The following is a 57,671-nucleotide window of genomic DNA, read 5'->3' as shown; positions in this document are numbered from 1 at the left end:
TCTACTTCACACCGGAGTTTGACTGGTATGGGAAGGTAATTGCCTGCAATCCAAATGTCGCTTTTCAAATAAAGATGACCCAAGCGGATGCGGATTGGAAAGGAACTTCCTTCAGTTTTGATCTCGAGGATACTGCCAAAGGCGTTCTCCTGAAGTTTTCACATAAATCATGGCCGAAATGCAACCATCATTTTAGAAGGTCTTCGTTCTGCTGGGCCATATTGCTGAACAGCCTCAAAAAATATATCGAAAAAGGAACGGTCGTACCTTTTGAAGAACGTCAATGACCGCTTGTGCCAAATCAAGCCGGACACCCCAAAGCACCGCTCGCCAAAAATTGAGAATTAAAGGTGGATACGTCATAGTGGTTCAAAAGCCCCCAAAACACTATGATATCCCCTCATATCCAAAATAAATATTTGAAAAATAGTATGCTCTTTTTTTCGAAGGGTCGTTTATATAGGTTTTGAACGTATCGGGCAACATTCCTGTTTGGCCCTTCAGATCATGAATAAAATGTGATTGGTCAAAATAGCCGTCGGGAACTATTTGCTCTATGGTGTCATTTTGCAATAGTTTGAAGGTGTGATGCTGTAATTTGATAATCCTGGCGTAGGACTTCCCAGGAACTCCAATATTTTCTTTGAAAAGCTGCTGCATCCTTCTTTGGGAAAGGTTTAGCTCAAAAGCGAGTTCTTTCATTTTCAGGCCTCCCGCGGTCTCTATTAATAGCTGCAACGCACGATGCATCCTAGGCTCATCCTCGTTATTCTTGATGCACCGGGAAAGATAGCTGTCCGTCTTGGATAGCACTTCGCGGCTTGAAAGATTGCTTTCGATCAGGTCTTCAAGTCGATGGGCAAGATCGGTTGACAAATCGGCCAGTGAAATGCGCTTTTCGAAAAACTCATGGGCGTTTAGCCCGAAGAGGGAGGGAATAGCACTGGGAACCAATTGTATCGTAATCGCCCTTTTTATCAATTTCATATATAGTGAAAAAGGGGAAAGGGTCTGACCGACGAGATAACTATTGGTTTTCAAAACCTCGTCGTGGCTACCTCGAAGAATGAATTTATCCGAACTGATCACATTGATGAACGGGTATCCGACGGGAAATGAGTTTACTTCTATCTCGATACCGCTTTCCTCTTCAACGATCCACATCTGTCGGACGGCGGATTTTAAAATTGGACTGGGAGTATGTGGAATGATATTCAATGCTAAGTAGTTGACTACTAAATATACGGAAAATTTTAAGTGCCAACGATTATTTTGCACGAGGCCTTGGTTGACGTTCAAGGCCAAAATAAGAAGATTGAGATGAACAATCGGTTTTTTAGGAGGCCGAGACCTTCCATCGATACCCGAGAAGTATGGTTTAAAATTCAACAGTGAAGCCCTTGTTCATTTGGTAATAGGTCTATCAATTGGTATTGTCTCGGTTATTTTAATGCTATTGATCGGAAAGAAAACGGATATCCTATCCATTTCCGAATCTATTTCAATGCCGAAACCTCAGTTGGCAATTCCTTTTGCTTTTAAAATGTTTCTCGTAGCCATCTTGGAAGAAACTTTTTTTAGAGGCTATTTGTTTACCAACCTTTACGAAGGTTTCCGGTCGAAAAAAATATCCGATAAACAGGCACGTTTAATTTCGTTGGCAGTATCGTCGCTGTTGTTCGGGCTGGCCCATTTTAGCAATAACCATGCATCTATTCTGTCAATTGTATTACTTACCATAAATGGAATGGTCTGGTGTATTCAATATAAGCAAAGTGGTATAATGCAATTATGGTCCCAAAATTAGGAGAAATAATATTAAACCTATCTTAGGAAAATGTCATTAGAATTAGTTTTGGCAATTGTTATGAGAATAAAACTTTTCTTATCTTACTAAATTGCCGAAGTATGACTGAAAACTAAATTCGTTGATATTTTATGAAACCTATTTCTTTAATCCTATCTTTCTTTGCCTTGTTCAACGCGCTGACCGGATGCGCGCAAAAATCAAATAAAACAGGGGATAAAATGGAAATGGAAGTCATCAAGGCCGCTAAAGGGAACGACACCGAAAAGCTTCAAGTCCTTTTGAACAAACGGGTTACCATCGATGCGAGGGATTCCGACCAAAGAACGGCCTTGATGGTCGCTACCTATGAAAACAATGTAGAGGCAGCGAAAATGCTCATAGAGGCCGGGGCCGATGTAAATGCCCAAGACAACCGGTTGGAAAGTCCCCTTCTGCACGCCGGGGCCTTAGGTTATCCGGAAATTCTCAAGACTTGTCTTGCTACCGGTGAGGCGGACCATATGGTATTGAACCGATACGGGGGTACGGCCCTGATTCCAGCCTGTGAGCGCGGGCATACCGATGTGGTCAAGGAACTGTTGAAAATCGACGACTATCCTATCGACCATGTAAACAATCTGGGGTGGACCGCCCTAATGGAGGCCATTGTTCTGGGCAACGGGGCCCAAACCCATACCCATATCGTGCAACTACTGGTCGATGCGGGGTGTAATGTCAACATTCCGGACGGGAATGGAATTAGCCCCTTACAGCATGCGAAGGAAAGAGGTTTTAACGACATTGTGGCTATTTTAGAAAAAGCCGGAGCTGAATAAAATTATTAAACTGTAAAGATCGCCTATGAAAGCCATTTATCCCTTCTTGATCGGAAGCATCCTTTTACTATCCTGCGAGCAGGAAAAATCCCTGAATTTTGATATCCTGATCCAAGATGCGAATATTGTCAATACGGAAACCGGCGCTATTATTGAAAAGCAAAACATCGGCATCAATGGCGACACCATCGCGAAAATAGCATCCCTGGACGAAACACAAAACTGGACGGGAAGCCAAATAATCAATGCCAAGGACAAATATGTGATTCCCGGACTATGGGATATGCACATGCATTTTGGGGCGGACACCCTGATCAAAGAAAATAGAAACATGCTGCCGCTCTATTTGGCAAACGGAATAACCACGATAAGGGACTGTGCCGCGGACATAAGTCCAAGTGTCCTGAAATGGCGGAAACAAATTGAGAATGGAGGCTTAGAGGGACCGACTATCTTTACGGCAGGGCCAAAACTAGAAGGCAAAAATTCAATCTGGCCGGGCGACCTGGAAATAGAAACCGAGGAAGAACTGAGTCAGGCATTGGACTCCCTAGACAAACTTCAGGTCGATTTTGTAAAAATTACCGACAACGCCCTGTCGCCCGACCTGTTTTTAAAAAGTGTAAGGGAGGCGACCTCTAGGGGTTATGCGACATCGGGCCATATTCCGCTGGCCTTACCAGTGAACAAAGTGTCGGAAGCAGGTCTGACCACCATAGAGCATATGGGGTATATGCTCAAAGCAGGCTCGTCAAAAGAGCTCGAAAGCATTGAGGAACTGAAGGAAGGAAAAATAGACCGCGGCATGGCACAGGCCCAAATCGAAAAGAATTTTGATGAGGAAACGGCCTTGAAAAAATACGAACAACTGGCCGAGAACGGAACGGCCATCGTACCCACGCTGATCGGAAACAGGATTATTTCCTATTTGGACGAGAACGACCACTTATCGGACCCCGAGCTACAGTACATAGCTCCGGGAATCATAAAGACATACGCCTGGCGGGTAGATAGGGCGAACAAGGCCTCGCCCGAAGAGGTACGGTCCCGAAAGGAGAAATATCAAAAATTGCTGGGGCTATTACCCTTGATCAAAAAATCCGGAATGATGATTATTGCCGGTACCGATGCCGGATTTCTGAACTCCTATATCTATCCCGGCTTTGCTTTGCACGATGAACTCGAAATTTTTGTGGAAGGCGGCCTCACCCCGCTGGAGGCCCTGCGGACATCGGTGGTCAACGGTCCAAAGTATTTCGGGCTGTCGGATAAGTACGGGAGCGTAAGCGAAGGCAAGGTGGCGGACCTTCTAATTCTCAACAGGAATCCCCTAGAAGATATTAGCGCTACCGAAGATATTGACCGGTTGGTCAAAAAAACAAAGGTGTACGATAGGGCGCAGCTCGATAAGATGCTAGACGACATCAAGAACCTTTATAACTAAAATAATTGCTCTTGCCGATCGGTTCTCCCATTTTTTCCGAAGAAGGCAAATTCGGTATCGCAATACACGGCTACGGATTATCTTCCTGAACTGGTAGGACGTACTTAAAATCCAACGGAAACCCGGGACGCAACCTTTGAGCTAGCATTTGGATTTTATGTAGAATTCTCGGTAAATTATCGATTTCGTTTTCCAAAAACGTCCCTAGCAGAGAATTAAAGTGTTGAAAAATTCGTATCTTTTAGCTATTCTTCCCCCGATGAAATATTCATTGGTTGATCGTGCATACTTCCTCAAAATTTAAATTCAACGCAATACTGCCTTACCTCAGTATTGAAAAGGCACAGAACCGCAAAGCTGATCCGAACCGATGACGGCTTTCCTCTTTGGTCCGGGGACCTTGACGGTCACTTATCCGATATTTTCGGTTTGCATGATGAAATCGGTCATTTGATAGCCGATAAAACAAGGGAGAGTTTCGACCACTTTGAAGTACAGCGAAATTTATTGGCGGCACAGATAAGAATAGCGAGGCGTACGGGCAGCTGCAATACCCTCTATATTATATATTCATTTTGCGTAAGGATTATTATTATACTTTGGTATGGCCAAACTACTGATCATCTTGTTTTTGTTGGTATCGGTCGCAACATGGTCTCAGTCGAAAATAGACAGTCTGGAGCGAAAGGTAGATTCTGAAACAATAGATTCTTCAAAGGTGACCATATTATTGGCTTTGGCCGATGAATACCGTTACGACAACCCTGTCCGGGCGGAAAAATATGCAATCGAAGCATTAAAATCTGCCTCTGCCATCCATGAGAAGAAATATGAAGTGTCGTCTCTAAATACCCTGGCCAATATTTTGAGCGATAGGGCCAGTAACGACTCCGCCATATTGTACTATCAAAAGGCCCTTTCGATTACGGAACGTATAGAATTCCGCGAGGGCAAAAGTGAGGCACTCATAGGATTGGGGAACACCCACAGCCGAAAGGGGAATCTCAACAAAAGTGAGCAATATCTAAAGCAGAACATTGACTTCGCCAAGGAAATCGAAGATTTTGAAGGTATTGCGAGTTCTTACAATAATCTAGGAAACATCTTTAACGAACGGGGCGAATACAAAAGGGCGATGAAAGCTTATACCGAGGCCGCAAAATTGAACACACAGATCGGCAATGAAAAGAACGCGGGAATCAATATGGCGAATATTGGGTTGATACATCAGAAATTGGGCAATTCCGATGATGCCATTGCCTACTATACAAAGAGCGATAGCCTATTTAAAAAGTTTGATTTTTTGCCGGGTAGGGCCTTCGTACTTAAAGGTATGGGCAATGTGTTTAGAAACCAGGGCAAACCTGAAGCGGCACTAGAGCAGTACCAAAAGGCGCTGGGGAGTTACGGTAAATTGGGCGGCATAAGAGAGATGTCCCAAGTCTATCAAAACATAGGGAACATTTACTCCGACAAAAAGCAATCGGCACTGGCAGTAAAAAATTACCATCGTTCACTTGTGCTTGCAAATAAAATCAGCGACTCTATTACGATCGCCATGGCCAGTCAATCGTTGGGCCAGGAATTTCTATATCTCGAAAAACTGGACAGCTCAGAATTCTATTCTGGAAAAGCGGTCGAAATTGCTCAGGGCATCGGTGCCGATTTAACCGAAATGGACGGTTATAAGACCTTGTCAGAGGTGAGTTACGCCAAAGCAGACCATAAAACTGCGTATGACCTGCGTTTAAGCTTTGAAGCTCTTCGGGATAGCTTGTATAACTTGGAAAAGCGCGATCTTGCAGAGGAAATAGAGGCCAAATACCAGAACGAACAAAAAAACAAGGAAATAGCGCTTTTGGCCTCTGAAAAGGAATTACAGGCCCTTCAATTAGAGAAAAGAAAAAATGAGCGGAACGCCATCGTCGTCTTTGCCCTTTTGGTTCTTGTGCTGGCGGTATTGTTATACAATCAATCCCGTATCAAACAAAGATCCAACAGGGAACTTCAAAAATTAAACGAGTTGAAATCCAACTTCTTCGCCAATATTTCCCATGAGTTTCGAACGCCCTTGACCTTGATTCAGGGTCCCATTGCCCATTTAGAGCAAAATCCCGATGAAAAACTCGATATGGACGATATCAAGATGATACGTCGCAACAGCAACAAGGTCTTAGGTCTGGTCAACCAAATGTTGGATCTGTCACAAATCGATGAAGGCAAGTTACGCTTGAAATGCACCGAGGGCGATGTGTTCAAATGTTTACGGACCGCTGCAGCTTCCTTCAACTCTCATGCAGCACAACGGAACATGGATTATCGGATCGACGTCCCCGACCAAATTTTATGGGCTTCATTTGACCGTGATAAATTGGAAAAGGTGGTCTACAACACCTTGAGCAATGCCTTTAAATTTAGCGATGATGATGAAATGGTAGGTTTTAGAGCAACCTATGCGGATGGGGAATTGCTCATTCAAGTTTCAGATTCCGGCTTTGGCATCAACAAGAATGAACTGCCATTTGTCTTTGACCGTTTTTATCAAGTTGACGGGAGCAGTACAAGAGATAGGGAAGGCTCGGGCATCGGTCTATCTCTGTCAAAAGATTTGGTCGAACTCATGGACGGAACGATCACTGTTTCAAGTGAAACTGGCAAGGGCACCTATTTTACGGTTCAGATTCCCTTGGAAAAAATCAAGATGCCGAAGACCCGAATGGATATTGATACGTCCGAGACATCAGATAATCGGGTTAGGCCCAGGCCCTACGAGTTGCCCAAAACCGATCTGCGCAACCTGCCCAAACTTATGATCATCGAAGATAACGAAGACATGCTTCAGCATATCAAAAAGCAACTTTTGCATAACTATCGAATCATTGAGGCCGAGGATGGTGCAAAAGGTCTGAAAATGGCGTCCACGGACATGCCCGACCTGATTATAACCGATTTAATGATGCCGAAGATGGATGGCATGGAGCTTTGCAAAAGGCTGAAGACCAATTTGGAGACCAGCCACATTCCAGTAATCATGATTACGGCACGTGCAGGCGAGCATAATAAAATCGAAGGGCTGCAGACTGGAGCCGATGCGTATCTGACCAAACCTTTCAGTGCCAAAGAATTATCGGCAAGGGTTGCCAACCTAATCGATCAGCGGCAAAGATTATGGCAGCACTATACGGATAGCCAGCGTACGGTAAGCCCCGAAAAGATGGTAACTTCTTCTTTAGACAAAAAATTCTTGGATCAGGTATTGGAGCTTTTGGAAAAAAACCACTCCGACCCCAGTTTTGGGGTGTCCCAAATGCAGCGGGAACTGGCCATGAGCAAGACCCAACTCAATCGAAAATTAAAAGCGCTGACCCAAGAATCCCCTCGTGACATACTTCGCAATTTTCGGCTTAAAAGAGCGGCTCAATTGTTAGGACAAAAAGCGGATACCGTTACTCAAATCGCCTATCAAGTGGGTTTTAATAATCTTTCGTATTTCGCCAAGTGTTTTAAGGAGCGATACGGCGTTTCGCCTTCCACCTATTAACTCTAAAGTATTTTGGTATCATTTGGTTCGCCAGTGTTACAATTTGGTTCTGGACTGTCAGTCCAAGAGTTGGTTGTACTATAATTTTGGTGCATAGCAAAGTTTCTCCTCCAATTTTAAAACACTTTTAATATGAAAACGGTATTTAAAATAGAGCGTAGATCCATTTGCAGACTGCTTATGATCATTACGGTTGCGGGTTTTATGGCAAGCAGCTGTAGCAATGATGGCGGAGATGGACCCATGGTGGATGATGACCCGGTGGACTTGGTGCCAACGATTACCGCCATTTCCCCTAGCAGCGGGCCGGTCGGAACGGAAGTAAAGATTACAGGTACCAATTTTAGTAGCACCGGCAGCGATAATGAGGTGACTTTCAATGGCGCTGCAGCTACGGTTAACTCCGGTTCGACAACACAATTGGTAGTCGATGTCCCCGAAAATGCCACTTCCGGTACGGTTTCGGTGACCGTACTTGGTGAAACCGTCAGAGGTCCATCCTTTACGGTGATTACCTCCGATACCTCATTGTGCGATCAAAACGAAATCTTGGAGAATACTGTTTGGGAAGATAAGCTGCCCGGCGATGAAATCGATTATGTGGTACAGTGCGCCATTTCAGTAAAAGGCAATGCCCTACTGACCATAGCGTCTGGGGTTATTATTGCCTTTGAGGGAGATGATAGCGGCATATTTACCAGTGAAGGCGGTGCATTGAAGGCCGTTGGTACGCAGAATGAGCCAATTAAATTTTTAGGGACTTCGGGAAAGAATGGAGTCTGGAAAGGCATTTATTTCGGTTCCAACCATCCCGAAAACCGTCTGGAACATGTAACGGTGATGCATGCAGGCCGGTCTGCCTCGAGCCAAACAGGGGAAAAAGGAGCCGTTCAATTGTCGCGGGATGAAAATTCTAGGGCGACAATCGTCAATTGTACGATTACCGATAACGATGGGTACGGCCTTTTTCTTACGGACGAAAGTGTTTTGGAAGGGTTTTCCGGAAATACGATATCGGATAATGAAAATGCCCCAGTCGCTATATTCTTCAATCAGCTGGGAGCTTTGGATGCCTCAACGGTTTATCAGGGAACCGCAAAAAACTACATCGAGGTACGTGAGAATGAAATTGAGGACGATATCGTGAATATGCCTTTGTTGAACATTCCCTATCGATTTGTGGAAAGCAAAAAATACAGTATCAAGAATACCCTGAATATTGCTGCGGGCAACACTTTGGAGTTTACCGGTGGCGCAGGGCTTCGATTGGGGGAACAGGCCTCTGATTGTGCTGACACCTCCGGGGCTTTAAATGCTACGGGAACGATGGACAGCCCTATAACCTTTAAAGGGGTAACGGCCGGAAAAGGTAGCTGGCTGGGCATTGGGTTCAATTCATCAAGTCCGAACAATAAGTTGGTTTACTGCAATATTTCGGATGGCGGCAGCAGCGGGATATACAACGCTTCCGATTTCGCGGCCAACATCACATTACAATGCGAAAGTAGGGTTACTATCCAAAATTCGACAATTTCGAATAGTGCCGGATTCGGAATCTACATGCTGGACAATGATGCGGAACTGGAGGGCTTTGAACTAAATGAAATCGTGAACAACGAGTTGGCGCCACTTTGGATGCATCTGCCACAGGTCGATCAATTGGATTCCGAAACATCATATGCAGAAGGCAATGGAAGGCCGTACATTCAAATCGAAGGAAATGCGGTAACGGAAGCCGATCTTACCATTAAAAAATTGGAGGTGCCCTACCGTATCGAAACAGAAAAGTCCGGTCGTGAGACCTATGTGGAAAGGGCCATCACCATCGAAGCCGGTACCATTCTGGAGTTTGAGACCGGTGCAGGCATGGTTCTGGGCAGTCCGGGGGTCGACTGCATCCCGACGACAGGGTCAATGAATGCCCAGGGCACGGCCGAAGAACCCATAGTTTTCAGGGGAGCTGCCGAAGGTCAGGGCACGTGGTTGGGTATCGGTATTAATTCCAGTTCCAGCGCGAACCAATTATCCTACTGTGAGATTTCAGGCGGTGGTTCCAAGCAAATGTACAACGCGGGAGGGCAGGGCAACATCGTAATCCATTGCAGCGGTAACCTGAACATCGAAAACTGCACGATCGAGGATAGTGGTGGATGGGGCATCGATTTCGTACAGGGCGGAAATTCCTTATCCGAAACCGAAACTACTTTTTCCAATAATGCACTGGGCAATATAGCATCCGATTGAGCCAAATAGTAGATTTCAAAAATGAATTATATATGAAGTCCATGTAAATGCAATTGATAAAATACCTCGGATGCGGAATGTAAGGTCAACGTTTCTATAAATTATTTCAAAGCTAAACTTTCAAAGGCAAGATATAAGCCTGATTCTTGTCGATACGACAGCATGGGTATGACCAAGAGTATCATTTTTGGTTATATTTGAGAATGGAAACTACGGAAATTAGATTGTTCAAGGAGTCCGACCAATCCTTTATCTATCATGTAGAGGATAAAAATTTTGGGGTGTACCACTACCATCCGGAGTATGAGCTAATACTAGTTGACAAAGGCAGCGGAGTGCGTATCGTAGGCGACGACATCAGCGAATTTCAAGAGGCCGACCTTGTTTTTTTAGGCTCTTCCCTCTCGCACGTATGGCGGTGCGACCCCGAATATTATGCCGATGACGGTACGTTTACCGGAAAGGGCTACGTTATACAGTTTTTGGAGGAATTCATGGGACAACGGTTTATCGATCTTCTGGAAAACCGCGGCCTTCGTACCTTCTTGTCCCATTCTGCAAGGGGTTGTGAATTTTTCGGAAAAACGAAGGAACGCATTACCGAAATTATGTTGGCGATGAACAGCATGCATCCTACCCAAAGGCTGTATTCCCTGCTCTCCATCTTCGAAATTTTTGCTACAACCGAAGAATATCGCTTAATCTGCAGCCCCGTATTCCAGGAAAACACGGAAATGTCGGAAAGCGGTCCCCTGCGCGACGTAGTGGAGTATTTATTGAAAAATTTTAAAAAAGAAATCATGTTGAGGGATGTGCTGGAAATTGCCAACATGTCCAATACCCAGTTCTTTTTGACCTTTAAAAAAAGGTACAGAATGCCCTTTAAAAGTTATTTATTGAAATTGAGGATCGGTTACGCCTGTCGGTTACTGGACAATCCGAATCTCAATATTTCCCAAATTGCCTACGAATCCGGTTTTCAGAACCTTTCTAATTTCAACAGGCATTTTAAATCCATCAAAGGATGTACTCCATCTGCCTATAGAAAGAGTCTGGAATTTAAGCTCATCGCCTAATCCTGGATTTGTATCAAGGATAAATGGCATCCGATAGAAGTATTAGTTATGGGCGTTTAATCGGGGCTAGGAGGGAAGGTATCGTTCCGCGATGCGCCGAGTTAATAAATCCGATTAAACTTTTGTTAAGGATAAAAAATTTGCGTAGGGTTTCAGTAATTTTGCATTTATGTTGTAATTTTATAGTTATTTTTACGCAATAAAAGGATAGCATTCCAGTGTTGAAAAAGATTTTCCATAAAATATCGGCGGTTTCGATGGCATTCGTAGTGCTGTTCACCACGATGTCCTTTACAGTTGACATGCACTACTGCGGGGATACCTTGATGGATTTTTCAATCAGCCACAAGGATGCAACCTGTGGAATGGAAAAACGGGAGGATCCGATGTCCTGCGAAAGCGGTATGACTGAAGAATCCTGTTGTACCGACGCGCAGATGGTCCTCGAAGGCCAAGATGATCTAAAGCATTCCTTTCATTCCCTATCCTTTGACCAACAGGTATTCGTTGCCTCGTTTATCTACGCCTATATCAGCCTTTTGGATGGAACCGAATCCAAAGCGGTCCCTTTTGACGATTACGCGCCCCCGTTCCTGAAACGGGACGTGCTAGTACTGCATCAGACCTTTTTAATTTGATTTTTAAACGGTAGCCTACCCTTCCCGTAGGCCCTAAGCCCGATGACGTCCGTTCGTCCGGGCAAAACTTTTTGTATCCGTACTTCTTGTTTACCGTTTAACTATCGTTCTTTATGCTTAACAAAGCGATAAAATTTCTTATCGAAAATAAGTTGGTGGCCCTATTGCTGCTTGCCCTGTTCGTGGGCTGGGGCATGGTTCACGCACCTTTTAAATGGGATGTGGGGCTATTGCCGAGCAATCCGGTGGCCGTGGATGCCATTCCCGATATCGGAGAAAACCAGCAAATTGTCTTTACCCCATGGGAAGGCCGTAGTCCCCAGGATATCGAGGACCAGATCACCTATCCGCTAACGACCTCCCTGTTGGGGATTCCCGGGGTCAAGACTATCCGGAGCTCGTCCATGTTCGGGTTTTCTAGCATTTACGTCATTTTCGAGGAGGATGTTGAATTCTATTGGTCCCGCAGCCGTATCCTTGAAAAATTGAATTCCCTCCCATCGGGATTGCTTCCCGATGGGGTCAATCCCTCTTTGGGTCCCGATGCCACGGGCTTGGGCCAGATATTTTGGTACACGTTGGAAGGGCGGGATAAAGATGGAAACGTAACCGGTGGGTGGGACCTGCACGAGCTCCGCAGTGTTCAGGACTACTATGTGAAGTACGCCCTTTCCTCCGCCAGTGGCGTGGCCGAAGTCGCCTCTATTGGCGGATACGTGCAGGAATACCAGATCGACGTGGATCCCGAACTGATGCGGCAATACGGTATCCGGTTAAACGATGTGGTCAAGGCCGTCAAACAGTCCAATCAAGACATAGGGGCACAGACGCTCGAAATTAACCAGGCGGAATACCTGGTTCGGGGGCTGGGCTACGTCAAATCTATTGCGGACATCGAAAATGCCGTAGTCGATTCCGAAAACTATACCTCCATTCGAATTAAGGATGTGGCCCGGGTGCATCTAGGCCCGTCGCCGCGTCGGGGGATATTGGATAAGGAAGGCGCCGAGGTCGTAGGCGGGGTCGTAGTGGCCCGGTACGGGGCGAACCCTTTGGAAGTTATCAACAACGTCAAGGATCAACTTGCCGAACTCTCATCCGGACTGCCCTCAAAAGAACTGGCCGATGGCCGTACCTCGCAGTTGACCGTAGTTCCCTTTTACGACCGCACCGAGCTGATCCAGGAAACTCTGGGCACGCTCAACGAAGCCCTGACATTGGAGATTCTGATCACTATTTTGGTCATCATCATAATGGTATTCAATCTGCGGGCTTCCGTATTGATTTCCGGATTGCTTCCCGTGGCCGTTTTGATGGTGTTTATCGCGATGAAACTCTTTGATGTCGATGCCAATATCGTTGCCCTTTCGGGTATTGCCATCGCCATCGGAACGATGGTGGATATGGGGGTCATCTTGTCCGAAAATATTATCCGGCATCTGGAGGAGAACGACAAGCTAAAAACACAAAATGAAAAATTGGAGGCCTCGGATGTAGGCTCCAATGCAGAACCTGGAGCAGCGGAGATTCGGCTATCCCGTTCAATTAATACCATCGTGTACAATGCCACCAAGGAGGTTTCCGGGGCCATCCTCACCGCGGTACTAACGACCATCATCAGCTTTATACCCGTCTTTACGATGGTAGGCGCCGAAGGCAAATTGTTCCGCCCCCTGGCCTTTACCAAGACCATGGCGCTCGCCGCGGCCGTGGTGGTGGCGCTGTTCCTGATTCCGCCATTTGCGGCACTTTTCTTTGACAGAAAACGGAGTAAGAGTATCATCGGCTACGTGTTTAGTATCCTACTGATTCTTACCGGCCTTTGGGCGGTGGTCTCAGGGTATTGGTTGGGACTGGTTCTAATAGCCTTCGGGACCATCCGACCTTTGCGCGAGCCGAATTTGACATCGAAATTGTTCAACGGATTTACCCTCTCCGATAAAAAGGCCGGCCTGCTCAATATTGTTATTTCCGCAGCGGCCGTGGTCTTTTTGCTAGCTACCTACTGGCGGCCCCTTGGTTTTGACCGCAACGTTTTTATGAACCTTATTTTCGTGGGAATCATCTGTTTCGGATTATTGGGGGCTTTTTATGTGTTCCGGATGTATTACACCCGTATCCTGAGATGGGCGTTACGAAACAAGTTCCTTTTTCTTTCCGTCCCTGCCGTCATTGTGGTCTTGGGCGTACTGATCATGCAGAACACCGGTAAGGAGTTCATGCCCTCGTTAAATGAAGGATCTTTTTTACTGATGCCCACTTCGCTGCCACACGCGGGAGTGGCCGAAAACAAGCGCGTACTACAACAATTGGATATGGCCGTCGCCAGTATTCCCGAAGTGGAGACCGTAGTCGGGAAAGCGGGCCGGACGGAATCGGCCTTGGACCCTGCACCGCTGTCCATGTACGAAAACATCATCCAATACCGCGACGAATACCAGACCAATACAGCTGGGGAACGCCAACGGTATCGGGTAAACGAGGATGGTTTCTTTGAATTGAAAAACGGGAACGTTGTCGCCAATCCCAATCTCCCTGTCAGTTCGAGCCTTTCGACTCCGCTCAAGACAGGCGCAGTTGAGAAGAGTCAGGCCGAGGGAGATCACGGCCGAGAAAACTCCCCTGTCAGTTCGAGCGCAGTCGAGAACGAGACCTTTGAGAATCGAGTTGTCGACCCCTTCGATTTTGATCGCAGCCAATTGATAGCGGACGACGGTGGGGAGTACTTCCGCAATTGGCGGCCGGAAATACAATCGCCCGATGACATTTGGAACGAAATTGTCAGCGTTACTAAGTTACCGGGAATAACCTCTGCTCCTAAATTACAGCCCATCGAGACCCGATTGGTCATGCTCCAGACCGGGATGCGCGCGCCGATGGGGATTAAGGTCAAGGGACAAGATCTGCGCCAGATAGAGGAGTTCGGCGTGCAACTGGAAGCTATCCTGAAACCTGTCGAAGGCGTAAAGGCCGAGGCGGTGTTTGCCGATCGGATCGTAGGGAAACCTTATTTGCTTATCGACATTAAAAGGGAGCAACTGGCACGGTACGGAATCACGATCGCAGATGTGCAACAGGTGCTATCCGTCGCCGTAGGCGGAATGCCCCTTACCCAGACTGTGGAAGGCCGGGAGCGGTACGCAGTCCGGGTGCGATATCCCCGGGAACTCCGTGATAATCCTTCTGATTTAAAGAACATTTACGTTCCCGTTGAAAAAGGCAGTCCCGTTCCCTTGGGCGAACTGGTGGACATCCGATACGAGAAAGGACCGCAGGTAATTAAAAGTGAGGACACGTTTTTGGTGGGCTACGTGCTATTCGATAAACGGGACGGCTTTGCCGAGGTAGATGTAGTGGAAAACGCCCAGGCCGCCATCAGGGAGAAAATCGATAGTGGGGCGCTTGTCGTTCCCAAAGGCATCAGCTACGCGTTTACCGGCACCTACGAGAACCAACTACGGGCGGAAAAGACGTTGTCCGTTGTCGTGCCGCTTTCGTTGATCATCATTTTCCTTATCCTGTACTTTCAGTTTAGGAGCGTATCGACTTCCCTGATGGTCTTTACGGGTATTGCCGTGGCCTTCGCCGGAGGATTTTTGATGATCTGGTTTTATGGGCAGGACTGGTTCTTGAATTTTAGCATCTTCGGCGAAAATCTGCGTGATCTCTTTCAGGTGCATCCCATTAACCTGAGCGTGGCCGTTTGGGTCGGCTTTATCGCGCTTTTCGGGATTGCGACCGATGACGGGGTGGTGATGGCGACCTATCTGACCCAGACCTTTGCCCGAAATAGTCCCGATAGCCCACAGGGTATTCGCGATTCTGTTGTAGAGGCGGGACAAAAGCGAATCCGACCTTGTTTAATGACTACGGCGACTACTATTTTGGCCCTGCTGCCAATTCTGACTTCCACCGGTCGCGGCAGCGATATCATGATTCCGATGGCCATCCCCAGTTTCGGGGGAATGCTCATCGCGCTTATTACCCTTTTTGTGGTACCCGTGCTTTATGGATGGAGGAAGGAAGTCGAACTTAAAAAAGGAAACCCATGAAAGGAATAGCAACAATGGTATCGCTGCTTCTTGTTGGAGTATTTGTCCAAGGACAACAGTTGCAATCCTACATCCAGCAAGCTCAGGATAACAACCCCGATATCCGGGCGTATGAGCTACGCCATGAGATTGCCGAGGAAAAAGTGAACGAAGCCAATTGGCTGCCCAACACCGAATTCGGTGCGGCCATTTTTGCCAGCGAGCCGGAGACCCGGACGGGACCGCAGGAAGCGAAGTTTTCCGCCACACAGATGCTGCCCTGGTTCGGGACGGTCTCGGCGCGGGAGAATTATGCACGGGCAACGGCCGATACGGAATATTTGGAATATCGTATCGCCAAACGCAAACTGGCCTTGAACGTGGCACAATCCTACTACGCCCTTTACACGCTCAAGGCGAAGCAAAATGTATTGGCCGACAACATTGATCTGTTGGATACCTATGAACGGCTTGCGCTGACCGCGGTAGAAGTAAACAATGCCAGCGCCGTTGACGTACTGCGATTGCAGATTCGTCAAAATGAAATGAAGCAGCAGAAAGCGGTGCTTCAAGAGCAGTATTTGGCAGAACAGGCAAATTTTAACGGGCTGCTGAACCAAGACTGGCGGTCTTTCATCGAAGTACTGCCTCAAATCGATATCCCAATATCAGACCCCGTGATTACCGACAGCCTTCAGCTCAATCCCGAGTTGACCCGTTTTGACAAACTGTACGAGTCGGTCGCCCGGGCAGAATTGCTCAACCGAAAAGAGAGCGCCCCGATGCTCGGCTTCGGATTGGATTATGTGCCCGTTCAGGAACGATCGGACATGATGCCGGATGATAACGGCAAGGACATCTTGATGCCCATGGTCTCTATCAGCATCCCCATTTTCAACAACCAATACAAGTCCCGCACCAAACAGAACGAACTGCGGCAGAGCGAGATCGAATCCCAAAAACAGGAGCGGTTGAACGTGCTACGATCCGCTTTGGCAAAAGCAAAATCCGAACGCAATGCGGCACGCATCGAGTTCAATACGCGGGAACAGAACATCCAACAGGCCAAAAATGCTGAAGAAATCCTACTTAAAAATTATGAGACCGGCACCATCGATTTTGACGACGTGCTCGATCTACAGGAATTGCAGTTGAAATTCCAACTGGAACAAGTTGAATCCATAAAAAAATACTATGTGGAATCCGCAGTCATTAATTATTTGACCAATTAACCTAGCAAAAAACTAAGCGATGAGCCAAATAGTATTGCCAAATACAGAATTGAAAGCGGTCTGTCCGCCTGATTTATATTTTAAACTTAAAAACCATAAAAAATGAAAACTAGAACGATGACATTCGCAGCGGCACTGACCCTTGCCCTAGCGGTAGGCTGCAAAGAGAACAAGACCAAAAAGAACGTAGGGATAGATACCCCGAAAGAGGTTGAACAGCAGAAGACGGAGACCTCCGATATTGCGGACCAGGGTTTTGTTGACGGTATGACGGGCAAAGTATGGCACAATTACCTGCAATTAAAAATGGCCTTGGTCAACAGTGATAGCGATGCGGCACAAAAAGCTGCGGGCGACATGGCCGAAAGCTTTGATCAAGAACGCGCGGATATGAAATCGCTGGCGCAGCAAATCGCGGATTCAGATGGACTTGAAGAGCAGCGGCAACTGTTTTCCGAGTTTGGGGAGAAGGTCGAGGACCTATTTACCGAAGCCTTGAGCGAAGGCACCATTTACAAGCAGTATTGCCCGATGGCCTTTGATAACGAGGGGGCCTACTGGTTTTCCGATGTGTCCGAAATTCGCAATCCCTATTTCGGGGATCGGATGCTGAAATGCGGTTCGGTAAAGGAAGAGATCAAGGGGTAGCGGATAGTGCGCAGGCGCCATGGTCTTGGTTCCCCAGGGCTCATGGGAACCCGGCGGGAACAGGGACGGAAAGAGCAGGGAATGAAGATGGATGCGCTCTCGGGAATATCCGAAAATCGATTCAATTTTTTAAAAGCACCGTGAACATTGGGCTGTTCTTGTCCCCTGCTCCTTTCGCCATTTAGTCGGATTCAACGGATTCTAAGGATGAAATACCGATAGTCCGGTTTCAGAAAATAACTGTAGATCCTCAAAAAAACAGTACAATGAACGACTTTTTAAAACAATGGGGCGAAGCGGCCTATACGACCAGCGGCTTCTTCTGGATGGCCCTTTGGGCCTTTGCCCTGGGCTATATTATCAGCAGTATGATCCAGGTGTTCGTTACCGAAAAACGAATGCAGCGGACAATGGGGGGCAAGGAAAGCCGTGGGGTACTTCTAGGTACATTTTTCGGCTTTATTAGCAGTTCATGCAGCTTTGCGGCGCTGGCCTCGGCAAAATCCATTTTCAAAAAAGGGGCCAGTTTTGTATCCTCCATCGCTTTTTTGTTGGCTTCTACCAACTTGGTCATCGAACTGGGGATTATCATTTCCATCTTTTTGGGCTGGCAGTTCGTGGTCGGCGAATATGTGGGCGGAATTCTTCTAATTCTTATTTGCTGGATGCTCATCCGCCTCATCAACCCCAAAAAATTGATCGACAAAGCCCGTAAAAATCTGGAGCAGGAAGACAGTGAAGATGGGATGGATGCTTCGAAGGATTGGAAAAAGCAGATCAAAAAGGAGAATAGCTGGGCCAAGGTGGCCAAAAAATACAAGATGGAATGGCAGATGGTCTGGAAGGATGTGACCGTGGGCTTCACTATTGCCGGGATCGTGGCCGTCTTTGTTCCGGATGCTTTTTTTGAGACCCTCTTCATCAATAGTGGCCAGGGCAATACCGACTTCAGCTTTTTGGAAATCCTGGAGCATATTTTAGTGGGACCGGTAGCCGCTTTTTTGACGTTCATCGGATCGATGGGCAATATTCCCCTTGCGGCACTACTTTTCGGCAAAGGCGTTAGTTTTGCCGGGGTAATGGCCTTTATTTTTAGCGATTTGGTCGTTTTTCCCGTATTGAGGATCAATGCCAAGTACTACGGATGGAAAATGTCGTTCTTTATCCTGTTTCTGTTGTTTACGGCCTTGATCGGTACGTCTTTGGTCTTGCATTATAGTTTCGATCTATTTGGGATAATTCCCGATCCCTCGCAGGCCAAAATCCAAGATAGCGAGTTCTTTAAGTTAGATTATACGTTTTACCTCAACATCGCCTTCTTGGCCATTTCGGGATACTTGGTCTATCTTGGCTTTTTCAAGAAAAAGGATGTCGAACATTCCATGAGCGAGATGGCACCGAAAAGTCCCCTACTGGAGAATATCTTAAAGTATGCGGCCTTTATTTGCTATGTTTGGCTCACTGGTGGATTGATCGTGAAATTTTTTATTAATTAAATCAGAAACTGTGAAACATACCTATCATATACACGGAATGACTTGTGACGGCTGCCGGAACCACGTCGAGCAAACGCTCAAGGCGGTGAACGGCGTAACCGATGCAATGGTCGATTTACAAAAAGAGGAGGCGGTTATCGAAATGGGGCGTCACGTCGAATTGGAGGCGTTTCAGAAAGCCTTGCAAGCCGATGGAGGCAACTATAGCATTCATTTGCCCGGCGAGCAAGACGGCCACCCCAAGCAAGAAAAGCCAAAACCGAAAGGAAACGGTACGGGAACCTTTTATTGCCCTATGCACTGTGAGGGGGACAAAACTTATGACAGTCCAGGTGACTGTCCCGTATGCGGAATGGATCTGGTGGAAGAACAAAGTCTGTCCACCAACTCAACATCTGAAAAATGGACCTGCCCGATGCACCCCGAGGTAGTGGAGGACGGGCCCGGCGACTGCCCCATTTGCGGAATGGACTTGGTGCCGATGGAACCTGATCTCTCGGTGGAAGAAAAAACCTATCGAAAGCTGCTGAACAAATTCTGGATCGCACTGGCATTCACCTTCCCTATTTTCATCATTGCGATGAGCGAAATGCTGCCCAACAATCCGATTTACGGGTGGATGGACCAAAAATATTGGAATTGGATCCAGTTCGCCCTTTCGCTGCCCGTGGTGTTCTACGCCACCTGGATGTTCTTTGAGCGCGCCTACCGGAGTATCAAGACCTGGAACCTGAACATGTTTACGCTCATCGGTATCGGTGCGGGCGTAGCCTGGATTTTTAGCGTGTTCGGGATGTTCTTTCCCGATTTTTTTCCGCCGCAGTTCAAAACTGAATTCGGAACGGTACACGTCTATTTTGAAGCGGCTACCGTTATCTTGACCCTAGTGCTGCTGGGGCAGGTATTGGAGGCCAGGGCGCACAGCAAAACCAATTCAGCGGTAAAGGAGCTGTTGAAACTCGCACCCAATAAAGCGGTCAAGCTAGTTGACGGCGAAGAAGTTGAGGTCCGTATCGATGACATTGAAATCGGCGACATCCTCAGGGTAAAGCCGGGGGATAAGATTCCTGTAGATGGGGTTATCGAAGAAGGAAACAGTGCCATAGACGAGGCCATGATTACCGGAGAGCCCATCCCCGTAAGTAAAGGCGAAGGCGACAAAGTGAGCAGCGGGACCATTAACGGCAACCGATCCTTTTTGATGAAAGCCGAAAAAGTGGGAAGCGATACCTTGCTTTCCCAAATCATTACCATGGTCAATGAGGCCAGCCGGAGTCGTGCGCCTATCCAGAATCTGGCCGATACCGTTTCGGCCTACTTCGTGCCGATTGTGGTTATTATCGCGGTGATAACATTTGCGGTCTGGGCCCTATGGGGGCCGGAACCCGCTTACGTATATGCGCTTGTCAATGCCATTGCGGTACTAATTATCGCTTGCCCCTGTGCGTTGGGCCTTGCCACCCCCATGTCCGTCATGGTAGGGGTGGGCAAAGGGGCGCAAAACGGAGTGCTTATCAAAAACGCGGAGGCCCTGGAAAAAATGGACAAGGTAAATTCCCTTATCGTCGATAAGACCGGAACCATCACCGAAGGAAAACCCACGGTGGAGAGAGTAGGGGCGTTCGGCGAGGCTATTTCCGAAGAGAAGGTGTTACAGTTCATCGTGGCCCTGAACAGCAATAGCGAGCATCCACTGGCCGAAGCCACGGTAGCGTACGGAAGGGAAAAGAACGTCAAAGCGCAGAAAGCGGACAACTTCAATGCCGTAACGGGTAAAGGGGTGGAAGGTTCCGTGAGTGGGAAGCAGTTGGCCTTGGGCAATCCAAAGATGATGCAATATGCCAAAACTGAAATTTCCGAGGCGAAAGCAAATGAAGCAAAGGAATACCAAATGCAGGGCAAAACGGTTTCCTACCTGTCCGTCGATAGAGAGCTCGTGGGCTATGTCGTCATCGGCGACAAAATCAAAGCGACCAGTGCCAGGGCTATCAAGGAACTGCAGGATATGGGTATCGACGTCACTATGCTTACGGGTGATAACCACGATACCGCTCAAGCGGTGGCAGGCGAACTCGACCTGGCCGATTTTAAGGCGAGTATGCTGCCGGAAGACAAGCTCAAAGAGGTAGAACGCCTACAATCTGAAGGCAAATCCGTGGCCATGGCAGGTGATGGTATCAACGATGCCCCGGCCTTGGCGAAAAGCGATGTGGGCATTGCCATGGGCACCGGTACCGATGTCGCCATCGAAAGTGCAGCCATAACCCTCGTAAAGGGCGATCTGCACGGTATCGTAAAAGCGCGGAACCTAAGCGATGCCGTAATGCTCAACATAAAACAGAACCTGTTCTTTGCGCTTATCTACAACACATTGGGCGTTCCCATTGCGGCTGGGGTTCTCTATCCTTTTTTCGGAATTTTACTTTCGCCCATGATCGCGGCCTTGGCAATGAGTTTTAGCTCGGTTTCCGTGATAGCCAATGCCTTGCGATTGCGTTCTAAAAAAATCGATAGCTAATAAACATTGAAAATTGAGACTTATGGATTCAAATAAAAAACAAAAAACAGGAAAAAAGCGAAACCAATACACGGTATTCATGGCCATGCTTGGGGCATCTTTCGTCGCCATGTACATCACCATGTATTTGAATACTTATCAATGGGATCACGTATATTTTAGTCTCACCCGCTTTTATATGACCTGTCTGGGCATTTCGGCTATGGCGGTTATTATGCTGACGGCAATGTTGAAGATGTACGGGAACCAAGCAAAGAATATAGCAATTTATTTGGGTAGTTTGGTATTGTTCGGGAGTGCTACCTATTTGGTAAGGGCACAAAAACCCGTAGATGATGTCACTTGGATGAAAGCCATGATTCCCCATCATTCCATTGCCATCTTGACCAGCAGCCGGGCCGACATTCAAGACCCGGAAGCAAAAAAGCTGGCCGAAGAGATTATCGAGGCCCAAGCCCGGGAAATCGCCCAAATGAAAAAGATTATCTACCGTCTTGAAAACGACGAAAAATAAGGTTATGAAGAAGACTACACTATTAATCGCTTTGGCAGCTGCCGTCGGACTTTTGGTCGGATGGCTGCTTTTTGGCAATACCGATACGGACGGAGCTGTCGTGAAAGACGCCTCCGGTATGGCGGACGACCATGACCATGCCGCTGAAGAGGATGCCCAAATGTGGACCTGCTCCATGCACCCCCAGATCATGCAGCCTGAACCGGGGGACTGTCCCATTTGTGGGATGGACTTGATTCCTGCCGAGACCGGGGCCGACGGCCTAGACGTCGACGAGTTTGCGATGACCGATAACGCTATGGCCCTCGCCAATATCCGAACCACTACGGTCAATAGCGGAACGAGGGATGAAGACGGCTTTGTCGCCCTGTCGGGAAGAATCACCGAAAACGATGAGGCGAATACGGTGCAGGCCAGCTATTTCGACGGCCGCATCGAGCAGTTAAAGGTAACCTATAAAGGGCAGCAGGTAAAACGCGGGCAGTTATTGGCCACTATATATTCCCCGAATCTTGTGGCCGCCCAGCAAGAATTGCTCACCGCGGCGGCACTAAAGGAGTCGCAACCCGGGCTTTACCAAGCGGTCCGTAACAAACTCAAAAACTGGAAACTCTCCGATAAACAGATCGACCAGATCGAACAGAGCGGAAAGGTAAAGGAAAATTTTCCGATCTATGCTACCGTTTCCGGTACGGTAACGGAGGTAATGGCCGCCCGCGGAGATTATGTGCAGGCCGGGCAGCCCATCGCCAGATTGAGTAATTTAAGCACGGTTTGGGCCGATTTCGATGCCTATGAAGGCCAGTTGAACCAATTTAAGGTGGGACAGGACATCATGATTACCAGTAACGCCTATCCCAATCAGGAATTCGATGCGCGTATCTCATTTATCGACCCTGTGCTCGATACCCAGACCCGTACGGTCACGGTGAGGGCAACCCTAAACAACAATGAGGGATTGTTAAAGCCGGGGATGTTCGTGAAGGGTAAGATTGCCACCGGCAGCTCCGACGAGAATGGACAGCTTACGGTGCCCTCCAGTGCCGTGATGTGGACGGGCGAGCGTTCACTCGTATATGTGAAGTCGCAGCCCGATGAACCGGTATTCGAAATGCGGGAGGTACAGCTGGGCAACCGTAGCGGCGACCGATTTATCATTGTAGGGGGACTCGAAGGCGGGGAGGAAATTGTGACCAACGGCACGTTTACCGTGGATGCCGCTGCACAATTGCAGGGAAAGAAATCGATGATGAACCAAGGGCAGGCGAGCGGCAATGACGATACCGAGAAACAAGATTCGGAAAAGATGTCTCCTACGGCGATGGAAATGGAACTTCCCCCAGCTTTTCAAGAGAAACTTATTACCGCAATGCCCGCTTACCTTGAACTCAAGGACGCCTTGGTAGCCGGGGACCCCAATGCGGCCTCGACCCATGCGAAAACGGCTGCTGAAAAAACAAAAGCCATAGCCCAAGATGGTTTGGGTCCCATGCTCGAATCCCATCTGCAAAAAAGCATCGAAATGCTCGATGCTATTGGAACCAATGAAAATCTGGAAAACCAACGCTCCCATTTTGTCCTACTCAACGAGAACTGGGTGGCGTTGGCCGTCAACTTAGATAATGTGGATGAAATCCTTTTCGTTCAAAAATGTCCGATGGCCGATAACGACCAAGGCGCTTCTTGGCTGAGCAAACAAAAGGAAATCCGGAATCCCTATTACGGAGATGCGATGCTGACCTGTGGAAGCATAATCGATTCTATCCAATAGTAAAATTGCAAGGCTGGCCCTATCGAACGCAGGGGCATTGCTTTTTTTTCATCACAGGTCGGCGTAATCCTAAAGGTATCCACAAATTCAGGGCAGCACCAAATTAGTTGGTGTGGAAGTCGATTTTTCGCCCTAGAATCCGTCGCAGAACAGGGTTTTGAGTGCGAAGTCCGAATTTCCCGCTTGAAGATAATCCTTAGCGGTCTGGTGCAGTTTCAAGGTTTTTGCATCCCCTGCGGGCATTGTAAGGATTTCCGAAATCCCTGATGTTTGTTTGAAACTGTGGAGGTCCTCTTCAGAGGGAATCCCTTCCGCATTGCCGAGCCTGCCGATATCGTTTGCGGATAGGATATCCGTTGTAAACACATGTTTGGGAAGGGTATCGACACCAATCCCGGTCGTTCGGACGGGCTTGGGGATTTCAAAGAGCGATTCCCCGGTAACCCGGGTGTACCAGTTGCCTCCCAATCGGGCCACGGCATCCAGTTTTTTGGTATCCAACCGGTGGTTTTCGTCGAGGTAAGCCCCGTTGATCTGGACCATCACCACCCTTGCAATAATCAGGTTGCCCGCCCCGCCTTCGGATCCCAGTTCGATGATATTGTCGATTACACATTCGAAGGAAACCGGTGATTCCTTGACCCGGGGCGGCCTTACTTTAATGGAATCTACGGGGGTCAATCCCGATTTGATAAACTCGTTCACGCCTTTGTCATATTCCGTACTTGCCAACGACATTTGTTCGACCATGGGGTAATTGACCGTATTGATGACCACTTCCTTTACTTCCCGCACGTTTTCAAGAGTATGCTTGATGGTGTTGTTCCGCACGCGCCGGGCCGGGGAAAAGATTAAGATCGGGGGATTGGCACTGAATACGTTAAAAAAACTAAAGGGACTCAGGTTGACCGACCCTTTCGCGTCAATGGTACTGGCGAAGGCTATCGGCCTTGGCGCAATGGCCGTTACAAGAATCTGATGGAGTTCGGGGGTGCCGATCGAATTGACATCTATCGAGGTGGTTTTTTCCATAACAATCAATCTACAACGGGTAATATCTGCGCCTTCACTTCTCCGAACCCGACCCGGATGCCGTTTTTTAGGCAATAACCTCTCATAGTAACCGTGTCATAATCCTCAAGAAATGTCCTTTTTTCCCCGTTGGACAGCGTGATAGGTTTTTTCCCGCCCCAGGCCAATTCCAGCATAGATCCGTACGAATTGGGGTTCTTTCCACTAATTGTGCCCGATGCGAGAATGTCCCCGACATTTACGTTACAGCCATTACAGGTATGATGGGCCAGTTGCTGGGCCATGTTCCAATACATGTATTTGAAATTGGACCTGCTCAACATGTTTTCTTCCCCGTGCCTCGGACGCAGTCCCACTTCCAAGTTGATGTCGTAATTTTTTGCACCGTAATAGTTAAGATAGGGCAGGACTTCGGGGTCTTGTTCGGGTCCTGCCACCTTAAATGGTTCCAAAGCCTCTAGCGTAACAACCCAAGGCGAAATCGAGGAGGCGAAACTTTTTCCCAAAAAAGGTCCCAATGGCACATATTCCCATTTTTGGATATCCCTGGCGGACCAGTCGTTAAATAGCACCTTGCCGAAAATATGATTTTCCGCATCCGAGGTCGTTATGGATTCGCCAACTTGGGTTTTCTTACCGATAATAAAGCCCATCTCCAGTTCAAAATCCAACCGGGAGGAGGGTCGATATACCGGTGTATCGGCATCGGGGGGCAAAATCTGGCCCTTGGGCCTTACTATGTTCCGGCCGCTGACCATAATGGACGAAGCCCTACCGTGATACCCGACGGGCAGGTGTTTCCAGTTGGGCAAAAGCGCATTTTCAGGATCCCTGAACATTTTCCCCACGTTGGTGGCATGTTCTATGCTGGAGTAGAAATCAGTATAGTCGCCGATGCGGACGGGCAGGTGCATTTCGACTTCGGACTGCGGCACTAACACCCTGTTGTCCTCCTTTAACGGGGAAGTGTCGTCGGAAAGTAAATCCTGCACCTTTAATCGGAGCGTATTGGTGACCGGTTTGCCCAGACTGATAAAGTCGTTCAGCTGATCGCTGAGAAAGACCTGTTTGTCCAGGTCAATATCATCGAAATATCCGAGATTCGCAACAGCGTATAGATCTACTACTTGGTCACCGATCGCGATGCCCAGCTTTTTGGCTCCACTTCCCACAGAGAAAATCCCAAAGGGAAGGTTGTGAATACTGAAATCAGAATTATTGGGTATTTCCACCCATGAAGTTAATCGTTTATCCATAAAATTATTTTAAATGCTTGTGGGCCTAATTACACAATTGGCAAATAAGACATAAGACGCGGGGATCTGACGTAAGATTTTTGATTTTTCAATAAAATGGGCTCTTTTTTCAAGCTCTTTCGTCCTAATTCGTAAGTCTTAAGTCCTGACTTTAGTACAGTGCGCTCTAGCTTCTAAACAAAAATTTGGTCCAAGCGATTGGCAGCTGAGCCGAACGGTTTTCACCTACTGCATACTGCAACTGCCAACTAATGGCACTGTTCCATGAGATGAATATAGTTCATTAGTTTAATAGGGTACCTTAGCCTATAGTGGGTTAGTCTATAACGTTCCCCTGTTGGCCTGTTCCCGTTCGATAGCCTCGAACAGCGCCTTAAAATTCCCTACGCCGAAGGACTGCGCTCCCTTGCGTTGGATCACTTCGAAAAACATCGTGGGCCTATCCACTATGGTCTTGGTAAAAATTTGCAACAGATAGCCTTCTTCGTCCCGGTCGATCAAGATACCATGTTTTTTTAAGACCTCGACATCCTCATCGATTTGGCCTACCCGCTGCAAAAGGTCGTCGTAATAGGTTTCTGGAACGTATAAAAATTCCACGCCCCTTTCGCGCATTTGGGAAACGGTGGCGATTATATCGTCCGTGGCCACTGCGATATGCTGCACCCCGGGACCGTTGTTGAACTCCAGATACTCCTCGATCTGGGATTTCTTTTTCCCTTCTGCGGGCTCGTTGATGGGGAATTTGACCCTCCCGTTGCCGTTGCTCATCACCTTGCTCATCAAGGCGGTATAGTCCGTAGAAATATCCTCGTCGGTAAAGGAGATGATTTGGGCAAATCCCATCACTTTGCCATAAAATTCACACCATTCCTTCATTTCGTTCCAGCCGACATTGCCGACGATGTGGTCCACAAATTTCAATCCCACCGGCTCCGGGTTGTAATGGGATTCCCATTTTCTATAGCCCGGAAGAAAGGCTCCGTTATAATTATTGCGCTCCACAAAAATATGCACCGTCTTCCCGTAGGTATAGATGCCCGAGCGAACCACGTGGCCGTGTTCATCCTCTTCCCTGGTGGGTTCCATATAGGGTTTAGCCCCTCGTTTGACAGTTTCCTCAAAGGCCGCCTTGGCATCATCGACCCAGAGCGCCACTACCTTTACGCCGTCTCCGTGGGTGTTGATATGGGCATTGATCGGTCCGTCTTTCTTCAGGGGAGTGGTCAAGACCATGCGTATTTTGCCCTGTTTTAGGACGTAGGAGGCCCTGTCCTTTATTCCTGTTTCCAAACCTGCATAGGCCTCGGATTGAAAGCCTAATGCCGTTTTGTAGAAATGGGCCGTCTGCTTGGCATTGCCCACATACAATTCGATATAATCCGTTCCCTTCAAGGGCAGAAAATCTTCCGCCTCTTCGAATATTTTTTTCGTTCCGTATTCGGTATTCCGTAAATCCGTTAGATTTTTAATGTCTTCCATAGCTTGAATGCTTTAATTGTCAGTGATTTTCGTCCAACCAGGAGGTGTGATAATCCCCTGTATCGATGTTCAGGGCTTCCTCCGTCACCATCAGCGGCTTAAAGGTATCGACCATGACGGCCAGCTCCTCCGTTTCCGTTTTCCCGATGCTTCGTTCCATGGCTCCCGGATGCGGGCCGTGGGGAATTCCGGCCGGGTGCAGGGTAATCTGGCCGACCTCGATGTGGTTTCGGCTCATAAAATCGCCATCCACATAGTACAGCACCTCGTCGGAATCGATATTGCTATGATTGTAGGGTGCGGGGATGGATTGCGGATGGTAATCGTAAAGCCTGGGTACAAACGAACAGATAACAAAGGCACCGGTTTCAAAGGTCTGATGTACCGGGGGCGGTTGGTGGATCCGGCCGGTTATCGGTTCAAAATCATGGATGGATAATTTATAGGGATAGTTATAGCCGTCCCACCCTACCACGCTGAAGGGGTGATAGGCGTACAGGTATTCGTGGATCATATCCTGTTTTTTTACCTTCAGAAGGAAGTCCCCCTTATCCGAAAAAGTCTCCAGTTCGCTAGGGGGATGCATGTCCCGCTCGCAGTAAGGGGAGTTTTCCAGATGTTGTCCGAACCAGTTGCGATAGCGTTTCGGGGTGTAAACCGGACGTTTTGATTCCACGATAAACAGACGATTATCTTGAGAGTCGAAATCCACTTGATAGATCATCCCCCTGGGAATGACGAGATAGTCCCCGTACCCAAAATCGATGTTCCCCAAGAAGGTTCTCAATTTTCCGGAACCGCGATGCACGAACAACACCTCGTCGGAATCCGTATTCTTATAAAAATAGTCCCGCAACGACTTTTCGGGCGCTGCCAAGGCGATATGACAGTCGTTGTTGGCCAATATGATCTTTCTGCTTTCCAGATAATCGTCCGTAGGGGCGATATCAAAACCCTTAAGGCTCATGGCCCTCATATTTTTTTCCAATGCGATTTTCGGGGCGACACTGTACGAATCCCGAATTTCCTTGACTTGGGTCGGGCGGTGGGTATGGTACAACAGCGATGACATCCCGTCAAAACCGATGGTCCCGAACAGTTCCTCATAATAGAACTTCCCGGAGTCGCTCTTGAAGATGGTATGTCTTTTCTTGGGAATTTTCCCTAAGGTGTGATATCTAGGCATAGGAATATATTTTTTGGATTGCCGAAACCAAGGCGGTATTCGCCTCGCGGGTGCCGATGGTAATACGAACCCCCTTCGGCGCCCCGAATTTGCTGCAGGGACGGACCATAATCCCTTCTTCCAACATTTTGGCGGTAAAATCGTCCGCGCCCGTTTCCGCTGCGATAAAAATAAAATTGGTCTGGCTGGGCCAATAGGTCAGGTCCAGTTTATCGAATTCGGCGTACAGGTATTTTTTTTCCGACCGGACCACGTCCAATGTCTTTTTCAGATGTTCGGTGTCCCGTAAGGCATGGATGCCGGCGACCATGGAAAGCGTGTTGATAATAAACGGTCTTTTCGTATTTTCTAGATAGGATATGATTTGGGGCGTGGAGATGCCGTATCCCAGTCGTATCCCGGCCAGTCCGTAGGCTTTGGAAAAACTATGTACGCCGATTACGTTTTTACGCGCCTTGATGTAATCGAAGGCCCTAGGATAATCCGGGGCATCGGCGAAATGGAAATACACTTCGTCATATACCACAAGTACATCTTCCGGTAAATTGTGGATTAGGTAATCGATACGTTCCTTCCCGGTGTACGTGCCGGTCGGATTATTGGGATTTGTGATAAAGACAAGCCTGGTCCTTTCGGTTACGGCCTGTAATATGGCCTGGACGTCAAGCGTATAATCCTCGGGATTCAAGGGGACGTTTACCACCTTGCTTCCCTCGTTTTCGATCATGCTCTCATAGGCCACAAAGGTGGGGTGGCTGATAATGCATTCCAATCCGGGGCTCAAAAAGCCCCTGCATATCAACTCCAAGGTCTCGATACCACTATTTGCGGTGATTATATTTTCTGGGATCAGGTGGGGACGGGTAGCTACAATGCTCCGCTTCAATTCACTGTCGTCCCGGAACTTGTATTCATGGATGGTATCAAGATGGTCTATAATGGCCCGTTGCGCCAAGGGGGAGGGGCCCAACGCATTTTCGTTGGACGAAAGTTTCCATACCCTGTCCACGTTGCTATCGGATAGAATCTCCTCCCTGGTGATGCCGCCAGCATAGTCCTTTTTTCTAATGTACGGCTTAAAAATCGTTTTCCTATTCATTAATATAAAGGTAAACAATTGTAATCCGGAAACCCCTATTTTCGCTATCTACAGGATTATGTTTAGTATTTTTCACTAGTGAACAGTATTTTGATGTTGTAAAAACCTATTTTTAAAGGTAAATTTCAGGTATTGCAATTAATTTTACTATGAAGAACAACTTGGATAAGGTGGACATCAGGATTTTGGAGCTGTTACAAGAAAATTCCAAGATGACCGCCAAGGAACTCAGTGGGCGTTTGAATCTTTCCCAGACCCCCATTTTCGAGAGAATAAAAAAACTCGAACGGGAAGGCTACATTAAAAACTATATGGCCGAATTGAACGAACGCCGATTGGGTTTAAAGCAGATCGTTTTTATAGGGGTGACGCTAAAGGGCCATACCCGCAGTTATTTGGAAAAATTCGTAGAAAAGGTCAGGGAATTCCCCGAGGTCTTGGAATGCTACCAGGTGGCGGGAAATTATGATTTTATGCTCAAAGTGATTTTAGAGGATATCGAGGCCTATCAGGTATTCGTCGAGACCAAGCTGTCCCTGATTTCAGAATTGGGCAATGTCAACAGTTATATCGCCATTAAAAAAGGGAAGCAGACCCATAAGCTCGACTTGGGATTTTTGAGGAGTAGGCTGTAGTCGTTAGACGTTAGTCTTTCGTCTTTAATTTGTGGTCGTTGAACTGCGGTCCGTGCCGGTCACCATCGAGTTGCGAACCATCATCCCCCTAAACCCTCCTTTCTTCCGCCATCCGTCACCCATCATTCGTCATCAACCATCGGTCACCGGTCTGCCGTCATACATCTTCTATCGACTCCATCAAACCCATAACCCCGTCCCTCTTCCCACTACATATCAAATTCCCCATATTTCATATCAAATTCCGATTTCCGCTCTGTTAAGTGCCTTTCTTTACATCGTAATTAAAAAGGCAGGGCGGCGAAAGCGAGGGTCAGTCTTACTATCTTCTTGGAACATCCTTTTGGTTTTTGTTCTCATTTTGTGATGTAATTTTTGAATTAGCACGAATCACTTTCCTGCCTGCCTTTCTTTTCGACACACGTTCAAAATATTCCGCTCAAACAAAATCACACTCTATGCGAAAAAAATACCATTGGATATGTTGGATGCTAACCATTTTTGGGGTATTCACGGTAACGGCACAGGAAAAAACAATAACGGGAACCGTCACGGACCCGAACAATGCCCCCTTGCCCGGGGTCAATATTTTGGTGCGCGGTACTACCACGGGCACCCAGACCGATTTTGATGGCAACTACGCCATACAGGCGGCGGAAGGCCAAACCTTATCCTTTTCGTATATCGGGTATGCGACGGAGACCAGGAACGTCGGCAACTCCGTCACCATAGACCTGCAAATGGCAGAAGATGCACAGGCACTCGATGAGGTGGTCGTTACCGCCTTGGGCATTTCACGGGAAAAGAAATCCCTGGGATACGCCACTACCGAACTCGGAGGGGGTGAAGTGGACGTGCCCGGTGAACGGAACGTCATCACTTCCCTGTCGGGCAAGGCCGCCGGGGTGAACATTACCCGTACCAATAACCTCGGAGGTTCTACCAACATCGTAATTAGAGGGGTCACCTCCATCAATGGGAATAACCAGGCGCTCTTTGTCGTTGACGGGGTGCCGATCAACAACAGTCCAGGGAACCTCACGGTATCCTATGGCAATGGCGATGACCAAGTGGGTACCGGCAGGGGCGGCTACGACTACGGCAACCCCGCCGCCGATATCGACCCCTCCACGATCGAATCGGTCAATATCCTTAAAGGGGCAGCGGCGACCGCACTATACGGAACTCGGGCCTCGAACGGAGCCGTTATCATCACCACCAAAAAGGGGGGCAAGGGGAAGTTGGGCATCACCTTAAACTCCGGGATAACCGTTGGAAAATATGATAAGGATACGTTTATAGAATACCAGAAACAGTACGGACAGAGCTACTTTGGCGCCTTGACCACGGGCAGCGGTAGCTTTACCGATGGGTTCCGGACCACCACCGACCTGGACGGCGATGGGGTTATCGACCCCTTGCCACGGTATAACGACGACGCCTCCTACGGACCGGTTTTTGATCCCAATCTACAGATTTTTCAGTGGGATGCCCTGGTAGAGGACCTGCCCACCTATCTACAACGGTCTCCATGGCTCGCCGGGGCGAACGACCCCTCTTATATCTTCCGTACCGCCTTTAGTACCAATAACAGCATATCTTTTGCGGGCAGTGGCGAAAAAACGGAATTCAGGGCTACATACAGTAACAACATCCAGCATGGGATTATGCCCAACAGCGAAATTGTAACCAATACGCTGGCCGCCAATGCCGGTTTGGAACTTTCCGAAAAGCTGCGGGTCTCCACCAGTGTAAATTACACGAATACCCGTGGTAAAGGCCGAAATGGAACGGGTTACGACGGTGCCAACGCACGCAACCTGATGACCAACTTTCGGCAATGGTGGGCTGTCAACGTCGATTTGGCCAAGCTCGAAAACGCCTACGACCTGACGGGCAGAAACGTTTCTTGGAACTGGTCCACCCCTGCGGCCCAAAACATCGAGTTTTGGGACACTCCTTATTGGACATTGTACCAAAACGCACCGGAGGACGAAAGGAACAGGATGTTCGGTAACATCAACTTCGATTACAAGGTTACGGACTGGCTTACGGCCAATCTCCGGGCCTCGGTCGATTATTTTGACGAGCTGAGGGAACAGCACATCGCTGTCGGCAGTGTGGGCATTCCATCGTTTTCTACTTTCAACCGAAGCTTTAGCGAATATAATTACGACGCCAACCTGACCTTCGACAAAAACTTTGGTGAAGATTTTAGCCTTACCGCGTTATTGGGCATGAACATCAGAAGAACCGGTACCAAGATCATCTATGCCCAGACCAATGGGGGACTGATCGTACCGGATATCTACGCGATATCCAATTCCTTGAATCCGCCGAACCCGCCCCGGGAGGATTTTGAGAAGCTGGGGGTCGATGGGGTCTTCGGTTCCGTATCATTGGGATACAAAAACTTTTTGTACCTCGACCTTACGGGAAGACGTGACAAGGCCTCTACCTTGCCGATCGACAACAACACGTTCTTCTACCCTTCGGTATCGACCAGTTTTGTGTTTTCCAGTATCATGGACGCCGATTGGCTAACGCTCGGAAAGCTCCGTTTGAACTATGCCGAGGTAGGGAACTTTGGACGGGCGCAAGCCTTGGCCACCCCCGTACTGTTGAACGAAGACGGTGCCTTCGGAAGCACCAACCTTGCCACGCAAAGCTCCACCCTTAGAAATCCAGACCTAAAACCCGAGACCACCACCAGCTACGAGGCCGGGCTGGAGATGGCTTTTGTACGAAACCGTTTCGGACTTGACCTGGCATGGTACAAGACCAATTCGGTGGATCAGATCCTTGATGTGGCAGTCTCCACGTCAACCGGTTACAGCTTTAAGTTCGTCAATTCGGGAGAAATCGAAAATAGGGGATTGGAGGTATCGCTCTTCGGCTCCCCGATCCGGACGGAAGATTTTGAGTGGAAGATCCGGGCCAATTGGTCCAAGAACGAAAGTGAGGTACTTTCACTTTTTGAAGGGGTGGACAACTTCGAGGTATCTTCCTCCCAGACGGGTATTACGTTTAACGCTACCAAGGGTCGTCCCTACGGTACCTTACGGGGTAGCAATTATGTCTATCACGAGAACGGCCAACCCATTGTGGACCAAGAAAACGGGGCCTATCTCAAATCGGAACTGAACGAGGAAATCGGGGACACGAACCCTGATTGGATTGGTGGGATCACCAATACCATCGATTACAGATGCCTTTCATTCCGGTTTTTGATCGATGTCAGAAAAGGCGGGGATATTTATACGGTGGATCACTACTACGGATTCGGTACCGGGCTGTATCCCGAGACCGTTGGCACCAATCGGCTGGGCAATCCGATACGAAACGCCCTTGAAGACGGTGGGGGAATCGTATTTCCGGGCGTAGCACCGGACGGTACGCCCAATACCGTATTGGCCGATGTAAGTGACGCGGTGTTCTCCGGGGGACTCTTTGGCGACATGCCCCAAGCCCGTTTCGTTTACGATGGCTCCTACGTCAAACTCAGGGAAGTGGCGCTGACCTATAATTTCCCCACCGATTTCACCGATAGACTGGGGGTGGCAGGACTGTCACTGGCGCTCACAGGTAATAATCTTTGGATCATCGACAAGAATATCCCCTATAGCGATCCCGAAGCCGGTTTCAGTGCCGGTAATACCCAGGGCATACAGATAGGGGCCTATCCCACGACCAAAACCTACGGCCTGAACCTAAAAATGGAATTTTAAAAGGCTGGTTTTTCCAAACCACAACAGCAATGTAATGAATGAAAATTTCTTATATGAAAAATGCTAAAATAACAGTACTCCTTTTGCTTGGCCTAATGGGTTCGTGCGCCGATGATATGGCGCTTTCGAGCCTTAACGAAGATCCCAAGAATCCGATATCCGGGGTGCCCGACGAGTTGTTCTTCACCAACGCGCAACGAAACCTGGTCGATATCAATGCCACGATAGATATCAATTTCAACGTGTTTAGGTTCGTGGTGCAGTATGCCTCCTCACCGATTTATACCGAAGAGAGTCAGTACAACCTCCAGACCCGTACCATCCCCTCAAATTATTGGAGAACATTGTACAGGGATATTTTGGTGGATTTCAAGGCGGCCAGGGACGAGCTGAACACTGACGATTCGTATAATTTTTCCGATCGGATCCCAATTCGTGAAAATCGTCTGGCCATCATACAGCTTATGGAAATTTACACCTACGCCCAACTGGTCGATACTTTTGGTAACGTTCCGTATTCGGAAGCCCTGGACGGTGAAAATATTACCCCGGCCTACGACGATGCGGCAACGATTTATCAAGACCTTATTGCCAATCTCAATGAAGCGATAAGTGCTTTGGATGCCGATTTTGCGGGTTACGGGGGCGCCGATTTGATCTATGACGGGGACGTATCACAATGGATCAAGTTCGCAAATTCCCTTAAACTCAAATTGGCGATGACCTTGGCGGACGTAAATCCGGAACAGTCGCGGACGCTGGTCGAGGAAGCCGCACCCAACGTGTTCGAATCCAACAACGACAACGCGCTGCTGCCCTATTTGGCAGCACCGCCGAATACCAATCCACTTTGGGAAGATTTGGTGCAGAGTGGCAGGAGTGACTATTTCATGGCCGATACCTTTGTCGATGCGCTCAACCAACTCAATGACCCGCGAAGGGACGTTTTCTTCTCGAATCCGATAGATGGCGAATATGTGGGAGGGGAATATGCCGCCGGGGGCGACTTCGATACGACCTCGCACTTTGGGGATGCCTTTGTCGATCCCCAATTGCCAGGAAATATACTCGATTATTCGGAAGTCAACTTTTTGTTGGCCGATGCCGCCGCCAGGGGATATAATGTCGTGGGTACGCCCGAAGAGTTTTATAACATCGCCATCAGGGCATCCTTTGATTATTGGGAGCTACCGGAGGCAGATGCGACCGCCTATCTCGCGAATCCCGATGTGGCCTATGCCACGGCCGAAGGCGATTTCAGACAAAAGATCGGCACCCAGATGTGGATAGCCCTGTTCAACAGGGGTGCCGAAAGTTGGCTTCAATGGCGCCGGTTCGATTTCCCCGTGCTCAACGCCGCACCCCAGTTGACCTTGGATGACATCCCCGTAAGGTACACCTATCCGATAGACGAGCAAAGCCGGAACAACGCCAACAGGGAGGCCGCGGCATCGGCAATCGGAGGCGATAATCTCGATAACAAACTCTTTTGGGACGTGAATTAGAAATTTTTTGAAGACTATGGGGCAACTACGAACAGGGCCGTATTTTACGGTCCTTTTGGTATGATGGTATTAATATTTTAGGTTCTACCCTGAATTTTGTGGATAATTGGCGTATTACCGATGGAAAAAGGTCGAAAAGAGCAATGAATAAAGACGATTCCATTTTTCGGAACATCTGAAAAGACAAACCTATTACTAAAAGTACCTGTGTGTCCTTTATTGGTCTCAAAAAACAGTTAAAACTATGCACTTTAGTGCATTCCGATTTAGCTACTAAAAAATCTTTGGTCCAATCGGTCGGCGGTTGCTGCAGGCATTTTTTCGCTTACCGCTTACCGCGACTGCTTACTAATGGGCACTGTGCAATGAGATGAATTTCATTCATTGGTTAAAACCTATGGTACTTTAGTCCATAGTGGTTTAGTTTCTTTGTTCCTTCTTCCTTTCGTCTTTTAGTCAAAATAAAATAGCATCTGTTTTCACAGAAATAATGGTAGAACCCTATTTTATTTCCAAACTCCGATAATCAATCCCATAACGACATACGAGATTACCAGATAGCCGGCATTGATGGCAAAATGGGCGAAGGATTTTCTTTCGAAGAGATAGACGATGCCAAAGGCAGGGGCCAACCAGCCGAAACCGACGAGGAGTCCGCCGATAAGGCCCCATTGCCAGTCTTGGTAACCGCTGACAAAACCGGCGAGGGTATAGGCACTGACCAAGGCCAGAAGAAAGGAACCACCAAAAATTTTGGCCTTGTTGCCCGTTTGTAGAAAATCTACGTTCCTGCCTATAGCTTTTAGCCATTTATTTCCGAATAGGGTAGGGGAATACCAAATACCCCCTATAAAAAACATGGATAGTGCGGCCGTAAAAACCGCCCAGTGATTGATTGTAACATTTTCCATAAGAATTCGATAAAAGGTCTATCTGCTTTGAAATCCAAAAAAAATACGGAAACAGTGAGACGTAGGACGCAGGATGATGGATTGATGAAAATGACTGCCCGTTCCTTGAAGATTGATGAAATCTTGCGTCCTAGGTCCTACTGCATTGTAGTATCCAAAATAATTAAAAAGTAACGCCGATCTTAATGTAGTAAAATAATGACGGGTACAAGCATAAAGATAAAAAGAAAAGAAATGGGCTGTCGGACTTTGATACGTAATCCGTTACATATGATATGTACTACTTAGAAATTGATACGAAAGTCCCTACAGAAGATTTTTATCCCAGCAACATTAGAGCTCAGACTGTGTTTTTTGTAGTATTTTGTAGAAAATTACGCGTAATGAACCGAAAGAAAATGCTGATCGCCCTGTGGTTGTTTTTGGCCCTGGTCACAACTGCACAGTTGATCCTGACCGAAATTTACAAACCTGGGACGTTTAGTTTTTTCGATATCGTAGTTTCCCCTATCGGCAGTCTGGCAACGGGGATTCCCTTGTTATTTCTGGTGGTCATTCCATTTTTCGACTATACCGCAAAATATAGTAATCGCATCCGAATGGGCTATCTGGCGGCGTTCGCCTTCGTCTATACCACGGTCTATATCCTGATTCTGCTACTGATATTTACGATTGTCTATGGCGAATCTTTTGAGGATTATAAATCCGGTATCCTCAATTTTGGGGTTGGTAATTTTCATAATATGTTTAAAAATTATCTTTTTCAAGTTGCCATCCTTTACGCCTATGAGTATATCTCCAAACAGGCCGATCTTATTACCGCTAAAAAGGATTTAGAGATTGAATTGAACCAGTCCAAACTTCAAATACTGAGAAGCCAGTTACAGCCGCATTTTCTGTTCAATGCCTTGAACAGCGTGGTATCGGTTATCGACGAGAACAAACGGAAGGCCCAGGAGATGCTGGTCAGCCTTGGGGATATTTTAAGAACATCGTTGAACACCGATTTTAGGCAGTTGATACCCTTGTCAAAAGAGTTGGAATATCTTGAGAATTACCTGTCCATCGAAAAAATACGGTATGAGGGACAACTTCATTATCGGGTCGAAGTTGGCGAAGCGGCTTCCCGTCTTAAAGTGCCGAGCCTGATTTTGCAGCCCATCGTGGAGAATGCCATTAAGCACGGGTTCGTCGGTTTGCACAGACCTCTGCAAATAGTGGTCTCGGCAGATGCCCAAGATCGCACCATCATAGTTAAAAATAATGGGGCCGAGTTGACCGATAACAAGGGGAACTTCGGACTCCGCAATGTGAGGGAGCGACTCTCCATCTACTATCCGGGTCAGGAGCCTTTTCGTATTTATCAAGAAGGAAATTGGACAATCAATAAAATTAATCTAGGATGACAATACGCTCTGTAATTGCCATCGACGACGAAGGCCCCGCCTTGAGAAGGCTTTGCAAAATGGTTGGCGATCACCCTGAACTTCAGTTGGCGGCCTCTGCGAAAAATTCCGTGGTGGCCATCCGGGAAATTGAGAAACACAATCCGGATCTGCTGCTTTTGGATATCCAGTTGAAGGAAGCGACCGCATTTGATATTCTATCAAGCGTTAAAAAAACATATACCGGAAGAATAATCTTCATTACGGCTTACGACCAGTACGCCGTAAAGGCCTTTGAATATGAGGCCCTGGACTATTTGTTGAAACCCTACACGAAAGAGCGCTTTGAATCCGCAATTGCCCGCACAACCGCGAAAACGGAATCAGTCGATATCCATACGGTCATACGTTTACTGACGTCCCAAAAAAACGTTGGTCCACCTATGCTGATGATTCCCGAAGGCACAAAGAACTATTTTATCGGCAAGAACGAACTTCAGTATATTTATTCCGAAGGATATTACGCCAATTTTATCTTGCAAAAGGACAAGAAACTCATCCGTATTTCGCTGAAAAAACTGGAAGGCCTCCTGCCCTCGAGTTTTATAAGGATCAATAAATCCACAATTATCAACCAACTTCATATCAGGGAGTTGGCGAACAACCGCTCTTCAATCAAAATAATGATGTCGGATGGTAGCGATTTTCGGGTTTCGGATACCTATCTCAACAGCCTTCAGACCTTTTTAAAAAGGAATTCGGACGGTGGCGAGTAGATTCCTTAAGTCGTTCCATCTCATGACGAAGCGGATATTAGCGCTCAGTTTTTTGGGGATAGGTACACGGGAAATGGTCCGGAGAATCGGAAGGATTGCTCGGAACACATTCAATAGCTTTCTTCGATTACTTTTCGGGCCAGTTTCTCGCCCGCCGAAAGTCCGAATTCGCTTTTGGAGTCCTTAAACGGATTCGGGTCGGGCAGGCTTTTTTTGTCAATGCGATTGAAAAGGGCAGGATGTACGTAGTAATTTCTACAAACGCTAGGCGTATTGCCTAATTCGGCAGCGACCAATTTGATGACGATATTACTGAATTTTTTACGGCTGCCATTGTTGAGTTCTTCCAGGGCCAGCGGGTAGCATTCCACTGCCAACCGGTTCGCCGACCATGTACGAAAATCCTTGCTGGAATATTCCGGACCTAAATTTTCTGTTATGTAGGCGTTGACGTCGTCACTGTCAATATCGTGGTACTTATTTTTGGAGTCGCGGTATCGAAAAATCTCGTAACCGGGCAGGTCGGCCGCTTCCTTGATAAAGGGAATCAGCTTCTCGTCATCGATATGTACTTCCTGCTCCTTATGGCTTTTCCCCTTGAAGGATAGCAGCAGCTCGTCATCCTCGATGCTGAGATGCTTCCTGCGCAGGGTAGTGAGGCCGTACGATTCATTCTGTTTTTTGTATTCCTTGTTTCCAATTCGGATGCCGTACTCGTCCAAAATAAGAATGATCAGCGCAACGAGTTTGTCCTTTCCCCAACCTTTTACGGTGAGATCGGCATGCGCCTTCTTCCGAACTTCGGGTAGCAGCTCCGAAAAGTCAAGCATTTTTCTGAATTTTGCCTCCTGTTGCTGGCGTTCGTACTCGGAGTGATAAATATATTGCTTTCTTCCCTTGGCATCGCGTCCAATGGCCTGAATGTGGCCGTCGTCGAACCGACAGACCATCACATCGCTCCACATTGGGGGAATGACTAGGTCTCGTAACCGTTTTAAGGTCGTTTTATTCTGGATCAACCGTCCTTTTTCATCGTAAAAACTGTATCCCCTGCCGCGTTTCTTACGTGAAATACACATGGCGGATTCGTCAATTTCCCTAATTTTTATCATCAGCGGTCAAAACGTTAAAATGGCGAAGGGATTAAAATTTCTATTCATTGGTGCAAACAAAATGTGCTGTTGCATCTATCTTTCCTTTTTAAACAACTATAGCGCTATGGGCTACAACAATTCCGATAACAAGACCTGTGTTTATTTGGTGGACGATGATAGCGAGGATCAAGAACTATTTTCCGATGCGTTATCCGAAGTCGAGATCCCGACCCGCCTTACTGTATTCAATGGTTGCGAGGCCCTGCTACGCGAATTGCAAACTAGCCGAACCCTGCCGGACGTTATATTTTTAGATCTTTATATGCCTGGCATGAGCGGAGAGGAATGTGTTCAGAATATCCGCCAAGTCAAGGCCGTTGACCGCACCCCTGTTGTAATTTATTCCACTTCGTACCATCCGGAACAGGTAGCTCACCTATTTGATCTAGGAGCTAATCGCTACCTGCAGAAACCCATATCCTTTCAGGAATTAATTTCATCAATAACTTCGGCCATTGCCTCATCGGTGAAACACGGCGTCAACGCAGCGCCTGTCTATGATTTGGTAGAGCTATCGTAAGAAAGCGTCGCTGTTATGGGTTCAAATTCCCGTGCTTTCCCATATCTTGTTCCTCTCCGGTAATTGCCCCGACCCCCATTTTGAGAAGGCTTACCAGTTTCCCGTTTTTGGAATCCCAGTAGTGGGCATCCTCCGGTCGTACCTTAATGGCCGTTAGGTTCGGATCGTCAACCCCGTCGAACCAAGTGTCGTCCGTTTTTCCATAGTATTTCTCCAATACTGGCCGTTCCGTAATAATGGATGCCTTTCCAAAAACAATCAAGAACTCCATATCCCCGGGTTTGGCATAAATCAACTGTATACTATCATCATCACGGATATAATTGTTGTGCTCACTGTTCTTGTTGCTCAAGAACCAAATAGATCCATCATCATCGACGTCCTTTGTACTCATCGGAACGATATGCGTTTGCTTAGCGCCAAGATGGGTTTCCATCATGGCAAAATCGATGTTTTCTACCAGTTCTTTTATCTTGGCTCTAGCATCTTCGTTAAATAGATTGTCCTCACTCATAGCTATTTTTTTTTTAATGGGATAAAAATAGCATCCGGGTAGTAAAAGAAATAGCACAAACGGATAAGCTTTTAGCTGTTTCGAAAGAATAGTGCTTAAAAAAGCAGCGGAATGGACTGGAAAAACGCCAAAAATAGTACCTTTCGCCACTGAAGAAATTAGATGTAGACTAACTGGGGGTTGAGTTTGGGTTCACCTGAAATCGTTACCTTTTCGACCAAAACTTGCCCTGAACGAATTTTTTGACCTCGAATTCCCTGCACTCGAAAACCAGCGTACGGGGCGTATTGTAAACCTAATATAGCTAGACCCTATGGCATCAGGATTTTTTGCGTTATTGGATGATATTGCCAGTATGATGGATGACGTGGCCGTGATGACGAAGGTGGCGGGTAAAAAGACCGCCGGTATCTTGGGCGACGACCTGGCGGTGAACGCGGAAAAAGCTTCCGGATTTATGGCCTCCCGTGAAATACCGGTCCTGTGGGCCATATCCAAGGGATCCTTGCTCAATAAGGTCATCATTCTTCCGGTCGCTTTTCTCCTCAGTGCCTTTCTTCCTACAGCGGTGACTGTCATCCTGATTCTCGGAGGCCTATATCTGGCCTATGAGGGGGCGGAAAAAATCTATGAATTTATTGTGCCCCATGAACACGCCAGGGAGACCGCCAATCTCAATATGTCCGAGACGGAACTAGCGGTTTTGGAAAAAGAACGGATAAAATCGGCTATTCTAACGGATTTTATTTTATCCGTCGAAATAGTCATTATCGCCTTGGGTACGGTCGTCAACGAAGGTATTTGGACGCAAGTAATCGTCGTTTCCATCATCGCGCTGGTCGCCACCATCGGCGTATATGGCATCGTCGCCCTCATCGTGCGGATGGATGATTTTGGGGCCAAGCTCATCGACCTCAACGACAGGGACGATAGTTTCTCTGATAAGGTGGGCCGGTTTTTGGTCATGGCACTTCCCAAGGTGGTCAAAAGCCTATCCATTATCGGTACTATTGCCTTGATCTTGGTAGCCGGAGGAATTTTTGTGCACAATCTTGATTTTGTGCACGATTGGGTTCATGCGCTACCAAGCCTGGTAGGGGAGTTCCTAACCGGGCTTGTGGTTGGATTTATCTGTCTTCCGGTGGTACTCGGAGCTAAAAAACTATACAAAAAAGTTCGAAGTTAGTCCCATGCCGTACCGACGGGTGGAAGACAATGATGGGCCGGGAATTGGATTTTTGGATTAAAAAAAGCCGCCCCGCATAGATGCGGAGCGGCTTTGTTAAGATGACCCAAAGCTTTACATCCTATTTATTTCATCCTTTAGCTCTTCCTTGGATTTTCCGGTCTTTTCTTGCAATTTTCCGAGCATCTCGTCAAATTTACCTTCGCTGTAGGTGACATCATCGTCCGTTACATCCCCGTACTTCTGCTTAAACTGACCCTTGACCTGTTTCCATTTTCCTTCTAATTGATCACTATTCATAATCTATCGGTTTTAAATTAATGTTCTTGTTGATTTACAAAGGCTAAAGTAACGTAAAACCCTTGTCAGGATGGACGCTAAACCGTTCAATTTTAATTCAAAAACAATGAACATCTGTCACGATTTCTGTGGATAGAATGGGGAAGGACAAAGGGATACAGGGACAAAAGGATGCAAGGAACAAGGATTCAGGTTCTAAGGTAGGAAGGACGAAATTCAAGGGTTGGGTCGGAGAGATAAGGGTAATGGGATGGAAGGCTTTGGATTTACCCCGTTCGTTTGATGGCACACTTATGGGGCTCCTGATCATAAAAAAAGCGGCTTCCCCGATGGGAGGCCGCTTGCCAAAAAATCATTATTGATAGCACCTACATGGCCGTGCCTTCGGTGGTGGTCTGTGCCTGGGCCTGGGCCTTTTTCTTTTTGCTGCGCACCCAAAAAAGAAGGATAGTAAATAGTACGATAAGAATAGCGGGGAAGGTGGTCATGGTAGCCAGGGTATTCTGTCCGGCAACGAGTTCGAGTTCATCCCCCGTCAGTCCCGCTGCAGCTGCCTCCGCTCTGTCAGAGTCGATCCACGAACCGATGATGGGTTGAAAAATTGAGGTGGAAAACATTCCGATTCCCCCCATGATGGAAAGTCCCAATGCTCCACTTTTCGGGATTTTATCCGCAATAAACCCGATCATATTGGGCCAAAAATAAGCAACTCCCAAAGCAAAGAAGATGGCAGCTACATAGGCCATGGCGCCCGTTTGTGTACTAAACAGATAAACTCCGATAGTTGCCAAGATCGAGCCGCCTAGCAGTACCCCCGTCTGGTCGAACCTGGCGACGACATCGCCTCCGAAATATCGGGCGACCGCCATCAGGCCGGTGACCAATGCCAAGACCAACATAGGTTCGGCACCGCTTTTTGCCAAAATGAGGCCCACCCATTGTTGGGGGCCGAATTCCGAGATGGCCGTAAGCGCCATACAACAGGCCATGAAAATAAACAAGGGAGATATCATGGCCTTAAAGTTGCTGGCCAGATTCGAAGCTTCCTCGACCTTGGCTTTGGGCCAGCTCTGGCCGAAGAAAAGATAGGCGTATATCAAGGTAGGAACCATGATGATCCAAATCTGGCTTTCCCAACTCAATCCCGAGTCCGTCATGAATTTCGATATAAGACTGCCCAAGACGATGCCCCCCGGGAACCACATGTGAAAGCGGTTCATCATCGTGCTCATGCGATTCCCTTTATAAGCGTCCGCAATCATTGGGTTACAGGCCGCTTCGGTACAGCCGTTGCCCAGCCCGATCAATAGTGTCGAGACCAAAAGTACGGAATAGCTTCCGGCATAGATGGTCATGATTATTCCGACAGCATGGGCAAAAAAAGCAAAGGTCATAATCGCTTTTCCCCCTACCTTATTATATATGAGTCCCCCGATCACCATAGAAATTGGAAATCCAAAGAACCACATGGAGTTGATAAAACCTAATTGTTCCGCCGATAGGCTGAGTTCTTCTCCCAGTTGGGGCAAGATACCGGCCCGTATGCTGAACGAGAAGGCCGTGGTGATCAATGCGAGACAACTCGCATAAAAAAGGCGATTTGCATTGGGATGCATGACGCTTTTTGATGTTTCCATAATAGTTGCTTTGGTTTAAGTTGTGAAGGATAAATTTTTATAAATATATATCATTTTCAACAGGATTTTCAGGAAACGGCTAAGAAAAAAACCTTTGCTGCTTTTCCGACTCGGTTGTGAATGGAGCTATCATCCTGTAAAGTAGGTCAATACCACAACCACAACGACCACCAGCATCGCGGATAATACAATATCGATCCAAGAATAGCTTTCGATGACTTCCGTTTTCTGTTCGGGGTTCAGGGTTCCGAACGCCAGGCCTCTAATAGTGGCGTAATCCGGTGCGGCGGTCGCCAAACTGGTTCCTACGCAAACAACGACCGAAAATAGAAACATAAAAATGGCCATATGCGCAAAGTTAATGGTCGCAAATTCGTAGGCGATTCCGGTAAGGTCGTTTTTCTGTATCTCCGCCACGATACGCAGGGCGGCGATCAAGAGACCGGAAAAAAGGGTGGCGATAGCGGCCGTGGAATTGACCCGTTTCCACAGGATACCTAGCACGAATACCGCGGCTATGGGCGGGGCAATGTACGATTGTACGCTTTGCAAATATTGATAGAGTACCCCTCCGCCGATCTTATCCATTATGGGAATCCAAATAATCCCGAGTACAACGACAAGGCTTGTTGCAATGCGGCCGATATTCAAGAGCTTTCTTTCAGGGGTTTCCGGCCATAATTTTTTGTAGATGTCTATGGTGAAAATGGTAGAGCAGCTATTGAATACCGAGGCTAGTGAGCTCATCAATGCCGCCATTAGACCTCCGGCGACTAGTCCCTTTAGACCCGTAGGCAAAAGGGTTTTCACCAATACAGGAAACACCTCATCAGCCTTGTCGTAGGTGAGCACGCCCTGTTTGGCCAGCGCAAAGGCGATGATACCTGGAATCAGAAAGATAAAGATGGGCAGGATTTTGAGATAGGCTCCGAAGATGGCCCCGCGTCTTCCTATCTTGATATTCTGCGCGGCCAGGGTACGCTGTACGATATACTGATCGGTACACCAATACCAGATGCCGACGATGGTACCACCAAAAAGGAGTCCCGTCCAAGGAAATTCAGGGTCGGACATCGGCCGCCACATATTAAAGTGATCGGGACCGACGGTAGCGCGAAGTTCTTGCCATCCACCGACCTGTTCAAGTCCGAGATAGGTAATAATAATGGAACCGGCTATAAGTACGACGGTTTGCAAGGTCTCTGTATAGATAACGGCCTTCATACCGCCGATGATGGTGTAGGCCCCCGTAAAGATGACGATGCCAATGGCCCCGTACCAAAAATCGATGCCCAGAAGTTCTGATACGACGATGCCCCCGGCATAGATGGTCACCGAAACTTTTGTAATGACATAGCCTACCAACGAAAAAACGGATAAAAACCAACGTGAACGGCTGTCAAAACGTTTTTCCAGGAATTCTGGCATGGTAAATACCTTGCTCCGCATGTAAAAGGGGAGAAAGAGCCATCCTAATAAAAGAACGATCCAGGCGTGCAGCTCATAATGCGCCATGGGCATACCTGATTCGGCTCCGGTCCCGGCCAGTCCCACTACATGTTCCGAACCGATATTCGAGGCGAAGATGGAGGCACCGATGACGAACCACCCTACATTTCTGCCCGCTAAAAAGTAATCGGCGGTATCTTTGTTCTTTTGCAGTATGACCCAGAAGGCAACGCCGATCAAGGCCAAAAAGTAGGCACCTAGCACCACCCAGTCCAGACGTTCCAGTACGGTTTCCATATCAAGTCGTTTGGTTGACGGCGAGAGTTTCAGGCGTAAATGTAACTGTAATATCGCTTTTTGACAATACTATTTGGATGCGATTATCAAGTTCGATGCTGCGCATCGTTAAAAATTGACATATTCTTTATATCTTGTGGCTTTAATCCATGAACGATCAAAAAATGAAAAAAGACAAGTCCGAACCTGCAATCCCTAAAAATCCCCGAAGGGATTTCGTAAAAAATACCGCCCTGTTCACGGGGGGTGCCATGCTTCTGCCCAATCTTAATATGCAGGGCATGTTTAACGTGGCCAATGATAAAAAACTGAAAATCGCCTTGGTAGGCTGTGGCGGCCGGGGTACGGGTGCAGCGGTACAGGCGCTGAACGCCGACGAAAACGTAGAGCTTGTCGCCATGGCCGACGCCTTTGAAGATCGGTTGAAAAGCAGTTTGATGAATATCTCCAAGGCTATGGGGGAAACCAAACAGGTCAACGTCAAGCCGGAAAACCAGTTTGTCGGTTTCGACGCGGCTGAAAAAGCCATGGATTTGGGCGATGTCGTCATTTTGGCAACCCCGCCCGGCTTTCGTCCCCAACATTTTGAATACGCCGTCAATAACGGGAAGCACCTTTTCGTAGAAAAGCCCCTCGCAGTCGATGCGCCCGGGGTCCGTAAGGTTCTTGCGGCCGCTAAAAAGGCGAAGGAAGACAAGCTGAACGTTGTAGTAGGGTTGCAACGGCACTATCAAGACAATTATTTAGCAGCGCTGGAGCAGCTGAAGAAAGATAGTATCGGTAAGATAGTATCGGGACAGGTGTATTGGAACAGTGGTGGGGTGTGGACGCGCGAGCGGCAGCCCGACCAGAGCGAGCTTGAGTTCCAAATGCGCAACTGGTACTATTTCAACTGGTTGTGCGGAGACCATATTTTGGAACAGCACATACACAATATCGACGTGGCGAACTGGTTTATAGGCGAGTATCCCGTATCCGCCCAGGGCATGGGAGGGCGTGAGGTACGCAAGGGTCCCAATCACGGGGAGATTTTCGACCATCATTTCGTAGAATACACATATCCCAGCGGGGCGGTTATCGCCAGCCAGTGCCGTCACCAGCCGGAGACGATGAGTCGCGTTGCCGAATTTTTTCAAGGCACCAAGGGCACCGTTTCCACGGAAGGCGACCATGCCATATTGAAGGATTGGGATGGAAATACGCTTTTCGAACATCGGGGCAAGGACGATCCCAACCCGTACGAGGTAGAGCACGTCAAACTTTTTGAGAGCATCCGCAACGGCGGGGTAATCGCCGATGCCGAGAACGGGGCCAAAAGCACCATGAGCGCAATCATCGGCAGAATGGCCACTTATTCCGGCAAGGTCATTCCGTGGGATGAGGCGATGCAATCGAACCACGACCTGGCGCCCGATAATCTTAACTGGGATTCACCGGCACCGGTGCAGCCTTTGGCGGACGGAACCTACAAGATACCTGTACCGGGGGAGACCGAGGTGCTGGTCTAAGATGAACTGCTTCCGGCAAGTCCGTGAGCTGCGGAACCAGGAGCCAAGAAACAAGACTCTTTTATCTTGATTTTTGACTCTTGGTTCATCATATAACAACACTTCCAAAACACTCACTATGAATAAATTATTTTTTTCATAAGCTGGGCAATTGTTGGAAAAGTTCGCTATTACTAGCCAGCGGCCCGGGCAAGGGACTTGACTCTTGATTCTTGACGCTTTATACTGTACGGCTTCTTCGAACCTCATATCGATTAAGGGCATTATTTGGTTATATTTGTTGTTCTAATTTTTACGTACATCCATGAACAGCAGCATCCAAATCCATGTCCTTTTTTTTGTTCTCCTTCTTTCAATAGGGTGTAAGGAGGACAAATCGACCGTCTCGCGGTCCGAGGAGACTTCCCAAAGGTCCGAAAAACAGCAGTTTTCCTCGCAGGATACGACCGTGATCAAAGAAAAACCGAAAGGGGTCAAGACACCGGAGGGAATGGTCTGGATTCCCGGGGGGATTATTGAGCAAGGGGCTGTACCCCAGGACAAAATGGCCATGAAGCACGAAAAACCAGCCCATACAGTGGCCGTGGACGGATTTTTTATGGACATCACCGAGGTTACCAATGCCGAGTTCAAAAAGTTTGTCGATGCAACCGGATATACGACGGTAGCGGAACGGGATATCGATTGGGAGGAGATGAAAAAGCAGTTGCCCGAAGGCACTCCGAAACCTCCTGATAGTATTATGCAACCGGGCTCGCTTACCTTTAAAAAGACCGAATCGTCCGTACCTAACCTCTATGATTTTTCACAATGGTGGCAATGGACCATTGGTGCCGATTGGAAACATCCTGACGGGCCCCAAAGTTCCCTTGTTGGAAAAGAGAACGAGCCAGTAGTGCACATTGCCTACGAAGATGCGGTCGCTTATTGTGAATGGGCCGGCCGACGCCTTCCCACTGAAGCGGAGTGGGAGCTGGCGGCCCAAGGCAACCATAGCGAATCGGTCTATCTGTGGGGCGACGATGCCTCCCAACTATCGGAAAAGGCCAATACCTGGGAAGGAGAATTCCCCGTGACCAATACCGAAGCCGATGGTTACAACAAGCGCGCTCCCGTCAAATCGTACCCTCCTAACGATTTCGGGCTCTACGATATGGCAGGCAACGTGTGGGAATGGACAGGGGACTGGTACAACTCGGGATATTATGATGAAGTCGCTGCGGAGAATACCATTCTAAAAAATCCCGAAGGGGCGAAAACTCCCTTCAACGCAAGGGATCCTTACGCCAAGGAAAAGGTGATGAAGGGCGGGTCGTTTCTGTGCAATGCCTCGTATTGTGCCAGCTATCGCATTTCGGCACGCATGGCGACTAGTCCCGATTCTTCTTTGGAACACCTGGGCTTTCGAACCGTCGCGACTCTAGGTATGGTTACAAACAAGGGGTAGTAGTCCTAGAACGGTGAAACAGCTGGAGGCCTAACGGGATTCAAGGTTCAAGCGCTACTTCTTTGCTGTTCAAGGTTCCGGGACCACGGTGTGGCCGTTCAATGTTATGTGCTACTTCGCAGCTGTTCAAGGTTTAAGGATGTTTTTTGAACTTTGGGCTAAACCATTATCCCTAAACTTTGAACCTTAAAACTAGAACTTCTAACCTTAACCCTTAAACTTTAAATCTGCCAAGCAGCCTATGGAGTTTCTAAAAACCTTTACCCCCGAGCTGACCGTACTATCCCCCGGAAGAATTAACCTTATCGGGGAACACACCGATTATAACATGGGGTATGTACTGCCTACGGCAATTGAAAAAGGAATTCGTCTTAAGTTTCAGAAGAACGGTTCCGACTCTCGATGCCGGGTGTACAGCGAAACCTTTGACACCGGGTTCGAGCTCGACTTGAACGCCATTGCCAGGAGCCGGGTAGAATGGGAGAACTATATTTTAGGGGTGCTGAACGAAATTTCAAAGCGAACGGATGACGTTCTACAAACCCCCGGCGAGTCCGCCACAATTGAAAACACCTCGAACCCTGATAGGCATTCCGAAGACAAAGATGGTCGCGTTCCGTCCCAAGACGGTCTAATCGACCGACTCGGGGAGAGCGCTCACGGTGCCGACGCCTCCGTTCCGGAAGTTGAGACCGGGAAGATCGAAACTCAAGGCCCCTCTCGAACAGGCAACGTGCTAGGCGGTTTCGATTGTGTTCTACAAAGTGACCTGCCGACAGGCTCGGGCCTTAGTTCCTCCGCCGCGTTGGAATGTGGACTTGCATTCGGCCTGAACGAGCTCTTTGATTTAAAACTGTCCAAACTCCAGATGATACAGCTATCCCAGGCTGCAGAGCATACCTATGTGGGCACGCAATGTGGTATCATGGACCAATTTGCATCTGTGATGAGCAAAACGGGACACGTCATCCTTCTGGATTGCAGGACACTAGACCACGATTATATTCCTATTGAGCTGCATCCCTATAAAATCATCCTCTTGAACACCAAAGTATCCCATAACTTGGCCTCTAGCGAATACAATACGCGAAAGCGTGAATGTGAGCAAGGGGTTCGAACCATCCAAAGAAAATATCCCAAGGTGAAATCCCTCAGGGACGTCACCGAGGAAATGTTACATTCAAGCGGTCCGGAAATGGACCCTGTTATATATAACCGCTGTCGTTTTATAGTGGCGGAGAATGAAAGGGTTCTTGAAATGGCCAATGCGCTTCGGGAAAACGACCTTGCATCTGCGGGAAAGGTATTGTATGCCGCCCATGAGGGCATCAGCAAATTGTACGAGGTCAGTTGCGCGGAATCGGATTTTCTGGTCGAATTTTCAAAGGGGTTTACCGATGTACTCGGTGCCCGGCAGACCGGGGGCGGATTTGGAGGTTGTACGCTAAATGTCGTCCATCAAGATGCGGTAGATAATTTTGTGACCGCTGCCACCAAAGCATACAAAAAGGAGTTTGATATCGAGCTCGAGGCTTTCGAGGTAAAGCCCAGCGGGGGTACTACTTTAGGCTAGCCTTAAAACTGCCAATACTACTATACTATTCCGTCGACGAATTAATCAAGGCTTCTTCAAGAATCGCCTTCTTATGCCTGCTCAAAGGCAGTTGTTGTCCTGATATTTCGACTTTGGACCCGGAGAAATTTTCTACCTTCTCAAGGTTCACGATATACGATTTATGAATGCGCATAAAATTTTCGTCCGGTAGGGTTTCTAAAAGGGACTTCATAGTCATAAGCACCAGAATTCCCTCATCCTCGGTCACAATTTTAATGTAATCGCCTACTCCTTCTACCCATTGTATTTCATTAACCGGTACTTTTACTTTTTTGAGCTTGCTGCTCACGACAATGTAGTCGTCTTCAGACAAATTGGAATCAGGTTCGGTACGGTTTGCCAAGGCCTTTTTCACGGAAGTGTCGAAACGCTCGGCCGTAATCGGTTTAAGCAGGTAATCCGTCACGTCGTAGTCGAAAGCCTGCATGGCGTAGTCGGGATTGCCCGTAATCAAGATAATCTGGGGCCGCTCCTTTAACGATTCGATAAAGTCGAACCCGCTGATTATCGGCATCTCAATATCTAAAAAGACCAGGTCGACGGGGTGCTCTTTCATGGCGATACGCGCTTCGATGCCGTTTTTGTATTCAGCCGTAAGTTCTAACTTAGGGTGCTTTCGTACAAGCGTGCAAATGGCGGTACGCTGCATCTTCGAGTCGTCGATGACGATGGTATTTAGAGTTCGGGGCTCTCTCATAGGTCGGATTTGACGTTGTGTGTGATGCGCGTAAAATCCGCTTTCTTTCGAAATAAAGGGAAATGAACAGATGCGACGCTTTCGTCTGTCAAATATAATAGATAATATCCGATAGAGAAAAACCGCACTTCATTTTGAGTACAAAGACATCTTGACGTGGGCTGTTACGTACCAAATGGTCTGCCATTACGGCCTATTTGAGTACACTTAAAAATTTCGATTTTCTTTTTCGACTCAGTGGCAATTGTTTTCCGCCCACTTGAACGATGGTATTGCTAAAGGTTTCTATACGCTTTAGATTGACGATATACGATTTATGGATCCTAAGAAAATTATCTTCAGGAAGTCGTCCTTCTATAGCTTTCATGGATGATAGTACCAGAATATTTTTCTTTTCGGTGACCAATTTCACGTAATCCCCCAGAGCTTCGATCCATTTAATGTCTTTATAATCCACCCTTACCTTTTTAAAGTTGCTTCTTACAAATATATGCTCCGTCGAATCGCGATCGTTCAGGATGCCGATATTTCGTTGAACCTTTTTAATGGCGGCATTGAAGCGATGAAGGCACAGCGGCTTTAAGAGATAATCGGCAACGTCATATTCGAATGCCTTGAGCGCATGGTCGGACGAACCGCTGACCATGACAATTTGGGGCTGCCTACTAAAGGATTCCAGCACGTCAAATCCGTCAACAAATGGCATTTCCACGTCTATAAAAACGATATCCGCATTCATTTCGCACTGGTTGTTCTTTGCTTCGACACCGTTGCGGTAGCTGCCTGAGAGCGATAAACGGGAGTGATTCTCGATAAATTGTTCGAGTAGGGCACGATGTGTTGCCGAGTCGTCGATTATAGCGCATTTCATCATCATGGGTTCCATAAGGGTACTGGTATTTGTTCTGATTTTCCGATTTCTTTTTATTATGAATATCAATAGTACTTACGAAGTAGAAAGCGAAAAGTTTGGTTCTCTTAGTGGCTTTCTAGTTTAGTGTATCCTGATACCCTTTCAGCGTTGTGTCTTGAACATTTATGGGAAAAAGTGTCCGAATGGGAAAAAGTGAACGGATGACGATTCAGGGACTTTGCGGCCTAAAGAAGACACCCGCGGCCGATGCCCGTACCTAGATAACTTTTGATAACTTTACGGCAAAATTTTTTATAAAAACCCTACTTTTGCCCCAAGTAGTAATGGATGGATAACTCTATAGAAGTTTAGCGATTATGTCAGACAAGACCGAACGATTGAAAACAGTGATTATAGGATCAGGACCCGCGGGGTATACGGCGGCAATCTATGCTGCACGTGCGGACCTGAACCCTGTGGTATATACAGGATTGGAGCCGGGCGGACAATTGACCACCACGACCGATGTCGATAATTTCCCGGGCTATCCGGACGGTATCGACGGGCCTACCATGATGGTACAGTTGCAGCAACAGGCCGAGCGCTTTGGTACCGATGTGCGCATTGGGATGGCCACCGCTGTCAAGTTGAGCGACGAGGTCGGCGGCATACACGAAATAACCGTCGATAGTGATACTACCATTGAGGCGGAAACCATTATAATTTCTACCGGGGCCACGGCCAAGTACTTGAACATCCCCAGCGAACAGCGATTGCGCGGAGGCGGAGTTTCCGCATGTGCGGTCTGCGACGGGTTCTTTTACAAGGGCCAGGAGGTCGCCATAGTCGGCGGCGGCGATACGGCAGCGGAAGAGGCCTCGTATCTAGCGAACATATGTAGCAAGGTGACCATGCTGGTACGGAAAGATTATATGCGGGCGTCAAAAGCTATGCAGCACCGGGTGAACAGTTTGGAAAATCTGGAAATTCGCTATAACACGGAAGTAGATGAAGTGTTGGGCGACCAAGTAGTCGAGGGCCTAAGGGTGGTAAACAACCAGACCGGCGAGAAAGATGAGTTTGATATAACGGGACTTTTCATTGCCATCGGCCATAAACCGAATACCGATATTTTCGAGGGACAGTTGGAGATGGACGAAACCGGATATATCATTACCGAGGCCAAATCGACCAAAACCAACAAGCCCGGCGTTTTTGCCAGTGGCGATGCCCAGGATAAAATATACCGGCAGGCAGTAACCGCGGCCGGGACCGGATGTATGGCCGCATTGGATGCGGAGCGCTATTTGGCGACAATCGAGGCGGCCCCGGAAGAAGTGGTCTGAGCGCCTCCCCGCGCATTTTTAGGGAACGTTCAGGTACGAACCGAAACCTATCGGGCGTGGTCCCCGAAGCTGAAAAAGATATAAGATGATAGTGGCTGTCCGAGTTACTCGCCGCCACGGTCATAAATTCAATTCTTTTCGAAAAAAAACCCGATATCTCAGAATATCGGGTTTTTTTGTACTGAAATGACTACCTGTGGTCAATCAAGACGCTTATAATTCTCCGAGGAAATCGGTTCCCCATCGGCATCGGTAAAAATTTGGCTGTACCTATCCTTTTCAAGGTCAAGTTTCATGTTCCATTCCATATTCGCGTTGGCTATTTTTCTCATGGAGGCGGACATGTATTCCAACATTTCGGTCAAAGTAGTATCGGTAGTGCTATAAGATCCGTATCCGAACCATTCCGCAGAATCCGTTGGCACGTAGCGCGTCCACATTACCTTGCCGTTGTAATACATTTTGATTTGGCGGTAACCTTCTTCCAAGGGAATCGTGTCGGTAACCTGACCGTTATCGTAATTGTAGTTGCTGATCATCTCCCAGGTACCTTCTATGGAGTTCCCCGATGTTTTGGTCTGGGTGGAATTTTGTCCCTTCGTGGTAGAGCAGCCGATAATGGCCAGTAACATGAGGATAACGAAAATTGGTCCAAGTGCATTTTTCATAATTATAGTGTTTTGATGTTCTAGTTATTTTAACAGTATTAAAGTACGATTTATTTTACAATTATGATAATTTTCGATTTTAATATTTTTTACATCACGATCTGAAGTTTTTGAAAAATAATCCTTTCGTGTAGGTTGCTTACATTTAACATATTGTCTTGTAGTAACTCTGTCCGATTCGATTACAGCCTTGAACTCTTCCTTGGATATGATTTTTATTTCTTAGTTTTAGAAAAAATTAACTAACGCTTATACTTATGAAACAAATCGTATTCTTTTTGTTCGTTCTATTCGGTATTTATACGGGTTTGGGACAAACGATTACTGGAACTATTACCGATGAAGGGGGAGCGCCATTGCCGGGCGTCTCCATTGTGGTGGTCGGACAGAATCGGGGCGCTACCTCCGACTTTGACGGGAACTACTCCATTACGGCAGCGGAGGGCACTGTCTTGAGGTTTTCTTATCTCGGGATGGAATCAAAGGAAGTTCCGGTCGGAAGCGACGCTACTATCAACGTCAGTCTGCGAGAAGACACCCAACAGTTGAGCGAGGTGGTGGTGACCGCCTTGGGCATCAAAAAAGAGAAACGTTCGGTGGGGTATGCCGTACAGGAAGTAGGTACCGAAGAACTTGTACGGAATAATAACAAAGACGTGTTGGGCTCCATTCAAGGCAAGGTGGCCGGCGTAAACATCAACTCCACCAGCGGGGCGGCCGGAGCCGGTTCCAGCATCATAATTCGCGGTATTACCTCCCTAAACCCATCCGCTAACAACCAACCGCTGTTCATCGTCGATGGTATTCCCATCAGTAATGAGGCCCCTACAGGAAGCCTGCTGCCAAGTACCGGATCTAATGCACCGTCTTCGGCGGAACAGTTTTCTTTCTCAAACCGTGGGGCGGATCTGAACCCAAACGACATTGAAAGCGTCTCGATTTTAAAGGGTCCCGCCGCTACTGCATTGTACGGGGTTCGGGCGGCAAACGGAGCAGTGGTCATCACTACCAAAAAAGGGAAAAGCGGAGAAATAAAACTAAACTATCGCGGCTCTTTTGGATGGAACGAAGTCAATAAAACACCCGATATACAGACAAAATGGCGTGAGGGAAGAGGCGGCGAAATCGTTTCAATACCCGATAATAGCGCTCCCGGCGGCTATAGGTATGTGGATGACAATAGCTTTGGATTTTGGACTTTAGGGCCGGAATATGGTCCCGGAGAACCTTATTATGATAATTTCAAGGACCTGTTCAATCAGGCCTTCACTTCCAATAATTCCCTTAATATAAGCGGGGGCGGGGAGACCTATACCTATTTCGGCTCCCTATCCCGGTCCGACGACCAAGGCCTGGTGCCTAATACGCACTTCGATCGGACTACTCTGAAACTTTCCGGAGAAATCAATGTGAGCGACAAGTTTACCGTGGAGCCTTCTTTCTCCTATATACTTTCCGACGGAAGATTGCCGAACGGCGGGGACAAATCCATTATGAGTTCCTTGTCCTATTGGACGCCTACCTTCGATGTGAATGATTATCTCTTGCCTAGCGGTAACGAGAAAAACTATACGGCCGGTATTGTAGACAATCCCCGGTATTTTGCCGAGGTCAGTTACCTTGACAGCAGGGTAAACCGTATTTTGGCCAACACCAAACTCAACTATAGGTTCAATGATTGGGCGACGGTGCAGTATCAGTTGGGAGTTGATAATTACCACGATTCACGAAATCGGTTCGTTCCTTCCGACATCGATCCAGGGTCCGCAACCGAAGGTTTTATCGTTAACGAAGAATTAAATTACAACGAGCTGACCTCCAATTTATTCGTCACTTTCACCAAAGATTTTAATGAAGATTTAAGCGGGTCTCTCTTGATCGGCAACCAAATTTCCGATATAGAAACGCGTCGCGTAACCGATAGAGCGGAAGGATTGGATTCCAATAATCCCGAAGCCTTCGGGCAAGCCACCAATTTCTTCAACGATATCGGTGGTACCGAACGCCGAATAGTGGGACTGTTCGGCGATATGCGGTTGGAATATAAGAACACCCTGTTCTTGAATATCACCGGAAGAAACGACTGGTCATCGACCTTACCATCGGAAAATCGCAGTTTCTTTTATCCCTCTTTCAATTTGAGCTATGTATTATCCCAAACTCTACAGGATAGCGGAAGCCTGCCCGAATTTCTGACCTACGTGAAACTTAGGGCTTCGTACGCCGAAGTAGGAAAAGATGCGGCACCCTATGTGGGGGTGTATTATGATCGACCTAATAATTTTCCTTTTGGGGATGTCGACGGCCTCGCAAGGGACAATGAAGGAGGTTCTAGTACCTTGAAGCCCGAGCGAACCGCGGCGATAGAGTTTGGTGGTGAGTTCCGGTTTTTCAAGAATCGCTTTGGCATCGACCTGACCTATTACAAACAGAACAGTAAAGATCAGATACTTCCGGTACCCGTAGCGCAATCTTCAGGTTTCGACCGGTATGTGTTGAATGCGGGCGAAATCGAGAACCGAGGTTGGGAGGCATTGGTCAATATAACTCCTGTTAGAACTACCGATTTTGAGTGGGACATCACCCTCAACTGGTCAAAAACCAAGGCCGAAGTACTCTCCCTTCCGGAGGGTGTCGACGAGATTATTTTTGCCGATAGCGGATTTGCCGGAGTTATCTCCAAACTGGAAGTGGGCGGGGAGCCCGGTGATCTGTTCGGATATATTTGGGAACGCGATGGCAATGGAAACCGGATTATCGGTGCCGATGGTCTGCCCACGGTCGTGGCCGGAAGTCCTTCTGACCGGGTCAAGGTCGGCAATGCCCTTCCGGATTGGACGGGTAGTATCGGGAGTACTTTCCGCTACAAAGACCTTTCACTGTCCTTTTTATTAGAGCGTAAGGAAGGCGGCGACCTCTACGATTCGGGAAGACGGAACGGCATCAGGAACGGAGTCCTTAAGATTACGGAGTTGCGGGAGCAAGATATTGTACTTGAAGGAGTTTCCGCCGATGGCTCGCCCAATACGGTTCCGGTTACGATTACAGAAGATTATTACCGCGATTCCGGGGCATACAACCGCGCTTCCGAGATTTTGGTGCAGGATGCATCGTGGTGGCGCCTGCGGAACGTAACCCTGTCGTACGACCTTCCCCAGACCTTATTAAAAAGTACACCTATCGAAGGCTTATCCGTTAGTTTTACAGGAACCAATCTTTGGCTTGACACTCCTTTTCAAGGGTATGATCCTGAAGGCAGTCAGTTTAGTGCAGGTACGAACGCTTATGGCTTCACGGGCCTCAACATCCCGAGTACAAGATCTTTCCTCTTTGGTATAAACTTAAATTTTTAGAAAATGACATCCCTACGATACAAATTATTGTTTACAGTTATATTGCTATCGCTCTCTTTCGGATGCGATGATTATCTGGGCGAAAACGTGGATCCGAATAAAGAACTGCCGGCTAATGTAACCGCACCGGACCTTTTGCCGAGTGCCATAGTCAACACATCATCGGCGCACTATAGCATTGCGTTCAGTATGTGTCTTTATTCCCAACAGTTGGCCTCCTATTTCGAGCCCGGAGCGGATACCCATGAGGAAGTCCAGCTTTCCGGGGGATGGGAGTCCATTTTCTTGGAAGCATTTTCCCAATTGGACCAGATTGCCTCCATTGCCGAAGAAACGGGGGACAATGCCTATCTC

General features: G+C 47.7%; 43 protein-coding genes (2 of these 43 cut by a window edge). 28 read left to right on the top strand and 15 right to left on the bottom strand.

What is annotated here, in order from left to right; all coding sequences use genetic code 11:
- On the top strand, nt 1-287 hold the 3' portion of the coding sequence (locus tag RQM65_RS00460) for an SRPBCC domain-containing protein (RefSeq protein ID WP_314011937.1). It extends 154 nt beyond the left edge of the window; 287 of the gene's 441 nt are visible here — the last part of the coding sequence; the start codon falls outside the window, past its left edge; the stop codon is at nt 285-287.
- A 100-nt stretch (nt 288-387) separates the two neighbouring features.
- Here the strand turns inward: RQM65_RS00460 and RQM65_RS00455 are convergent, their stop codons facing one another.
- Nucleotides 388-1,278 (bottom strand): helix-turn-helix domain-containing protein, encoded by an 891-nt coding sequence (locus RQM65_RS00455; RefSeq protein WP_314011936.1) that lies wholly within the window; start codon nt 1,276-1,278, stop codon nt 388-390.
- 172 nt (nt 1,279-1,450) lie between these two features.
- Between RQM65_RS00455 and RQM65_RS18880 the strand changes: the two genes are divergently transcribed.
- From RQM65_RS18880 to RQM65_RS00390, 14 genes are all read left to right on the top strand, one after another.
- Nucleotides 1,451-1,807: a CPBP family intramembrane glutamic endopeptidase gene (locus tag RQM65_RS18880; RefSeq protein ID WP_432279854.1), complete on the top strand. Its 357-nt coding sequence runs from the start codon at nt 1,451-1,453 to the stop codon at nt 1,805-1,807.
- 131 nt (nt 1,808-1,938) lie between these two features.
- Complete coding sequence (locus RQM65_RS00450) at nt 1,939-2,625, top strand: ankyrin repeat domain-containing protein (RefSeq protein ID WP_314011935.1); 687 nt, start codon at nt 1,939-1,941, stop codon at nt 2,623-2,625.
- A gap of 25 nt (nt 2,626-2,650) precedes the next feature.
- Nucleotides 2,651-4,069: an amidohydrolase family protein gene (locus tag RQM65_RS00445; RefSeq protein WP_314011934.1), complete on the top strand. Its 1,419-nt coding sequence runs from the start codon at nt 2,651-2,653 to the stop codon at nt 4,067-4,069.
- Between the two features lie 604 nt (nt 4,070-4,673).
- Nucleotides 4,674-7,610, top strand: a complete 2,937-nt coding sequence (locus RQM65_RS00440) for a hybrid sensor histidine kinase/response regulator transcription factor (protein WP_314011933.1) — start codon at nt 4,674-4,676, stop codon at nt 7,608-7,610.
- A 132-nt stretch (nt 7,611-7,742) separates the two neighbouring features.
- The gene (locus tag RQM65_RS00435) at nt 7,743-9,854 is read left to right on the top strand and encodes an IPT/TIG domain-containing protein (protein ID WP_314011932.1); all 2,112 of its coding nucleotides are present in this window, start codon (nt 7,743-7,745) and stop codon (nt 9,852-9,854) included.
- A gap of 203 nt (nt 9,855-10,057) precedes the next feature.
- Nucleotides 10,058-10,930, top strand: a complete 873-nt coding sequence (locus tag RQM65_RS00430; protein ID WP_314011931.1) for an AraC family transcriptional regulator — start codon at nt 10,058-10,060, stop codon at nt 10,928-10,930.
- Between the two features lie 221 nt (nt 10,931-11,151).
- Nucleotides 11,152-11,568 (top strand): HYC_CC_PP family protein, encoded by a 417-nt coding sequence (locus RQM65_RS00425; RefSeq protein ID WP_432279853.1) that lies wholly within the window; start codon nt 11,152-11,154, stop codon nt 11,566-11,568.
- A gap of 113 nt (nt 11,569-11,681) precedes the next feature.
- Complete coding sequence (locus tag RQM65_RS00420; RefSeq protein ID WP_314011929.1) at nt 11,682-15,620, top strand: efflux RND transporter permease subunit; 3,939 nt, start codon at nt 11,682-11,684, stop codon at nt 15,618-15,620.
- The gene (locus tag RQM65_RS00415) at nt 15,617-16,831 is read left to right on the top strand and encodes a TolC family protein (RefSeq protein WP_314011928.1); all 1,215 of its coding nucleotides are present in this window, start codon (nt 15,617-15,619) and stop codon (nt 16,829-16,831) included. The genes RQM65_RS00420 and RQM65_RS00415 overlap by 4 nt, the downstream gene beginning before the upstream one ends.
- Before the next feature lie 102 nt (nt 16,832-16,933).
- Complete coding sequence (locus RQM65_RS00410; protein ID WP_314011927.1) at nt 16,934-17,479, top strand: DUF3347 domain-containing protein; 546 nt, start codon at nt 16,934-16,936, stop codon at nt 17,477-17,479.
- Nucleotides 17,480-17,745: 266 nt separating this feature from the next.
- Nucleotides 17,746-18,975 carry a permease gene (locus RQM65_RS00405; RefSeq protein ID WP_314011926.1) on the top strand — a complete coding sequence of 410 codons (1,230 nt, stop codon included), beginning with the start codon at nt 17,746-17,748 and terminating at the stop codon, nt 18,973-18,975.
- A 10-nt stretch (nt 18,976-18,985) separates the two neighbouring features.
- Entirely contained in the window at nt 18,986-21,493 is a 2,508-nt protein-coding gene (locus RQM65_RS00400; protein ID WP_314011924.1) for a heavy metal translocating P-type ATPase, read from the top strand.
- Between the two features lie 22 nt (nt 21,494-21,515).
- On the top strand, nt 21,516-22,007 hold the full coding sequence (locus RQM65_RS00395; RefSeq protein ID WP_314011923.1) for a DUF305 domain-containing protein: 492 nt from the start codon (nt 21,516-21,518) through the stop codon (nt 22,005-22,007).
- Between the two features lie 4 nt (nt 22,008-22,011).
- Nucleotides 22,012-23,778: an efflux RND transporter periplasmic adaptor subunit gene (locus RQM65_RS00390; RefSeq protein ID WP_314011922.1), complete on the top strand. Its 1,767-nt coding sequence runs from the start codon at nt 22,012-22,014 to the stop codon at nt 23,776-23,778.
- A 132-nt stretch (nt 23,779-23,910) separates the two neighbouring features.
- Here the strand turns inward: RQM65_RS00390 and RQM65_RS00385 are convergent, their stop codons facing one another.
- The 5 genes from RQM65_RS00385 to hisC form a co-directional block, all read right to left on the bottom strand.
- Nucleotides 23,911-24,810 carry a flavin reductase family protein gene (locus tag RQM65_RS00385; protein ID WP_314011921.1) on the bottom strand — a complete coding sequence of 300 codons (900 nt, stop codon included), beginning with the start codon at nt 24,808-24,810 and terminating at the stop codon, nt 23,911-23,913.
- A gap of 5 nt (nt 24,811-24,815) precedes the next feature.
- The gene (fahA, locus tag RQM65_RS00380; RefSeq protein ID WP_314011920.1) at nt 24,816-26,066 is read right to left on the bottom strand and encodes a fumarylacetoacetase; all 1,251 of its coding nucleotides are present in this window, start codon (nt 26,064-26,066) and stop codon (nt 24,816-24,818) included.
- Nucleotides 26,067-26,387: 321 nt separating this feature from the next.
- Nucleotides 26,388-27,548, bottom strand: coding sequence for a 4-hydroxyphenylpyruvate dioxygenase (gene hppD, locus RQM65_RS00375; RefSeq protein ID WP_314011919.1), 1,161 nt, complete (start codon nt 27,546-27,548; stop codon nt 26,388-26,390).
- Between the two features lie 19 nt (nt 27,549-27,567).
- The gene (locus RQM65_RS00370) at nt 27,568-28,734 is read right to left on the bottom strand and encodes a homogentisate 1,2-dioxygenase (RefSeq protein WP_314011918.1); all 1,167 of its coding nucleotides are present in this window, start codon (nt 28,732-28,734) and stop codon (nt 27,568-27,570) included.
- A complete protein-coding gene (gene hisC, locus RQM65_RS00365; protein ID WP_314011917.1) occupies nt 28,727-29,833 on the bottom strand; it encodes a histidinol-phosphate transaminase in 1,107 nt (368 codons plus the stop codon). The genes RQM65_RS00370 and hisC overlap by 8 nt, the downstream gene beginning before the upstream one ends.
- Nucleotides 29,834-29,982: 149 nt before the next feature.
- Between hisC and RQM65_RS00360 the strand changes: the two genes are divergently transcribed.
- The 3 genes from RQM65_RS00360 to RQM65_RS00350 all read left to right on the top strand — a co-directional run bounded on the left by RQM65_RS00360 (nt 29,983) and on the right by RQM65_RS00350 (nt 35,701).
- Entirely contained in the window at nt 29,983-30,468 is a 486-nt protein-coding gene (locus RQM65_RS00360; RefSeq protein WP_314011916.1) for an Lrp/AsnC family transcriptional regulator, read from the top strand.
- A 458-nt stretch (nt 30,469-30,926) separates the two neighbouring features.
- Nucleotides 30,927-34,196: a SusC/RagA family TonB-linked outer membrane protein gene (locus RQM65_RS00355; protein ID WP_314011915.1), complete on the top strand. Its 3,270-nt coding sequence runs from the start codon at nt 30,927-30,929 to the stop codon at nt 34,194-34,196.
- 53 nt (nt 34,197-34,249) lie between these two features.
- Nucleotides 34,250-35,701 (top strand): SusD/RagB family nutrient-binding outer membrane lipoprotein, encoded by a 1,452-nt coding sequence (locus RQM65_RS00350; protein WP_314011914.1) that lies wholly within the window; start codon nt 34,250-34,252, stop codon nt 35,699-35,701.
- Between the two features lie 506 nt (nt 35,702-36,207).
- On the opposite strand, the gene RQM65_RS00345 is transcribed toward RQM65_RS00350, so the two are convergent.
- Complete coding sequence (locus RQM65_RS00345) at nt 36,208-36,612, bottom strand: DUF1761 domain-containing protein (RefSeq protein WP_314011913.1); 405 nt, start codon at nt 36,610-36,612, stop codon at nt 36,208-36,210.
- A gap of 383 nt (nt 36,613-36,995) precedes the next feature.
- Between RQM65_RS00345 and RQM65_RS00340 the strand changes: the two genes are divergently transcribed.
- Together RQM65_RS00340 and RQM65_RS00335 are read left to right on the top strand one after the other, a co-directional pair.
- Entirely contained in the window at nt 36,996-38,018 is a 1,023-nt protein-coding gene (locus RQM65_RS00340) for a sensor histidine kinase (RefSeq protein ID WP_314011911.1), read from the top strand.
- Nucleotides 38,015-38,773, top strand: a complete 759-nt coding sequence (locus RQM65_RS00335) for a LytR/AlgR family response regulator transcription factor (RefSeq protein ID WP_314011909.1) — start codon at nt 38,015-38,017, stop codon at nt 38,771-38,773. Before RQM65_RS00340 ends, RQM65_RS00335 begins: the two co-directional genes overlap by 4 nt.
- A 110-nt stretch (nt 38,774-38,883) precedes the next feature.
- Here the strand turns inward: RQM65_RS00335 and RQM65_RS00330 are convergent, their stop codons facing one another.
- Nucleotides 38,884-39,885 (bottom strand): DNA topoisomerase IB, encoded by a 1,002-nt coding sequence (locus tag RQM65_RS00330; protein ID WP_314011908.1) that lies wholly within the window; start codon nt 39,883-39,885, stop codon nt 38,884-38,886.
- Nucleotides 39,886-39,991: 106 nt separating this feature from the next.
- Between RQM65_RS00330 and RQM65_RS00325 the strand changes: the two genes are divergently transcribed.
- Nucleotides 39,992-40,447, top strand: a complete 456-nt coding sequence (locus tag RQM65_RS00325; RefSeq protein WP_314011907.1) for a response regulator — start codon at nt 39,992-39,994, stop codon at nt 40,445-40,447.
- 13 nt (nt 40,448-40,460) lie between these two features.
- Here RQM65_RS00325 and RQM65_RS00320 read toward each other — a convergent pair whose 3' ends face one another.
- Nucleotides 40,461-40,961, bottom strand: a complete 501-nt coding sequence (locus tag RQM65_RS00320) for a pyridoxamine 5'-phosphate oxidase family protein (RefSeq protein WP_314011906.1) — start codon at nt 40,959-40,961, stop codon at nt 40,461-40,463.
- 313 nt (nt 40,962-41,274) lie between these two features.
- Here RQM65_RS00320 and RQM65_RS00315 point away from each other — a divergent pair, with 313 nt between their 5' ends.
- Nucleotides 41,275-42,147, top strand: coding sequence for a DUF808 domain-containing protein (locus RQM65_RS00315; protein WP_314011905.1), 873 nt, complete (start codon nt 41,275-41,277; stop codon nt 42,145-42,147).
- A gap of 114 nt (nt 42,148-42,261) precedes the next feature.
- Here the strand turns inward: RQM65_RS00315 and RQM65_RS00310 are convergent, their stop codons facing one another.
- The 3 genes from RQM65_RS00310 to RQM65_RS00300 all read right to left on the bottom strand — a co-directional run bounded on the left by RQM65_RS00310 (nt 42,262) and on the right by RQM65_RS00300 (nt 45,830).
- Nucleotides 42,262-42,447, bottom strand: coding sequence for a CsbD family protein (locus RQM65_RS00310; RefSeq protein ID WP_314011904.1), 186 nt, complete (start codon nt 42,445-42,447; stop codon nt 42,262-42,264).
- 368 nt (nt 42,448-42,815) lie between these two features.
- Nucleotides 42,816-44,084 carry an MFS transporter gene (locus RQM65_RS00305; protein ID WP_314011903.1) on the bottom strand — a complete coding sequence of 423 codons (1,269 nt, stop codon included), beginning with the start codon at nt 44,082-44,084 and terminating at the stop codon, nt 42,816-42,818.
- 129 nt (nt 44,085-44,213) lie between these two features.
- A complete protein-coding gene (locus RQM65_RS00300; RefSeq protein ID WP_314011902.1) occupies nt 44,214-45,830 on the bottom strand; it encodes a sodium:solute symporter in 1,617 nt (538 codons plus the stop codon).
- Nucleotides 45,831-45,994: 164 nt separating this feature from the next.
- Between RQM65_RS00300 and RQM65_RS00295 the strand changes: the two genes are divergently transcribed.
- The 3 genes from RQM65_RS00295 (at nt 45,995) to galK (ending at nt 50,358) form a co-directional block, all read left to right on the top strand.
- Complete coding sequence (locus tag RQM65_RS00295) at nt 45,995-47,338, top strand: Gfo/Idh/MocA family protein (RefSeq protein ID WP_314011901.1); 1,344 nt, start codon at nt 45,995-45,997, stop codon at nt 47,336-47,338.
- A 304-nt stretch (nt 47,339-47,642) separates the two neighbouring features.
- On the top strand, nt 47,643-48,785 hold the full coding sequence (locus RQM65_RS00290) for a formylglycine-generating enzyme family protein (protein ID WP_314011900.1): 1,143 nt from the start codon (nt 47,643-47,645) through the stop codon (nt 48,783-48,785).
- A gap of 241 nt (nt 48,786-49,026) precedes the next feature.
- A complete protein-coding gene (gene galK / locus RQM65_RS00285) occupies nt 49,027-50,358 on the top strand; it encodes a galactokinase (RefSeq protein ID WP_314011899.1) in 1,332 nt (443 codons plus the stop codon).
- Between the two features lie 25 nt (nt 50,359-50,383).
- On the opposite strand, the gene RQM65_RS00280 is transcribed toward galK, so the two are convergent.
- Entirely contained in the window at nt 50,384-51,097 is a 714-nt protein-coding gene (locus RQM65_RS00280; RefSeq protein WP_314011898.1) for a LytR/AlgR family response regulator transcription factor, read from the bottom strand.
- Between the two features lie 193 nt (nt 51,098-51,290).
- Nucleotides 51,291-51,983 carry a LytR/AlgR family response regulator transcription factor gene (locus RQM65_RS00275; protein ID WP_314011896.1) on the bottom strand — a complete coding sequence of 231 codons (693 nt, stop codon included), beginning with the start codon at nt 51,981-51,983 and terminating at the stop codon, nt 51,291-51,293.
- Between the two features lie 344 nt (nt 51,984-52,327).
- Here RQM65_RS00275 and trxB point away from each other — a divergent pair, with 344 nt between their 5' ends.
- Nucleotides 52,328-53,296 carry a thioredoxin-disulfide reductase gene (gene trxB, locus RQM65_RS00270; RefSeq protein WP_314011894.1) on the top strand — a complete coding sequence of 323 codons (969 nt, stop codon included), beginning with the start codon at nt 52,328-52,330 and terminating at the stop codon, nt 53,294-53,296.
- Between the two features lie 200 nt (nt 53,297-53,496).
- Here the strand turns inward: trxB and RQM65_RS00265 are convergent, their stop codons facing one another.
- A complete protein-coding gene (locus tag RQM65_RS00265) occupies nt 53,497-53,964 on the bottom strand; it encodes a hypothetical protein (protein WP_314011892.1) in 468 nt (155 codons plus the stop codon).
- A 257-nt stretch (nt 53,965-54,221) separates the two neighbouring features.
- Between RQM65_RS00265 and RQM65_RS00260 the strand changes: the two genes are divergently transcribed.
- On the top strand, nt 54,222-57,317 hold the full coding sequence (locus RQM65_RS00260; RefSeq protein ID WP_314011890.1) for a SusC/RagA family TonB-linked outer membrane protein: 3,096 nt from the start codon (nt 54,222-54,224) through the stop codon (nt 57,315-57,317).
- 3 nt (nt 57,318-57,320) lie between these two features.
- Nucleotides 57,321-57,671: the 5' portion of a SusD/RagB family nutrient-binding outer membrane lipoprotein gene (locus RQM65_RS00255; protein ID WP_314011888.1), read on the top strand. 1,158 nt of this gene lie beyond the right edge of the window; only the first 351 of its 1,509 coding nucleotides appear in the window; its start codon is at nt 57,321-57,323; its stop codon lies beyond the right edge, outside the window.

Source organism: Pricia mediterranea, from assembly GCF_032248455.1.
Classification (GTDB): domain Bacteria; phylum Bacteroidota; class Bacteroidia; order Flavobacteriales; family Flavobacteriaceae; genus Pricia; species Pricia mediterranea.
Note: the sequence above shows the minus strand (reverse complement) of the source record. Positions and strands in the feature narration are given on the sequence as shown.

Coding starts and splice junctions, on each gene's coding strand:
- trxB (WP_314011894.1), top strand. CDS start 52,328: ATGTCAGACAAGACCGAACGATTGAAAACAGTGATTATAGGATCAGGA.
- RQM65_RS00345 (WP_314011913.1), bottom strand. CDS start 36,612: ATGGAAAATGTTACAATCAATCACTGGGCGGTTTTTACGGCCGCACTA.
- RQM65_RS00440 (WP_314011933.1), top strand. CDS start 4,674: ATGGCCAAACTACTGATCATCTTGTTTTTGTTGGTATCGGTCGCAACA.
- RQM65_RS00340 (WP_314011911.1), top strand. CDS start 36,996: ATGAACCGAAAGAAAATGCTGATCGCCCTGTGGTTGTTTTTGGCCCTG.
- RQM65_RS00405 (WP_314011926.1), top strand. CDS start 17,746: ATGAACGACTTTTTAAAACAATGGGGCGAAGCGGCCTATACGACCAGC.
- RQM65_RS00325 (WP_314011907.1), top strand. CDS start 39,992: ATGGGCTACAACAATTCCGATAACAAGACCTGTGTTTATTTGGTGGAC.
- galK (WP_314011899.1), top strand. CDS start 49,027: ATGGAGTTTCTAAAAACCTTTACCCCCGAGCTGACCGTACTATCCCCC.
- RQM65_RS00305 (WP_314011903.1), bottom strand. CDS start 44,084: ATGGAAACATCAAAAAGCGTCATGCATCCCAATGCAAATCGCCTTTTT.
- RQM65_RS00430 (WP_314011931.1), top strand. CDS start 10,058: ATGGAAACTACGGAAATTAGATTGTTCAAGGAGTCCGACCAATCCTTT.
- RQM65_RS18880 (WP_432279854.1), top strand. CDS start 1,451: ATGCTATTGATCGGAAAGAAAACGGATATCCTATCCATTTCCGAATCT.
- RQM65_RS00330 (WP_314011908.1), bottom strand. CDS start 39,885: ATGATAAAAATTAGGGAAATTGACGAATCCGCCATGTGTATTTCACGT.
- RQM65_RS00295 (WP_314011901.1), top strand. CDS start 45,995: ATGAAAAAAGACAAGTCCGAACCTGCAATCCCTAAAAATCCCCGAAGG.
- RQM65_RS00360 (WP_314011916.1), top strand. CDS start 29,983: ATGAAGAACAACTTGGATAAGGTGGACATCAGGATTTTGGAGCTGTTA.
- RQM65_RS00275 (WP_314011896.1), bottom strand. CDS start 51,983: ATGGAACCCATGATGATGAAATGCGCTATAATCGACGACTCGGCAACA.
- RQM65_RS00355 (WP_314011915.1), top strand. CDS start 30,927: ATGCGAAAAAAATACCATTGGATATGTTGGATGCTAACCATTTTTGGG.
- RQM65_RS00335 (WP_314011909.1), top strand. CDS start 38,015: ATGACAATACGCTCTGTAATTGCCATCGACGACGAAGGCCCCGCCTTG.
- RQM65_RS00435 (WP_314011932.1), top strand. CDS start 7,743: ATGAAAACGGTATTTAAAATAGAGCGTAGATCCATTTGCAGACTGCTT.
- RQM65_RS00415 (WP_314011928.1), top strand. CDS start 15,617: ATGAAAGGAATAGCAACAATGGTATCGCTGCTTCTTGTTGGAGTATTT.
- RQM65_RS00260 (WP_314011890.1), top strand. CDS start 54,222: ATGAAACAAATCGTATTCTTTTTGTTCGTTCTATTCGGTATTTATACG.
- RQM65_RS00310 (WP_314011904.1), bottom strand. CDS start 42,447: ATGAATAGTGATCAATTAGAAGGAAAATGGAAACAGGTCAAGGGTCAG.
- RQM65_RS00300 (WP_314011902.1), bottom strand. CDS start 45,830: ATGGAAACCGTACTGGAACGTCTGGACTGGGTGGTGCTAGGTGCCTAC.
- fahA (WP_314011920.1), bottom strand. CDS start 26,066: ATGGATAAACGATTAACTTCATGGGTGGAAATACCCAATAATTCTGAT.
- RQM65_RS00280 (WP_314011898.1), bottom strand. CDS start 51,097: ATGAGAGAGCCCCGAACTCTAAATACCATCGTCATCGACGACTCGAAG.
- RQM65_RS00420 (WP_314011929.1), top strand. CDS start 11,682: ATGCTTAACAAAGCGATAAAATTTCTTATCGAAAATAAGTTGGTGGCC.
- RQM65_RS00390 (WP_314011922.1), top strand. CDS start 22,012: ATGAAGAAGACTACACTATTAATCGCTTTGGCAGCTGCCGTCGGACTT.
- RQM65_RS00350 (WP_314011914.1), top strand. CDS start 34,250: ATGAAAAATGCTAAAATAACAGTACTCCTTTTGCTTGGCCTAATGGGT.
- RQM65_RS00450 (WP_314011935.1), top strand. CDS start 1,939: ATGAAACCTATTTCTTTAATCCTATCTTTCTTTGCCTTGTTCAACGCG.
- RQM65_RS00290 (WP_314011900.1), top strand. CDS start 47,643: ATGAACAGCAGCATCCAAATCCATGTCCTTTTTTTTGTTCTCCTTCTT.
- hppD (WP_314011919.1), bottom strand. CDS start 27,548: ATGGAAGACATTAAAAATCTAACGGATTTACGGAATACCGAATACGGA.
- hisC (WP_314011917.1), bottom strand. CDS start 29,833: ATGAATAGGAAAACGATTTTTAAGCCGTACATTAGAAAAAAGGACTAT.
- RQM65_RS00265 (WP_314011892.1), bottom strand. CDS start 53,964: ATGAAAAATGCACTTGGACCAATTTTCGTTATCCTCATGTTACTGGCC.
- RQM65_RS00445 (WP_314011934.1), top strand. CDS start 2,651: ATGAAAGCCATTTATCCCTTCTTGATCGGAAGCATCCTTTTACTATCC.
- RQM65_RS00320 (WP_314011906.1), bottom strand. CDS start 40,961: ATGAGTGAGGACAATCTATTTAACGAAGATGCTAGAGCCAAGATAAAA.
- RQM65_RS00315 (WP_314011905.1), top strand. CDS start 41,275: ATGGCATCAGGATTTTTTGCGTTATTGGATGATATTGCCAGTATGATG.
- RQM65_RS00410 (WP_314011927.1), top strand. CDS start 16,934: ATGAAAACTAGAACGATGACATTCGCAGCGGCACTGACCCTTGCCCTA.
- RQM65_RS00370 (WP_314011918.1), bottom strand. CDS start 28,734: ATGCCTAGATATCACACCTTAGGGAAAATTCCCAAGAAAAGACATACC.
- RQM65_RS00395 (WP_314011923.1), top strand. CDS start 21,516: ATGGATTCAAATAAAAAACAAAAAACAGGAAAAAAGCGAAACCAATAC.
- RQM65_RS00385 (WP_314011921.1), bottom strand. CDS start 24,810: ATGGAAAAAACCACCTCGATAGATGTCAATTCGATCGGCACCCCCGAA.